At 62.6% G+C, this 57671-nt stretch carries 54 protein-coding genes, 1 other RNA gene and 1 riboswitch (1 of these 56 running past the window's edge); of the genes, 23 read left to right on the forward strand and 32 right to left on the reverse strand.

Annotated elements, in window-relative coordinates:
- The first annotated feature begins 223 nt into the window (after positions 1–223).
- From cobT to O3301_RS24210, 13 genes are all read left to right on the forward strand, one after another.
- Positions 224–1264 carry a nicotinate-nucleotide--dimethylbenzimidazole phosphoribosyltransferase gene (gene cobT, locus O3301_RS24150; protein WP_305057715.1) on the forward strand — a complete coding sequence of 347 codons (1041 nt, stop codon included), beginning with the start codon at positions 224–226 and terminating at the stop codon, positions 1262–1264.
- Between the two features lie 4 nt (positions 1265–1268).
- Positions 1269–2075, forward strand: a complete 807-nt coding sequence (locus tag O3301_RS24155; RefSeq protein ID WP_305057716.1) for an adenosylcobinamide-GDP ribazoletransferase — start codon at positions 1269–1271, stop codon at positions 2073–2075.
- Positions 2076–2081: 6 nt separating this feature from the next.
- Complete coding sequence (locus O3301_RS24160; RefSeq protein WP_305057717.1) at positions 2082–2636, forward strand: histidine phosphatase family protein; 555 nt, start codon at positions 2082–2084, stop codon at positions 2634–2636.
- Between the two features lie 44 nt (positions 2637–2680).
- Positions 2681–2923: riboswitch (cobalamin riboswitch) on the forward strand.
- A gap of 127 nt (positions 2924–3050) precedes the next feature.
- Positions 3051–4913, forward strand: coding sequence for a TonB-dependent receptor domain-containing protein (locus tag O3301_RS24165; RefSeq protein ID WP_305057718.1), 1863 nt, complete (start codon positions 3051–3053; stop codon positions 4911–4913).
- A gap of 89 nt (positions 4914–5002) precedes the next feature.
- On the forward strand, positions 5003–6028 hold the full coding sequence (locus O3301_RS24170; protein WP_305057719.1) for an iron ABC transporter permease: 1026 nt from the start codon (positions 5003–5005) through the stop codon (positions 6026–6028).
- Positions 6025–6792 carry an ABC transporter ATP-binding protein gene (locus tag O3301_RS24175; RefSeq protein ID WP_289906907.1) on the forward strand — a complete coding sequence of 256 codons (768 nt, stop codon included), beginning with the start codon at positions 6025–6027 and terminating at the stop codon, positions 6790–6792. Before O3301_RS24170 ends, O3301_RS24175 begins: the two co-directional genes overlap by 4 nt.
- Position 6793: 1 nt before the next feature.
- The gene (gene cobO, locus O3301_RS24180) at positions 6794–7426 is read left to right on the forward strand and encodes a cob(I)yrinic acid a,c-diamide adenosyltransferase (RefSeq protein ID WP_099665407.1); all 633 of its coding nucleotides are present in this window, start codon (positions 6794–6796) and stop codon (positions 7424–7426) included.
- 7 nt (positions 7427–7433) lie between these two features.
- Complete coding sequence (gene cobU, locus O3301_RS24185) at positions 7434–8000, forward strand: bifunctional adenosylcobinamide kinase/adenosylcobinamide-phosphate guanylyltransferase (protein WP_099665408.1); 567 nt, start codon at positions 7434–7436, stop codon at positions 7998–8000.
- A complete protein-coding gene (gene cbiB, locus O3301_RS24190; protein ID WP_305057720.1) occupies positions 7994–8947 on the forward strand; it encodes an adenosylcobinamide-phosphate synthase CbiB in 954 nt (317 codons plus the stop codon). The genes cobU and cbiB overlap by 7 nt, the downstream gene beginning before the upstream one ends.
- Positions 8940–9926: a threonine-phosphate decarboxylase CobD gene (gene cobD / locus O3301_RS24195; RefSeq protein ID WP_305057721.1), complete on the forward strand. Its 987-nt coding sequence runs from the start codon at positions 8940–8942 to the stop codon at positions 9924–9926. The genes cbiB and cobD overlap by 8 nt, the downstream gene beginning before the upstream one ends.
- A complete protein-coding gene (locus O3301_RS24200; protein ID WP_305057722.1) occupies positions 9923–10834 on the forward strand; it encodes a cobalamin-binding protein in 912 nt (303 codons plus the stop codon). The genes cobD and O3301_RS24200 overlap by 4 nt, the downstream gene beginning before the upstream one ends.
- Positions 10831–11652 carry an ABC transporter substrate-binding protein gene (locus O3301_RS24205; RefSeq protein ID WP_305057723.1) on the forward strand — a complete coding sequence of 274 codons (822 nt, stop codon included), beginning with the start codon at positions 10831–10833 and terminating at the stop codon, positions 11650–11652. Before O3301_RS24200 ends, O3301_RS24205 begins: the two co-directional genes overlap by 4 nt.
- Positions 11649–13103, forward strand: a complete 1455-nt coding sequence (locus O3301_RS24210; protein ID WP_305057724.1) for a cobyric acid synthase — start codon at positions 11649–11651, stop codon at positions 13101–13103. The genes O3301_RS24205 and O3301_RS24210 overlap by 4 nt, the downstream gene beginning before the upstream one ends.
- Before the next feature lie 3 nt (positions 13104–13106).
- Here the strand turns inward: O3301_RS24210 and O3301_RS24215 are convergent, their stop codons facing one another.
- Complete coding sequence (locus tag O3301_RS24215; RefSeq protein ID WP_305057725.1) at positions 13107–14264, reverse strand: hypothetical protein; 1158 nt, start codon at positions 14262–14264, stop codon at positions 13107–13109.
- A gap of 206 nt (positions 14265–14470) precedes the next feature.
- On the opposite strand from O3301_RS24215, the gene O3301_RS24220 reads away from it, so the two are divergent.
- The 6 genes from O3301_RS24220 (at position 14471) to yacG (ending at position 19896) form a co-directional block, all read left to right on the forward strand.
- Complete coding sequence (locus tag O3301_RS24220) at positions 14471–15943, forward strand: DHA2 family efflux MFS transporter permease subunit (protein ID WP_305057726.1); 1473 nt, start codon at positions 14471–14473, stop codon at positions 15941–15943.
- Positions 15944–16016: 73 nt separating this feature from the next.
- Entirely contained in the window at positions 16017–17213 is a 1197-nt protein-coding gene (locus tag O3301_RS24225) for a type II secretion system F family protein (protein WP_305057727.1), read from the forward strand.
- Positions 17214–17319: 106 nt separating this feature from the next.
- A complete protein-coding gene (locus O3301_RS24230; RefSeq protein WP_305057728.1) occupies positions 17320–18189 on the forward strand; it encodes an A24 family peptidase in 870 nt (289 codons plus the stop codon).
- 31 nt (positions 18190–18220) lie between these two features.
- Entirely contained in the window at positions 18221–18868 is a 648-nt protein-coding gene (gene coaE, locus O3301_RS24235) for a dephospho-CoA kinase (protein WP_305057729.1), read from the forward strand.
- A 62-nt stretch (positions 18869–18930) separates the two neighbouring features.
- The gene (gene zapD, locus O3301_RS24240; protein ID WP_305057730.1) at positions 18931–19686 is read left to right on the forward strand and encodes a cell division protein ZapD; all 756 of its coding nucleotides are present in this window, start codon (positions 18931–18933) and stop codon (positions 19684–19686) included.
- Between the two features lie 18 nt (positions 19687–19704).
- A complete protein-coding gene (gene yacG, locus O3301_RS24245; RefSeq protein ID WP_034748814.1) occupies positions 19705–19896 on the forward strand; it encodes a DNA gyrase inhibitor YacG in 192 nt (63 codons plus the stop codon).
- A 3-nt stretch (positions 19897–19899) separates the two neighbouring features.
- On the opposite strand, the gene O3301_RS24250 is transcribed toward yacG, so the two are convergent.
- From O3301_RS24250 to argJ, 5 genes are all read right to left on the reverse strand, one after another.
- The gene (locus tag O3301_RS24250; protein ID WP_305057731.1) at positions 19900–20316 is read right to left on the reverse strand and encodes a PIN domain-containing protein; all 417 of its coding nucleotides are present in this window, start codon (positions 20314–20316) and stop codon (positions 19900–19902) included.
- A gap of 6 nt (positions 20317–20322) precedes the next feature.
- Positions 20323–20532, reverse strand: coding sequence for a DNA-binding protein (locus tag O3301_RS24255; RefSeq protein WP_289906891.1), 210 nt, complete (start codon positions 20530–20532; stop codon positions 20323–20325).
- A 120-nt stretch (positions 20533–20652) separates the two neighbouring features.
- The gene (locus tag O3301_RS24260; RefSeq protein ID WP_305057732.1) at positions 20653–21075 is read right to left on the reverse strand and encodes an NUDIX domain-containing protein; all 423 of its coding nucleotides are present in this window, start codon (positions 21073–21075) and stop codon (positions 20653–20655) included.
- On the reverse strand, positions 21072–21953 hold the full coding sequence (locus O3301_RS24265) for an ATP-binding protein (protein ID WP_289906890.1): 882 nt from the start codon (positions 21951–21953) through the stop codon (positions 21072–21074). The genes O3301_RS24260 and O3301_RS24265 overlap by 4 nt, the downstream gene beginning before the upstream one ends.
- Entirely contained in the window at positions 21950–23188 is a 1239-nt protein-coding gene (gene argJ / locus O3301_RS24270) for a bifunctional glutamate N-acetyltransferase/amino-acid acetyltransferase ArgJ (protein WP_305054626.1), read from the reverse strand. Before argJ ends, O3301_RS24265 begins: the two co-directional genes overlap by 4 nt.
- A 325-nt stretch (positions 23189–23513) precedes the next feature.
- On the opposite strand from argJ, the gene O3301_RS24275 reads away from it, so the two are divergent.
- Complete coding sequence (locus tag O3301_RS24275) at positions 23514–24773, forward strand: alpha/beta hydrolase (RefSeq protein ID WP_305057733.1); 1260 nt, start codon at positions 23514–23516, stop codon at positions 24771–24773.
- 79 nt (positions 24774–24852) lie between these two features.
- Here O3301_RS24275 and secA read toward each other — a convergent pair whose 3' ends face one another.
- Positions 24853–27621 (reverse strand): preprotein translocase subunit SecA, encoded by a 2769-nt coding sequence (secA, locus tag O3301_RS24280; protein ID WP_305057734.1) that lies wholly within the window; start codon positions 27619–27621, stop codon positions 24853–24855.
- 279 nt (positions 27622–27900) lie between these two features.
- Between secA and O3301_RS24285 the strand changes: the two genes are divergently transcribed.
- Positions 27901–28410: a DciA family protein gene (locus O3301_RS24285; RefSeq protein ID WP_099665424.1), complete on the forward strand. Its 510-nt coding sequence runs from the start codon at positions 27901–27903 to the stop codon at positions 28408–28410.
- Position 28411: 1 nt separating this feature from the next.
- Here the strand turns inward: O3301_RS24285 and lpxC are convergent, their stop codons facing one another.
- From lpxC to O3301_RS24300, 3 genes are all read right to left on the reverse strand, one after another.
- Positions 28412–29347, reverse strand: a complete 936-nt coding sequence (lpxC, locus tag O3301_RS24290; protein ID WP_077399869.1) for a UDP-3-O-acyl-N-acetylglucosamine deacetylase — start codon at positions 29345–29347, stop codon at positions 28412–28414.
- Positions 29348–29422: 75 nt separating this feature from the next.
- Positions 29423–30265, reverse strand: a complete 843-nt coding sequence (locus O3301_RS24295) for a DMT family transporter (RefSeq protein WP_099668227.1) — start codon at positions 30263–30265, stop codon at positions 29423–29425.
- 160 nt (positions 30266–30425) lie between these two features.
- Positions 30426–31199 carry a helix-turn-helix transcriptional regulator gene (locus O3301_RS24300; RefSeq protein WP_305057735.1) on the reverse strand — a complete coding sequence of 258 codons (774 nt, stop codon included), beginning with the start codon at positions 31197–31199 and terminating at the stop codon, positions 30426–30428.
- A gap of 104 nt (positions 31200–31303) precedes the next feature.
- Between O3301_RS24300 and O3301_RS24305 the strand changes: the two genes are divergently transcribed.
- Positions 31304–32071, forward strand: coding sequence for a class I SAM-dependent methyltransferase (locus O3301_RS24305; RefSeq protein ID WP_305057736.1), 768 nt, complete (start codon positions 31304–31306; stop codon positions 32069–32071).
- A gap of 141 nt (positions 32072–32212) precedes the next feature.
- On the opposite strand, the gene O3301_RS24310 is transcribed toward O3301_RS24305, so the two are convergent.
- From O3301_RS24310 to rnpB, 17 genes are all read right to left on the reverse strand, one after another.
- Complete coding sequence (locus tag O3301_RS24310) at positions 32213–32719, reverse strand: peroxiredoxin (RefSeq protein WP_251351079.1); 507 nt, start codon at positions 32717–32719, stop codon at positions 32213–32215.
- Between the two features lie 223 nt (positions 32720–32942).
- Positions 32943–34151 (reverse strand): cell division protein FtsZ, encoded by a 1209-nt coding sequence (gene ftsZ / locus O3301_RS24315; protein ID WP_152257673.1) that lies wholly within the window; start codon positions 34149–34151, stop codon positions 32943–32945.
- Between the two features lie 154 nt (positions 34152–34305).
- The gene (gene ftsA / locus O3301_RS24320) at positions 34306–35538 is read right to left on the reverse strand and encodes a cell division protein FtsA (RefSeq protein ID WP_010394955.1); all 1233 of its coding nucleotides are present in this window, start codon (positions 35536–35538) and stop codon (positions 34306–34308) included.
- A 49-nt stretch (positions 35539–35587) separates the two neighbouring features.
- The gene (locus tag O3301_RS24325; RefSeq protein WP_099665427.1) at positions 35588–36406 is read right to left on the reverse strand and encodes a cell division protein FtsQ/DivIB; all 819 of its coding nucleotides are present in this window, start codon (positions 36404–36406) and stop codon (positions 35588–35590) included.
- 1 nt (position 36407) lies between these two features.
- Positions 36408–37376: a D-alanine--D-alanine ligase gene (locus tag O3301_RS24330; RefSeq protein ID WP_289906882.1), complete on the reverse strand. Its 969-nt coding sequence runs from the start codon at positions 37374–37376 to the stop codon at positions 36408–36410.
- A gap of 1 nt (position 37377) precedes the next feature.
- A complete protein-coding gene (murC, locus tag O3301_RS24335) occupies positions 37378–38781 on the reverse strand; it encodes a UDP-N-acetylmuramate--L-alanine ligase (RefSeq protein WP_305057737.1) in 1404 nt (467 codons plus the stop codon).
- A 10-nt stretch (positions 38782–38791) separates the two neighbouring features.
- Positions 38792–39886, reverse strand: a complete 1095-nt coding sequence (gene murG / locus O3301_RS24340) for an undecaprenyldiphospho-muramoylpentapeptide beta-N-acetylglucosaminyltransferase (RefSeq protein WP_305057738.1) — start codon at positions 39884–39886, stop codon at positions 38792–38794.
- Positions 39883–41094, reverse strand: coding sequence for a putative lipid II flippase FtsW (ftsW, locus tag O3301_RS24345; RefSeq protein ID WP_289900367.1), 1212 nt, complete (start codon positions 41092–41094; stop codon positions 39883–39885). Before ftsW ends, murG begins: the two co-directional genes overlap by 4 nt.
- Entirely contained in the window at positions 41094–42650 is a 1557-nt protein-coding gene (murD, locus tag O3301_RS24350) for a UDP-N-acetylmuramoyl-L-alanine--D-glutamate ligase (protein WP_305057739.1), read from the reverse strand. Before murD ends, ftsW begins: the two co-directional genes overlap by 1 nt.
- Positions 42650–43825 carry a phospho-N-acetylmuramoyl-pentapeptide-transferase gene (gene mraY, locus O3301_RS24355; protein WP_077399841.1) on the reverse strand — a complete coding sequence of 392 codons (1176 nt, stop codon included), beginning with the start codon at positions 43823–43825 and terminating at the stop codon, positions 42650–42652. The genes murD and mraY overlap by 1 nt, the downstream gene beginning before the upstream one ends.
- 2 nt (positions 43826–43827) lie before the next feature.
- Entirely contained in the window at positions 43828–45258 is a 1431-nt protein-coding gene (gene murF / locus O3301_RS24360; protein ID WP_289919769.1) for a UDP-N-acetylmuramoyl-tripeptide--D-alanyl-D-alanine ligase, read from the reverse strand.
- An 11-nt stretch (positions 45259–45269) separates the two neighbouring features.
- Positions 45270–46778 (reverse strand): UDP-N-acetylmuramoyl-L-alanyl-D-glutamate--2,6-diaminopimelate ligase, encoded by a 1509-nt coding sequence (locus O3301_RS24365; RefSeq protein WP_289919569.1) that lies wholly within the window; start codon positions 46776–46778, stop codon positions 45270–45272.
- A gap of 8 nt (positions 46779–46786) precedes the next feature.
- Positions 46787–48565, reverse strand: a complete 1779-nt coding sequence (locus O3301_RS24370) for a penicillin-binding protein 2 (protein WP_034748891.1) — start codon at positions 48563–48565, stop codon at positions 46787–46789.
- Complete coding sequence (gene ftsL / locus O3301_RS24375; protein ID WP_034748894.1) at positions 48565–48834, reverse strand: cell division protein FtsL; 270 nt, start codon at positions 48832–48834, stop codon at positions 48565–48567. The genes O3301_RS24370 and ftsL overlap by 1 nt, the downstream gene beginning before the upstream one ends.
- Positions 48831–49808 (reverse strand): 16S rRNA (cytosine(1402)-N(4))-methyltransferase RsmH, encoded by a 978-nt coding sequence (gene rsmH, locus O3301_RS24380; RefSeq protein ID WP_305057740.1) that lies wholly within the window; start codon positions 49806–49808, stop codon positions 48831–48833. Before rsmH ends, ftsL begins: the two co-directional genes overlap by 4 nt.
- A 9-nt stretch (positions 49809–49817) precedes the next feature.
- A complete protein-coding gene (gene mraZ, locus O3301_RS24385) occupies positions 49818–50246 on the reverse strand; it encodes a division/cell wall cluster transcriptional repressor MraZ (protein WP_034748899.1) in 429 nt (142 codons plus the stop codon).
- A gap of 662 nt (positions 50247–50908) precedes the next feature.
- Positions 50909–51248, reverse strand: an RNA gene (rnpB, locus tag O3301_RS24390) — RNase P RNA component class A.
- A gap of 198 nt (positions 51249–51446) precedes the next feature.
- On the opposite strand from rnpB, the gene O3301_RS24395 reads away from it, so the two are divergent.
- Positions 51447–53150 carry a thiamine pyrophosphate-binding protein gene (locus tag O3301_RS24395; protein WP_305057741.1) on the forward strand — a complete coding sequence of 568 codons (1704 nt, stop codon included), beginning with the start codon at positions 51447–51449 and terminating at the stop codon, positions 53148–53150.
- 73 nt (positions 53151–53223) lie between these two features.
- Here O3301_RS24395 and O3301_RS24400 read toward each other — a convergent pair whose 3' ends face one another.
- The 5 genes from O3301_RS24400 to O3301_RS24420 form a co-directional block, all read right to left on the reverse strand.
- The gene (locus O3301_RS24400; protein ID WP_305057742.1) at positions 53224–53766 is read right to left on the reverse strand and encodes a hypothetical protein; all 543 of its coding nucleotides are present in this window, start codon (positions 53764–53766) and stop codon (positions 53224–53226) included.
- A 151-nt stretch (positions 53767–53917) separates the two neighbouring features.
- Complete coding sequence (locus O3301_RS24405) at positions 53918–55015, reverse strand: porin (RefSeq protein ID WP_305057743.1); 1098 nt, start codon at positions 55013–55015, stop codon at positions 53918–53920.
- 975 nt (positions 55016–55990) lie between these two features.
- On the reverse strand, positions 55991–56428 hold the full coding sequence (locus tag O3301_RS24410; protein WP_305057744.1) for a nuclear transport factor 2 family protein: 438 nt from the start codon (positions 56426–56428) through the stop codon (positions 55991–55993).
- Positions 56425–57192 carry an SDR family NAD(P)-dependent oxidoreductase gene (locus tag O3301_RS24415; RefSeq protein ID WP_305057745.1) on the reverse strand — a complete coding sequence of 256 codons (768 nt, stop codon included), beginning with the start codon at positions 57190–57192 and terminating at the stop codon, positions 56425–56427. Before O3301_RS24415 ends, O3301_RS24410 begins: the two co-directional genes overlap by 4 nt.
- A protein-coding gene (locus tag O3301_RS24420; protein WP_369812237.1) for a DUF3833 domain-containing protein crosses the window boundary here: on the reverse strand, positions 57189–57671 show its 3' portion. The gene runs 78 nt beyond the window's last position; only the last 483 of its 561 coding nucleotides appear in the window; its start codon lies off the right edge, out of view; it ends in the stop codon at positions 57189–57191. Before O3301_RS24420 ends, O3301_RS24415 begins: the two co-directional genes overlap by 4 nt.

The raw sequence follows: 57671 nt of genomic DNA on the forward strand, positions 1-57671 counted from the left end.
GGAAGAGTATGAAGCAATTTGCTACGTCCGTCAACCCCGTTTTTCAGCGCATTGCGCTTAAAAACTTTTCTCACTTTACGCTGCATTTGCATGCGTCGTTCAGCGAGGGGGCGAATTATAGCCGTGCCCTGCGCACCCCGCAAGCGCTATTTTGCAGTTGGGTAAATATTGCTGTGTGATATCGTAGCGCCGACCATACCCTGCCTCATCCACATAGATTCCCATGCCTATCCCACACATCAGCCCTACCGCCAATTCCGCCTTGTCCAGCGCACTCGAACATGCCATCAACAGCAAGACCAAGCCATTGGGCAGCCTCGGCATGCTGGAAACCCTGGCCCGTCAAATCGGCCTGATCCAGCAAAGTACGCAACTGGCGCTGCACCAGCCCGCCATCATCGTTTTCGCGGCCGACCATGGCGTCGTTGCCGAAGGCATTTCTGCCTATCCACAAAGCGTGACCTGGCAGATGGTGGAAAACTTCCTCGGCAACGGCGCCGCCATCAATGTCTTTGCCCGCCAGAACGATTGCGCCTTATATATAGTAGACGCGGGCGTGAACCACGATTTCGGCCCGCGCGACGGCTTGCTCGACCACAAACAAGGTCCCGGCACCCGCAACTTTGCCAAAGAGCCCGCCATGAGCCGGGAGCAGTGTCTGGCCGCCATGCAGGCGGGGATGGACCTGGTCGCCAGCCTGAACGGCAATGTGCTGGGCTTTGGCGAAATGGGCATCGGCAACACCACGGCCGCGGCAGCACTGATGCACAAGCTGACCGGCACGCCCGTTGCCGATTGCGTCGGCGCCGGCACGGGCCTGTCGAAGGAAGGGATACTGCACAAGCAGCAGGTGATCGAAGCGGCCGTCGCCCATCATACGGCAGTCGATGAGCCGCTCGACGTGCTGGCCACCTTCGGCGGTTTCGAAATCGCCATGATGGCCGGCGCCATGCTCAAGGCGGCCGAACGGCGCATGATTCTGCTGATCGATGGCTTCATCGTCAGCAGCGCACTGCTGGTGGCGGCGCGCCTGCAGCCAGCCATCCTCGATTACTGCGTGTTTTCGCACTGCTCCGATGAAAACGGTCACCGCCAGCTGCTGGCCAGCCTTGGCGCGCGTCCGCTGCTGCACCTCGATTTGCGCCTCGGCGAAGGCACGGGTTCGGCGCTGGCCTTGCCGCTGCTGCACGCGGCCGTCAACTTCATGCGCGAGATGGCGACCTTCGCCTCGGCCCAGGTCAGCGAAAAATCCGCGCCAGACTAAGACCATGGCCAATCCCGTTTCCGCCGCAATTCACCAATGCCGTCTGTTCTTCATCGCGCTGCAATTTTTCACGCGCCTGCCGATCCCACGCTGGGTGGGATTCGAGCCGGCCTGGCTGCAGCACGCCTCGCGCTACTTTCCCCTGGTGGGTCTGGTGGTGGCCGCCATCAGTGGCGCCGTGTATCTGCTGGCCAGCTGGCTGCTGCCTTCTGCGGTGGCCGTGCTGCTGGCCATCGCCGCCGGCATTTACCTGACGGGTGCCTTCCATGAAGATGGTTTCGCCGACATGTGCGACGGCTTTGGCGGTGGCTTGACGCGCGAGCGTGTGCTGGAAATCATGAAGGACTCGCGCATTGGCGCGTATGGCGCCATCGGCATCATCTGCCTGCTGGCCATCAAGTGCACGGCGCTGGCCTCGTTGCCGCCACACATCGTCGTGGCGACACTGTGCATCGCCCATCCTTTGTCCCGCCTGGCCGCCGTCTCGCTGATCCGGTTCATGGACTATGCACGCGACGAAGGCAAGTCCAAGCCCATGGCACAGGAAATGCACACGACTGAATTCATCATCGCCGCTATCTGCGGCCTGCTGCCTGCCATCGCCTGCGGCGCTCTGGGGATATTCGACTGGGCCACGCTGGTCTTTGCCGTCGTGGTGGCGGCAGCTGCCGCTTTCTGGCTGGGCCGCAAATGCCTGCGCCGCCTGCAAGGCTACACGGGTGACTGCCTGGGCGCCGTGCAGCAGGTGGCGGAAGTGGCGGTCTATCTGGCCATCCTCTCCAGCTTCCAGCCTCCCGTGCGCTTCTATTAAGCCAGCATGCGCCTGATCCTAGTCCGCCACCCCGCACCGCAAGTGAGCAGCGGCACCTGCTATGGCCGTAGCGACGTGGCGGTGACGCCGCACGCGCTGGCCGCCGTGCGCGCCAGCTTGCAAACGACCCTGCCGCCGCATGTACCGCTGTATGCCAGCCCCCTGCACCGCTGCGCCGAACTGGCGACGGCCCTGGCGCAGGACTTGCCCGCGAGCGCCCTGCGTTTCGACGCGCGGCTGGCAGAGATGGATTTCGGCGCGTGGGAAATGCAGCCCTGGCATGCGATTGCGCGCGCGGAAATCGATGCCTGGGCAGCCGACTTGGCCTGGCACCGCCCCGGCGGGGGCGAGAACGTGCTGGCGATGGCCGCCCGCGTCGACGCGTTTCTAGGCGATCTGTTGCGCGAACAACACGAAACGGTCGTCATCATCTGCCATGCGGGCACCATCCGCCTGCTGTCGGCACTGCAAGCCCGGCTGCCATTGGAGGAAACAGCCCTGCTGGCCGCCCATTCCGCCCATAAAATCGCCTACGGTGCGACTGTCGTCGTCGATTTCTGATATTGAATTGTCCAGCCGACCATGTCAGTCCATGCCTGCTGCACGTATAATGGCGGGGTTTTGGTGCCCGCGCTCATGTCCATGAGCGCAGTTAAACGGGAAACACGATGCCGCGATCGCGGCGAGCGTGTGCTGCCCCCGCAACGGTAAGCAAGTGTCGCCCCTCCCTACCGGAAGCGAGCGACAAGCTATCTCTGACAACCACTGTGCTTGCAATCATCGAGCATGGGAAGGTGGGATAGCCGTACTTGCCAGCCCGGATACCGGCCAGGACAGGTGGAAGTGTGCGAACGGGGATGTTCGCGATCCGAATGGCCGACTGGCCGTCTTCGATCGTCATCTTCAGTTCCCACTTCTGTTCAATCTGGCCTACGGGGACGTCGGCTGGTTGCATATTACTTACTGAAAATTATCATGACCCATGCTGTTTCCCGCCACGCGGCCCTCACGTCGCTCGCGCTAGCCATTGCCGCGCCTGCCGCTTTCGCCCAAGCCACGCCAGACACCTTCGATCCCATCGTCGTTACCGCCAACCGTTACCCGCAGCATCTGAGCGAAGTATTGAGCGACACGCAGACCATCAGCTCGGAAGACATCGCGCGCTCTGGCGCCGGTACGCTGATCGATCTGCTGCAAAAGCAGCGCGGCATCGAAGTCAATCGCTATGGCGGCCCAGGCACCGATTCGAGCGTATTCATCCGCGGTGCGAACAGCAACCAGAATATCGTGCTGGTCGATGGTGTACGTATCGGCTCCGCCACATCTGGCACTGCCAGCTGGAGCGCCCTGCCGCTGTCAAGCATCGACCACGTTGAGATCGTCTACGGCCCACTGAGCACCATGTATGGCGCCGATGCCGTCGGCGGCGTGATCCAGATCTTTACCAAGAAAGGCGACGGCGCCACGCGCTTTTCCGCCTTCGCCGGCTACGGCCGCAACAACACCCGCCAGGCGGAAGCCAGCGTTGCCGGCTCTACCGGTGGCAACAACAGTTTCAGCTACGCCCTGACCGCGGGCAAGGAAAAATCGGATGGCTATTCCGCCACCAAACCTGGTAATTTTTCCTATAACGGCGATAAAGACGGCTACGACAAGGAAAGCGTCAGCGGCCAGTTTGGCTACCAGATGGCCAAGGGCCATGAAGTCGGCCTGGTTTTCCTGAACAGCAAACTGGATGCACAATACGATGCGGGCTTGAACTTCGACGCGCGCAACGACAAGAAGCAGGAAAGCATTTCGGTATTCACGAAGAACCAGTTCTTGCCGAACTGGACCAGCGAGCTGCGCTACGCAGAATCGAAGGACAAACTGACCGCGGTATCCGCCGCAGACGCCTCCGGCAGAAGCCAGTTCGACACCAAGCAAACTGACATCAGCTGGCAAAACGATATTCTCATTGGCCGCGATACCCTGCAATTGCTGGGTGAATACCGTGACGAAGATGTCGTGAGCTCGGCCGAAGGCCTGTCCGGCGGACGCAATACAAAGTCGTTCGCGGCATCGTACAATCTGGTGCGCGGCGCCCACCTGGCCAGCATCAGCGGCCGTCGCGACGACAGCTCGGTGTACGGCACGCACAACACGGGCAGCGTCGCCTATGGCTACCGTTTCAGCAACGCCTTGCGCGCCAACGCCAGCTATGGCACCAGTTTCCGCGCACCGACCTTCAATGATCTGTACTACCCTGATTCCGGCATTCCGACGAACAAACCGGAAAAAGGCCGCAATGCTGAAGTAGGCTTGCAATACAACGACGGCCAATCGCAACTGAGCGCAACCTACTACCACAACAAGATTACCGACATGCTTGTCTACGTATGGCCTTGCACGGTGATCGGCTGGAAACCAGGCGAAGGCTGCAGCATGAACGTCGACAAAGCATTGCTCAAAGGCCTGACGCTGGCTGGCGCGCACAAGTTCGGCGCCTTCAACGTCAGTGGCAATCTCGACCTGCAAGATCCACGCAATGAAACGACGGACAAGCAACTGGTGCTCCGCGCGAAAAAACACGCCAACTTCGCTGTCGATTACACGACCGGTCCTTTGACCGCCGGTACGGAATGGCAGTTGTCGGGCAAACGTTTTGCAGATCCTGCCAACAAGACCACCCTCGGTGGCTATGGCTTGCTGAACCTGTACACCACCTACCAGTTCGCACGCGACTGGTCGGTTTTGGCACGTTGGAACAACATCACCAACAAAGACTATGAACTGAGCCGTTTCTATGCGACTCCACGCTCGAACCTCTTCGTTGGCGTACGCTATGGCATGAAATAATCCCGTCGTAATGATGTAAGCTGCGGGCGATGGCATTGCTGTCATCGCCCGCAGATGCAGTTCTGCAGTCCCCGTTTTTAAGGCAGTACATGCACCCATTTTTCCGCAACATGCGCCACCGCGCCACCGTCATCCTCACGGTGCTGATCGTGTGCGCGATTGCCAGCCTGATTTTCTCCGGCATGATCGGCTCGATCGCGATTCCGCTCGCCGACCTGCCTTCCGCCCTGTTCCACGTCGTGCAAGGCAAGACAGATACCCTCGCCGCCACCCTGCTCGACCTGCGCCTGGGCCGCGCGCTTACCTCCTTTGTCACCGGCGCGGCGCTGTCGCTGGCCGGCCTGATGATGCAGGCGCTGCTGCGCAATCCCCTGGCCGATCCTTACGTGCTGGGCATTTCCGCCGGCGCTTCCGTTGGCGCGCTGGCCGCGCTGCTGTTCATGTGCGCGCTGTGGGTGGTCGACGCGGCCGCCTTTGCCGGCGCCGTCGGCGTGTCCATGCTGCTGTACTTTTTTGCGCGCCGCGACCTGCGCGGCGGCACGGCGGCCGAAGGCGGCGCCTCGCTCTTGCTGCTGACGGGCGTGATCCTGGCCTCGGCCTGCATGGCCATCGTCACCCTGATGCTGTCCATCGCCCCGGAAAGCCGCTTGCGCAGCATGGTGTTCTGGATGATCGGCGACCTGTCCGGCGCGCCCGCGCGGCTGATGCCCTGGCTGGTCCTGGCGGGCGCCCTGGTCTTCGCACTGCGCTGCGCGCGCTCGCTGAACGTCATGGCGCTGCACGCGGAAGCGGCCAGCACCCTGGGCGTGCGCGTGGGCGCCCTGCGCAAGGGACTGTTCTTCTGTTCCGGCCTGCTCACGGCCAGCGCCGTCACCAGCGCCGGCAGCGTGGGCTTTGTCGGCCTGATCGTGCCGCACGCGCTGCGCTTTGCCTGCGGCCCCGACCATCGCCTGTTGATACCGGCTGCCGCGCTGGCTGGCGGCACCTTCCTCGTACTGGCCGACACGCTTGCGCGCACCGTGCTGGCACCGTTACAGCTGCCCGTCGGCGTGGTCACGGCCATGATAGGCGCGCCCGTCTTCCTGTACCAGCTGCACCGGTTGCGACGCACATGATACGTACCTACCAACTCGGCCTGAAGGCAGGCACGCGCTCTCTCGTGGAAAACCTCATCTGGCATATCAAGGATGGCGAATGCTGGAGCGTGATCGGCCGCAATGGCGCGGGCAAGAGCACCTTGCTGCGCACCCTGGCCGGCTTGCGCGAACCGGATGCGGGCCACGTGACGATACAGGGCCGCGCCCTGGTCGACTGGCCGCTCGACGAACTGGCGCGTGAACGGGCCTTCCTGGCGCAGGCGCGGCACGATGCGTTCTCGTACCGCGTCATCGAAACCGTGCTGTCGGCGCGCCATCCGTATCACGACAACCATTACTGGGAAGGCAGCGACGACCAGCGCATCGCCCTGGCGGCGCTGGCATCGATGGAAGTGGAGCACCTGGCCGAGCGCGACGTGCGCAGCCTGTCCGGCGGCGAACGCCAGCGCGTGGCAATCGCCGCCATGCTGGCGCAGGATACGCCCTTGTTGCTGCTGGACGAACCGGCCAACGCGCTGGACCTGGCACACCAGGTCAGCGTCATGGGCCTGCTGTCAACACTGTGCCGAGAACAGAACAAAACCGTGGTGATGGTGGGGCATGACCTGAACCTGGCGCACAGCGTCTCGACCCATGCGCTACTGCTGATGGGCGACGGCGGCTGGCTGGCCGGTCCGGTGGCCGAGGTAATGCGGGCATCCATCCTGGGCGACTACCTGGGCCACCCGATCGAGATCATCGATCACGGCAAACGCAAGATATTCATACCGAAAGAGAACTGACATGAGCGACAAGAAGACAATCGATGCGGACACCGCGGCGATCAACGAACGCCACCGAGTGCGCATGGAGCGCAAGAAGGCCATCATCGATGCAGCCATCGCCAAGGCGGACAAGGAAATCGGCATCATCATCGTCAACACGGGCAATGGCAAGGGCAAGAGTTCGAGCGGCTTCGGCATGGCCATCCGCGCCATGGGCCACGGCATGAAAGTGGGCGTGGTGCAGTTCATCAAGGGCGCCATGTCGACGGGAGAAGAAAAATTCCTGCGCCGCTTCCCCGATGAAATCAGTTTTCATGCGATGGGCGAAGGCTATACCTGGGAAACGCAAAACCGCGAGCGTGACATCGAAAAGGCCGAACTGGCGTGGGAACAGGCGAAGACCTTCCTGGCCGACCCCAGCTACGGCCTGGTGCTGTTCGACGAGCTCAATATCGCCCTCAAATACAACTACCTCGATGTGCATAAAGTCATCGCCGACCTGCTGGAACGCCCGGCCATGCAGCACGTGGTCATCACGGGCCGCGGCGCGCCGGACGAACTGATCGCCATCGCCGACACCGTCACGGAAATGGCCGTCGTCAAGCATGCCTATGCGGCCGGCATCGGCGCGCAAATCGGCACCGAGTGGTAACAGCGCCATGACGCGCACCCTGGTCTTCGGCGGCGCCCGTTCCGGCAAGAGCGCCCATGCGGAAACGCTGGCCCGCGAGTCGGGCAAGGAAGTGATCTACATCGCCACCGCGCAGGCGGGCGATGCTGAAATGGCCACGCGCGTCAGGCACCACCGAGCGCAACGCCCGGCCGAGTGGGTAACCCTGGAAGAACCGCTGCGCCTGGGCGACGCCATCCTGCGGGAAGCACTGCCAGGCCGCCTGCTGCTGGTCGACTGCCTGACCCTGTGGCTGACCAACCTGATGTTTTCCAGCGGCGAGACCTATCCGGACGTAGGCGACATCGCCCTGCCCGAGCTGTTCCACAGCGAGCGCGCGCACCTGCTGTATGCGCTGGCCGAAAGCGAAGACACCGGCTGCGACCTCGTTCTCGTGTCGAACGAAGTGGGCATGGGCATCGTGCCCTACGGCGCCATCTCGCGCTGCTTCACCGATGAAGCGGGCCGTTTGAACCAGGCCGTGGCAGCCGTGTGCGACAAGGCTGTCTTTGTGGCCGCCGGCCTGCCCCTGTACCTGAAAGGCGGCCCATGCTAAGCGGCTTGTCGCTGCCCATGCTGGCCGCCTTGATGACGGCCGGCGTGCTGCTCGACATGCTGCTGGGAGAAACGCGCCGCTGGCATCCGCTGGTGGGCTTTGGCCGCCTCGCCAGCGCGCTGGAGCGCCGGCTGAACCGGGGCCGTGGGCGCTTCCTGCGCGGCGTGCTGGCGTGGTCGCTGGCCGTGCTCCCCATCAGCTATGCCACCTACCGGCTGTGCGGCCTGGCGGGTGCCGCCCTCCACGTTTTCCTGTTATATCTATGTCTGGGCATGCGCAGCCTGCGCGACCACAATCAGCCCATTGCCGACGCCCTGGCCATCGATGACCTGGACAACGCGCGCCTGCTGACGGCGCGCATCGTCAGCCGCGACACGGCCAATGCCGACGCGGCCAGCCTGGCCAAGGCCAGCACCGAATCCCTGCTGGAAAACGGCAACGACGCCGTCTTCGGCACCCTGTTCTGGTTTGCCGTGGCAGGCGGCCCCGGCGCCGTGCTCTTCAGGCTGGCCAATACCCTCGACGCCATGTGGGGCTACCGCAATGTACGCTACGACTGGTTCGGCTGCTGCGCCGCGCGCATCGACGACCTGTTGAATTATCTGCCGGCGCGCCTGACGGCCCTGTCCTACGTCTTGCTGGGCAAGACCATGGCCGACAAAAAACGCGCGTGGCAGTGCTGGCGCAGCCAGGCCCCAAACTGGGGTAGCCCGAATGCGGGCCCCGTGATGGCCAGCGGCGCCGGCGCCCTGGGCCTGGCCCTCGGCGGCGACGCCATCTACGCCGGCGAACTGGAACGCCGCCCGCCTTTGGGCAGTGGCCGTCCCGCCGAAGCGCGCGATATAGACCGCGCCTGGCGCCTGGTGGCTGAAACGGCCGTGCTGTGGCTGATCTGGGTGGCGCTGCTGGCAAGCCTGTTCTACCTGAAGGGAAAATACCTTGCTTGAACATGGCGGCAACCTGCGCGACGCCGCGCGCGAATACGGCAGGCCGTTGGAAGACTGGATCGACCTGTCGACCGGCATCAACCCGCACTGGTATCCAGCGCCAGCACCGAACGCCAACGCCTGGCACCGGCTGCCGGAAGCCGATCCCGCGCTGGCCGCTGCCGCCTGCGCGTATTACGACGCGCCGGCCATGCTGCCCGTGGCCGGCACCCAGGCTGCCATCCAGGCCCTGCCCCGGCTGCGCGCGCCGTCGCGCGTGGTGGTGGCCGCGCCGTCGTATGCGGAACATGCGCACCACTGGGGCCAGCACGGCCACCAGTTGCGGCAAGTGCCGTATGCGCAGCTGGCCGATGCGGTCGACCGCTGCGACGTGCTGGTCGTCTGCAATCCCAACAATCCCACGGGCGAGCACATCGCGCCCGAGCTGCTGCTGGAGTGGGCGGACAAGCTGGCCGCGCGCGGCGGCTGGCTGGTGGTCGATGAAGCGTTTGGCGACACGGAAGCGCACGCCAGCCTGGGCTCCCACTCTGCCCGGCCGGGACTCATCGTGCTGCGCTCCGTCGGCAAATTCTTTGGTCTGGCGGGACTGCGCCTGGGCTTTGTCGCAGCCCATCCCCCGCTGCTGGCGCAACTGGCCGACCTGCTGGGCCCGTGGACAGTCAGCGGCCCGGCGCAGCACGTGGCGCTGGCCGCCCTCGCCAACACGCATTGGCAGGACGAGATGCGCGAGCGCCTGCGCGGCGAAGGCACGCGCCTGCGCCAGCTATTGGCAGCGCACGGCATCGCCAGCAGCGGCACGGCGCTGTTCCAGTGGTGGCCGGAGGAGCGCGCCGAAGCGTTCTGGCGCCACATGGCGGAATCGGGCATCTGGGTGCGCCTGTTCCGCCACGCCGCCCACGGCATCCGCCTGGGCCTGCCCCCCGACGAACATTCCTGGCTGCGCCTGCAGCAGGCCCTCACCACATGGAAACACATATGAATCACTTAAAAACAGCACTGCTGCTGGCCGGACTGGTCTCGCTGCACGCGCATGCCGCCATCACCGTGCGCGACGACGACGGCAACACCGTCACCGTGGAAAAACCGGCGCGGCGCATCCTGGCGCTGGCACCGCATGTGACGGAACTGCTGTTCGCGGCCGGTGGCGGCGACAGGATCGCCGGTGTCGTCAGCTACAGCGACCACCCGGAAGCGGCAAAGAAGATCACGCAAGTGGGCGACAACCGCCAGTACGACATGGAACGCATCATCGCCCTGAAGCCGGACCTGATCGTAGTGTGGATGCATGGCAGCGCCGAGCGCCAGATCGCCATGCTGCGCCAGCTGAAGGTGCCCATCTATCACAGCGAACCGCGCAAGCTGGCCGACATCCCCGACAGCATGGAGCGCCTGGGGCAGCTGATGGGAACGGAAAAAACCGCCAAACCGGCGGCGGCCCAGCTGCGCGCCAAACTGGCCAGCCTGACGGCGCAATATGCGCAGCGCCCGCCCGTGCGCGTGTTTTACCAAGTGTGGGACAAACCTTTATACACCTTGAGCGGCGCGAGCATCATCAGCGATTCCATGCGCGTGTGCGGCGCGCAAAATGTCTTTGCCGCGATGAAGGTGGTGGCGCCCGTCGTCACGCCGGAAGGCGTGCTGCAGGAAGACCCGGAAGTCATCTTCGGCACCAGCGAAAAAAGCGATCCGCGCAGCGAAGGCGGCCTGGCCATGTGGCGCGCCTTCCCGTCGATGACGGCCGTGCGCAAGAATAACCTGTTCCGCCTGAACGGCGACCTGCTGAACCGCGCCGGCCCGCGCATGATCGAGGGCACGGCCGCCATGTGCGAACAACTGGAAGTGGCCCGCCAGCGCCGCAACACGCCCGCCGCCAAGGCCGCTCCATGAGTCACGCAGCGAGTCACTACGAGCGCATCGCCTGCCTGTCGACGGAAGCCGTGGAGACGCTGTATGCGCTGGGCGCCGAAGACGTCATCGCGGGCATTTCCGGCTTTACCGTGCGTCCGCCCCGCGCGCGCGCGGAAAAGACCAAGATCAGCGGTTTTTCCTCTTCCAGCCTGGAGCGCATCCTGGCCGTCCAGCCCGATCTCGTGATCGGTTTTTGCGACATGCAGGCCGATATCTGCCGCGACCTGGTGAAAGCCGGTATCGAAGTGCACCAGTTCAACCAGCGCACGGTGGAAGGCATCCTGCGCATGATCGGCGTGCTGGCCGCACTGGTGCAGCGCGAGGAAGCGGGACGTGAACTGATCGCCAGCCTGCGCGTCGACATCGCCGCCGCCCGGGCCCGCGCCGCAGCCTGGACGCGCAAGCCCGTGATTTACTTTGAAGAGTGGAACGATCCGCTGATGAGCGGCATCGGCTGGGCGGCGGAATTGATCGACATCGCCGGCGGCACGGACGCCTTCCCGGAATTGTCCGCGCAGCCGGGCGCGAAAGAGCGCATCATCGCCGATCCGCAAGATGTGGTGCGGCGCGCGCCCGACATCATCATCGCCACCTGGTGCGGCAAGAAGTTCCAGCCGGCGCAGCTGACGGCACGTCCGGGCTGGGATGCGATTCCCGCCGTACGCAATGACATGCTGTTCGAGATCAAGTCGCCCGACATTCTTTCGCCCGGTCCAGCCGCCATCACGCAAGGCTTGTGCCAGATCAGCGACATCATCGCGCAGTGGCAGGAGAATCAGAAAGAGCGGCAGGCATGAAGACACCCTTCCCCGCCCTGATGGTGCAAGGCACGACGTCGGACGCGGGCAAGAGCACCGTCGTCGCAGCCCTGTGCCGCCTCTTGAAACGCCGTGGCGTGACGGTAGCGCCGTTCAAGCCGCAAAACATGGCCTTGAATAGCGCGGTGACGAGCGACGGCGGCGAGATCGGCCGCGCGCAAGCCCTGCAGGCGCTGGCCTGCGGCATCGCGCCCCACACGGACATGAATCCGGTGCTGCTGAAACCATCGTCGAACACGGGTGCGCAAGTGATCATCCACGGCAAAGTGCGCGCCGAGATGGATGCGCGCGACTACCAGCAATATAAAACCATCGCCATGGGCGCCGTGCTGGAATCGTACGCGCGCTTGCGCCAGCAGTACGACGCCGTCGTCGTCGAAGGCGCGGGCAGCCCCGCCGAAGTCAATTTGCGCGCGCGCGACATCGCCAACATGGGCTTTGCCGAAGCCGTCGACTGTCCCGTGATCCTGGTGGCCGACATTGACCGTGGCGGTGTCTTCGCCCACATCATCGGCACCCTGGCCTGTTTGTCCGACAGCGAACGGACGCGCATCCTTGGCTTCGTCATCAACCGCTTCCGCGGCGATATCTCGCTGCTACAACCCGGCATCGAGTGGCTGGAACAGCAGACGGGCAAACCCGTGCTGGCCGTGCTGCCCTACCTGCAAGGCCTGTTCCTCGACGCGGAGGACGCCGTCGAAGCGATGCAGGCCGAACGCGGCGCCTTCAAGGTGGTGGTGCCGCAACTGCCGCGCATCAGCAACCACACGGATGTCGACGCGCTGCGCGCCCATCCCGATATCGACCTGCAATTCATCAAACAGGGGCAGCCGATTCCAGCGGCCGACCTGGTGATCCTCCCCGGCAGCAAGAACACGCGCGGCGATCTGGCGTGGCTGCAGCAGCAAGGCTGGCCCGCCTACCTGGCGAAACACCTGCGCTACGGCGGCAAGGTGCTCGGCATTTGCGGCGGCTTCCAGATGCTGGGGCAGTCCGTACGCGATCCGCTGGGCGTGGAAGGCGCGGCGGGAGAGTCAAAGGCGCTGGGATTGCTCGACATGGCGACGGAGCTGACGCGCGACAAGCGGCTGGAACAGGTGCGCGGCCACTGCGCGTTTGCCGGCGCGGCCGATGCGCCCGTGGCAGGCTATGAAATCCACATGGGTATCTCGCATGGCGCCGCGCTGGCGCAGCCGGCCTTCCTCATCGACGGCCGTCCGGAAGGGGCGGTATCGGGCGACGGACAAATCCTCGGCAGCTATTTGCACGGCATGTTCGACACGCCCGCCGCGTGTGCGGCGCTGCTGCGCTGGGCGGGGCTGGACTCCGGCCACACGGTGGATACCGCCGCCCTGCGCGAGGCCAGCCTGGAGCGCATCGCCGATGCGGCCATCCCGCTGCTGGCGGCCCTGGACCACCTCAAACGCTAGCCGTCATTTTTTCAGGCACATGCCCATGTACGAGCGGTCGGTCGAAAATTCGACGGCCATGCTCGATGACACGGGCATGAACATCGAATAGTCGGCCGGCACGTCGGCGGGGTCCTTGAACACGGCGATGCCATCGACATCGACGGCTTGCGCACCCAGGCCCAGCTTGTTCAGGGTCACGTTTTCCGCGTGCACCTTGCCCGTGCCGTTATTGGTGATGGTCGCCACATTGCTGGCGATGTCGATCTTGCCCGTCGTGCCACCCTGCGCCGCACAGGCGTAGCTGCCATTGATTTCCGTGCCGATTTTCTGCTGTCTGGCCGCCACGATGGTGCCCACGCGCAGGACGTTTTCCTGGTTGCGGCTGTAGCGGTCGATGAACAGCGCCAGCCCCCGATCCCCCGCATGCACGTGCACGATGCCGAAGTCCTGGCTACCCTGGCGTGCGACGAGCAAGCCGTTCTTCGCATCCTTGACCAGGGTCAGGCTGGCGTTTTCCGCGTCCAGCAGCAGCGATACTGGCGAGCACACGCCTTGCGCATTGAATACGCCGCCATTGCACAGTTGGGCCGCGCCGTCGGCAGCGATCCTGAGACTGCCTTTCGGATTGAAACGGTCACCGCCGTTCGAGGCATTGCGCATGCCGCCCAGGAAGATATAGTTGCCGGCCAGCCTGGCCACGTCACCCACCGCATAGCCGGTGCCGCTGACGGTCGAGATCATGTTGCCCAATTTGATATTGCCAGACAGAAGACGCGTGCGCGCATCGACGGTGACGCTGAAATCCGTTGCCGTGTAGGTGGTGAGATTGCCGGTGGTGGACGCGGTAAACGTGCCGCTGCGGTCGCTCAAGCCGAACTGCGTCGACAGCACGCGGATAGTGTAGGTTTTCTTGACGCTGTCGAACGTGATGCGCCAGGTGTCGCCGATATCGGCAACCACGTCGTACACGCTTTCATCGGCGCTGGCGCCGGCAATGACGCTCAAGCCGGCCTCCCTGGCCACGGCAACTGACGCCACCGTCACGCTGTCGGCGGGAACGACGGGAGGCGTCACGACGGCCGGCGGTGTCACCGGCGTCGCTGGCGTGCCGCCATTGCTGCCGCCACCGCATGCGGACAGGGCCGCGCCCAGGACAAGGAAGGTAAGTGCATTTTTCATGTGGAGTGACTTTCGGGAAAAAGGGGCCGGAGCTGCCAGAAAACACATGCTAGCCTTGCCAGCAATCTATTGCTATAGAACAAATGTTCCATGGACTACGCCCCCGGCACGTTGCCAAAAGGGAAGGCGCGGGCGGCACGCCTGCGTCATTTATGTGACAATTCATCGTACTGTCGGCTCCGTTTCTCCTCTTCAGGCTCGCATCCATGACCAGTTCCCCGATTAAAAGCTACCTTCCCTGGGTGGTCGCCACCGCCCTGTTCATGGAGCAACTCGACTCCACCATCGTCAACACCGCCATCCCCGCCATGGCCGCCAGCCTGAATGTGACGCCGCTGAGCCTGAAGGCCGTCGTCACCAGCTACATCCTGAGCCTGGCCGTGTGCATTCCCATCAGCGGCTGGATGGCCGACCGCTTCGGCACGCGGCGCGTATTTTCCGCCGCCGTCGCCATCTTTACCCTCGCCTCCATCCTGTGCGGCCTGTCCGTGAATGCGCCCATGCTGGTGGCCGCGCGCCTGCTGCAAGGAGTGGGCGCGGCCATGATGATGCCGGTGGGCAGGCTCACCATCATCCGCACCTTTCCCAAGTCGCAACTGCTGGCGGCCATGAATTTCGTCATCATCCCCGCGTTGATCGGTCCCCTGCTGGGGCCCACGGTGGGCGGGCTGATCGTGCACTGGCTGTCGTGGCGCGAGATTTTCTTCGTCAACGTGCCTGTCGGCCTGGTCGCGCTGTATCTGGCGCACCGCTACATGCCCGATTACTACGGCGACAAGCCCCGTCCGCTGGACTTGATCGGCCTCGTGTTGTTCGGCACGGGTATCGCGCTGCTGTCATGGCTGCTGGAAATTTTCGGCGAACACCGCATCGACGGCACCTCGTTTGCCGTGCTGCTGTTCATCTCCATCAGCCTGCTGACAGCGTATGTCTGGCATTCGAACGAAGTGTTGCATCCGCTGCTGCGCCTGACCCTGTTCAAGATCCGCACCTTCCGCGTTTCCGTGGTGGGCGGTTTCGTCACGCGCCTGGGCGTGGGCGGCCTGCCCTTCCTGTTGCCGTTGCTGTACCAGCTGGGCCTGGGCTTGCCCGCCTGGCAATCGGGCTTGCTGATGATGCCGTCGGCCGCTGCCGCCATGGGCATGAAATTCATTTCCGCGCGCGTGCTGGCCCGCTTCGGCTACCGCCAGGTACTGATCGTCAACACCGTGCTGATCGGCGTGACCATCGCCATGTTTTCGCAGGTGAGCGCGGGCACGTCCCTGTACGTCATCGTGGCCATCAGCCTGTGCATGGGCTTTTTCAATTCGCTGCAGTTTTCCAGCATGAATACCATCGCGTATGCCGACGTCGACAAGAACGATTCGAGCATGGCCAGTACGATCGCCAGCTCGATGCAGCAACTGTCGATGAGCTTTGGCCTCGCCTTCGGTTCGCTGATCACGGGCTGGTACCTGGGCGACATGCCGCAGTCGGATCGCGCCATGCTCAGCACGGCCCTGCATCACGCCTTCCTCACCTTGGCCGCCCTGACGGTGCTGTCCTCGCTGACCTTCTGGACCTTGCGCCGCGACGATGGCGAAAGCATCAGCAAGGGCACGGACAGCGACGAGGAGGATGCGGCCGACGTCAAGGCCCAGGCCGTTGTGCAGACGGAAGTGCAAACTACAAAAGGCTGAGCCACATCAAGCTTGCCGCCAGCGCCGCTGGTGCTTTTGCCTGACGCTGCTATCGTGATGGCAGGAGGTGCACATGGCGGCCGAGCGGCGCTTTGCGTGGAAGGGCACGGACCGCCATGGCAAGCCGGTCGATGGCGTCTTGCGCGCCGCCGACGTCTGCGCTGCCAAAGCAATATTGAGAAGCCAGGGCATCCTGGCCAACCGGGTGCAGGCTGCGCGCAGCGCACCCGGCAAGGCCATCACGCGCAAGGATATCGCGCTGTTTACGCGCCAGCTGTCGACCATGATGGCGGCTGGCGTGCCGCTGCTGCACGCCTTCGACATCGCCGGCAAGGGCCATGCCAAGCCCGCGATCACGGCGCTGATGCGCGACTTGCGCCACGACATCGAAGCGGGCAGCAGCCTGCAGCAGGCTTTCCGCCAGTTCCCGCTGCTGTTTGACGAACTGTATTGCAACCTGCTGGCGGCAGGCGAACAGGCCGGCATCGTGCAAGACTTGCTGGCGCGCCTGGCCACGCACCAGGAAAAGGCCATCGCCCTGCGGCGGAAGGTGCGCGGCGCGCTGATGTATCCGCTGGCCATCGTGCTCGTCGCCTTCGTCGTCACGGCCATCATCATGAGCGTGGTCGTGCCCGCTTTCCGCCAGGTCTTCGACAGCTTCGGCGCGCCCTTGCCGCTGCCCACCCTGCTGGTCATGGGCGTGTCCGCCTTTGTTGTCCGCTACTGGCTGGCCTTGCTGGCGGTGCTCGTGCTCGCTTGCGTGCTGCTGCACCTGGCCTGGCGCCGCTCTCCCGCGTGGCGGCGCAACACGCAACTGCGGGCGCTGCGCCTGCCCGTGTTCGGTCCCCTCTTGCGCAAGGCGGCGATCGCCCGCTGGACGCGCACCCTGGCTGCCATGTTCGCCGCCGGCGTACCGCTGCTCGACTCGCTCGGCCTGGTGGGCGCCGCCGCCGGCCACGCGCTGTACCAGGAAGCGACGACGCGCATCGAACGCGAAATCCGCGCCGGCGGCAGCCTGGCCCTGGCCATGGAACACAGCGGCGTGTTCCCTCCCTTGCTGACGCAACTGACCCTGATCGGCGAGGAGTCCGGCGCGCTCGACGCCATGCTGTCGCGCGCGGCCGACATCATCGAGGCCGATATCGACGCCACCGTGGCCACCCTTTCCACGCTGCTGGAACCGGCGCTGATGGTGGTGCTTGGCGTGCTCGTCGGTTCCCTCGTGATCGCCCTGTATTTGCCGATTTTCAAGCTGGGGGCCGTGATTTGACCATTCACCCGCCTAAAACGTCCCCATGTGCCGGCGGATGTTTTACACTGCGGCAGTGCCAGGCAATGTTTGCACGGCAACATTCATCACCTCAGACAAGTTCACCATGCTGCAAGATACCCTGCTGTTCGCCGCGCCCGGCAATCTGCCCGTCGCCCTCGTTGCCGCCCTGTTCGGCCTGATCGTCGGCAGCTTCCTGAATGTGGTGATCCACCGCGTGCCGAAAATGATGCAGCGCGAATCCGATAATTATGTGGCGGAAGAAAGCGGCTTGCCCTTGCCGCACACGGACCGCTACAACCTGATGCTGCCGCACTCGAACTGCACCGCTTGCGGCCACCGCATCACGGCCATGGAAAACATTCCCGTCGTCAGCTACCTGCTGCTGCGCGGCAAATGCAGCGCCTGCCAAGCCCCTATCTCCGTGCGCTATCCGCTGGTCGAGCTGCTGACGGGCGCGCTGTCGGCCCTCCTGGTCTGGCACTTCGGCAGCGGCTGGACGGGCCTGGCCACGCTCGTGTTTGCCTGGCTGCTGATCGCCATGACCTTCATCGACGCCGATACGCAAATGCTGCCCGACGACCTCACCTTCCCCCTGCTGTGGGCCGGCTTGCTGATCAATATCAATGGCACTTTCGTGCCCCTGCAAGACGCCGTCATCGGCGCGGCCGCCGGCTATCTGGCCCTGTGGGCCGTGTACTGGGCCTTCAAGCTGGCGACAGGCAAGGAGGGAATGGGCTATGGTGACTTCAAATTGCTGGCGGCGCTCGGTGCGTGGCTGGGCTGGACCATGCTGCCGACGATCATCTTGTTGTCGTCGCTGGTGGGCGCCGTGGTCGGCATCGGCCTGATCGTGTTTGCCAAGCGGGGGCGCGACAAACCGATTCCGTTCGGCCCCTACCTGGCGGCGGCAGGCCTGATCGCCCTGCTGTACGGCACGCCCCTGTCGCGCCTCACGCTGGGCCTGACCAGCTGACCCGCGCAACACTGCCCCTATGGAAAAACACATGCAACTACATAACGCACCGTATTTCAGCGTGGGTCTCACCGGCGGTATCGGTTGCGGCAAGAGCACCGTGGCCGACCAGTTCGCCGCGCTGGGCGCCTCCATCGTCGACACGGACCAGATCGCGCACAGCCTGACGGCGCCCAATGGCGCGGCCATGCCGGCCCTGGTGGCGGAATTCGGCCCCGACTACGCCGATGCGCGCGGCGCCCTCGACCGCACAAAAATGCGCAACCTCGTATTCGCCGACGCCGCCGCCAAGGCAAAACTGGAAGCCATCCTGCACCCGCGCATCCGCCAGGCGACCCTGGCGGCGGCCGCCGAAGCGACGGGCAGCTACGTGATCTTTGCCGTCCCCCTGCTCGTCGAGTCCGGCGGATGGGTGGAACGCGTCAACCGGGTTCTCGTCATCGATTGCCTGGAAAGCCTGCAAGTGTCGCGCGTGATGGCGCGCAATGGCTTATCGGAAGAACAAGTCAAAGCCATCATGGCGACGCAGGCCACGCGCGCCATGCGCCTGGCGGCGGCGGACGATGTGATCGACAATAATGGCGATTTGGCCGCCCTGGCGCCGCAGATTGCCCAGTTGCACGATTTATATCTGGCATTTTCAAAAAGAATGGCCGGAATCGGGCCGCAACGTTTGTAATTTGTCGACGCTTGGTTCAAAATCACGGGATTGTTTGCAGGTCCTTACTTAAGGGAATTATTTTGATTGTCTACGAATACCCTTTCAACGAACGCATACGTACCTTGTTGCGGCTGGAAGACCTGTACGACAAATTCAAGTTCTTCATCCAGCAAGAGCATGCAATGCAGCACCATGTTGCCTTGGCAACTATTTTCGATATGCTCGAAGTGGCTGGCCGCGCCGACCTGAAGTCCGACCTGCTGCAGGAACTCGAGCGCCAGCGCCAAAGCCTGCTCGGTTACCGCAGCAATCCAAATGTGGAACCGGAAACGCTCGATGCCATCCTTGGCGAACTCGACAGTGTCAGCGGCGCCCTGGTGGCGGCGCAAGGCAAGACGGGGCAGAATATCCGCGACAATGAATGGCTGATGAGCATCCGCGGCCGCACCATCATCCCCGGCGGCGCCTGCGAATTCGACTTACCGTCCTACTTTGCCTGGCAAAAACGCAGCTCGAAACAGCGCCTGACCGATATCCACGCCTGGTTCGCCCCGCTCGCCCCGCTGTTCGACGCGCTGGCCCTCGTATTGCGCCTGCTGCGCGATTCCGGCGGACCCGTTAAACTGATCGCCAATGGCGGCAGCTACCAGCAAATGCTGCAAGGCAAGGTATACCAGATGCTGCGCCTGAGCCTGGACGAAAGCAGCGGTGCCATCCCGGAAATTTCCGCCAATAAATATATGCTGTGGGTACGCTTCACCACCCAGGGCGGCGACTTGAAGCCCAAGCCGCTGGAAGAAGATGTACCATTCGAGCTCACGCTCTGTAATTTTTAACTGTTACTTATTTGCCCCATCATGACCGTCGTTAATTGCCCTACCTGTGCCGCCAAAGTCGAATGGACTGAAGCCAACAAATTCCGCCCCTTCTGCTCGGAACGCTGCAAACAGATCGACCTGGGCGCCTGGGCCGAAGAGAAATACACGATCCCCGCCGCCGACCCGTTCGAAGATCCGCTGGCAGACGAAGACAACAAGCCGCAATAATTCTCAGCGAAACGGATTTTCCAGGCGCAGCCCCTGCGCCGCGAAACTGTCGAGCCTGCCACTAACCACCGTCAAACCATAGGCGATACCCATCGCCGCGATCTGCCCATCGACGCCATGCGCGTGGCCGCGAGCATGCAGGCGCGCGCACACGAGGGCGCAATCGAGGTCGAATTCCAGCAGCCGCGGCGCATAGTCCGCCAGCACGGCTTCCAGCCAGCCTTCCAGCGCCAGTGCTTCCAGCGCCGCTTCGCGCCGCCAGCTGCGCTGTATGCCTGCGCGCAATTGCGCGATCACCTGTACCGGCACATAACGCATTTCCGGCGCCACCCGTTCGAAAAAAGTGCGCACGCCCGCCGGCGCAGCGCTGCCCTTGCGCGCCGCAACGATCACATCCGTGTCGACCAGGTAGGCGGACATCGCACGTCAGGAACGGCGCTCGAAATCCGCATCAAGCCCCACGTCGGGCATGCCGCGCAAAATATCGTCGAGCGGACGCTTCGGCAGCGGCCGCAAGGCGCTGCGCAGAATGTCGCGGTGCTCGTCTTCGATGCTGCGGCCATGCGCGCGGGCACGCTTGTGCAGGGCGGCAATCAGCAATTCATCGGTATCGGTAAAGGTCAGTGTCAGCGGCATGCGCAACTCCCCAATGCTAGATGAAAGCACTGTAGCGCAAAGCGCGCGCGATACAAGGAAAGTCACCGGAAAGCTTGCGCCAGCACGCAGCATGGTGCTGCCCGCTGACACAAGTATCAATCAGGTAAGCGCCAGCGATTCCCGGCGTACCTCGTCGAGCCATTCCAGCAAGGGAATGGTGGCCGGCAGCAAGGGCTCCACGCCGACCGTGCCCTGCCAGGCGAACGCCTGCCCTTCCAGGCTTTGCGGCTCGCCCCGCCACTCGCGGCTGATATAGAAATGCAGGCGCACATGGGCGTGCGGATACACATATTCGACGCCGCACCAGGCCTCGGCACTGTCGATATATAAACCCAGTTCCTCGACAAACTCGCGCTTCAAGGCATCAAAAATGGCTTCGCCCGGCTCGACTTTGCCGCCAGGAAACTCCCAATAGCCGTCATACGGCTTGCCGGCCGGGCGCTGGCCCAGCAACACGTCGCCATTCGGCTTCATCAGAATGCCGACGGCGACATCCACCGGTGTGACTTTCATATCACTCATTGCGGCAACTTTCCCGCAGGTAGTTTCCCAGCATAATCGCGTGCGAATTGCCACGCCACCCGGCCCGAACGGGAACCGCGCTGCAAGGCCCAGCGCAGGGCATCGCCGCGCGCCTGCGCGATCTGTTCCGGCGTGCAGCCGAACGAAGCGAGCCAGTGCGCCGCGATATCGAGATAGTCATCCTGCTTGAACGGGTAGAACGACAGCCACAGGCCGAAGCGCTCGGACAGCGAGATTTTCTCTTCCACCGTCTCGCCCGGATGCAAATCGCCGTCGTCGTCTGTCTTGTAGCTGCTGTTGTCCGACATGCGTTCCGGCATCAGGTGACGGCGGTTCGAGGTGGCATAGATCAGCACATTGTCCGATTGCGCGGCGATGCTGCCGTCGAGCGCCACTTTCAGCGCCTTGTAGCCGCTCTCGCCCTCTTCGAACGACAGGTCGTCGCAAAAGATAATGAAGCGCTCGGGGCGCGCCGCCACCAGGTCGACGATGTCGGGCAAGTCGGCAAGATCCGCCTTGTCCACTTCGATCAGGCGCAGGCCTTGATCGGCGAACTGGTTCAGACATGCCTTGATCAGCGACGACTTGCCCGTGCCGCGCGCGCCCGTCAGCAACACGTTGTTGGCGGGGCGTCCGCTGACGAACTGGCGCGTATTTTGCTCGATCTGCGCCTTTTGCGTGCCGATATTGTGCAAGTCATCCAAGGCGATGGACGACACGTGGGCCACGGCCTGCAGATGGCTGGCCGCGCCCTGGCGCCGGCGCCAGCGGAAGGCGAAGCTGTTCCAGTCGGTCGCCGGCAAGGCCGGCGGCAAGATCGACTCGAGCCGCGCCAATACCCGTTCGGCGCGGATCAGGAATTGATCGAGGCCGGTCATGAGCGGTAATCGGCGTTGATCGACACGTAGTCATGCGACAAATCGCACGTCCACAGGGTAGCCGTGGCATCGCCGCGCGCCAGTTTCACGCGGATGGTGATTTCGCTTTGCTGCATCACGCGCTGGCCATCCTGTTCCTGGTAGTCCGGGTTGCGGCCGCCGTTCTTGGCCACCCACACGTCGTCCAGATACAGGTTCAATTGACCCACATCAAGGTCGTCCACGCCCGCGTAGCCGATGGCGGCCAGGATGCGGCCCAGGTTCGGGTCGGAGGCGAAGAACGCCGTTTTCACCAGCGGCGAATGGGCGATGGAATAGGCGATCTTGCGGCACTCTTCCACGTTGCGGCCGTCTTCCACGGTCACGGTCATGAACTTGGTAGCGCCTTCGCCGTCGCGCACAATGGCTTGCGCGAGAAAAGTAGACAGTTCGGTCACGGCGGCGGCCAGTTCCGCATAGTGCGGCGAATCGATGGAATCGATGACCAGGCTGCCCGCGCCCGTGGCCACCAGCATGAACGAGTCATTGGTGGAGGTGTCGCCGTCGATGGTGATGCAGTTGAACGATTTATCGGCCGCCTGCTTCACCAATTGGTCGAGCACCGGTTGCGCCACGGTGGCGTCAAACGCGAGGAAACCCAGCATCGTGGCCATGTTCGGCTTGATCATGCCGGCGCCCTTGCTGATGCCCGTCAGGGTCACCGTGTGGCCACCGATGGTGACGGTGCGCGAGCCGGCTTTCGGCTGCGTGTCGGTGGTCATGATGGCTTCGGCGGCCGAGAACCAGTTGTCCGGCGTCAGTGCGGCCACAGCTTGCGGCAAGCCGGCGACCAGGCGCTGCACGGGCAAGGGTTCGAGGATCACGCCGGTGGAAAACGGCAGGATTTGCTGCGGCGTGCAGCCCAGCAGCTCGGCCAGCGCGGCGCAGCTGGCCTGCGCGTCGGCCAGGCCCGATTCGCCCGTGCCCGCATTCGCGTTGCCCGTATTGACAAGCAGCGCACGGATCGGCGCGGCGCCGGCCGTCACGGCGGCCAGGTTGGCCTTCGAAATTTGCACGGGCGCGGCGCAGAAGCGGTTCAAGGTGAACACGCCGGCCACGGTGGCCGTCGGCGCCAGTTTCAATACCAGCAAATCCTTGCGGTTGGGTTTCTTGATGCCGGCTTCGGCAACACCGATTTCAATGCCGGCGACGGCTTTCAAGTCGGCGGCGACGGGCTTGGGGGAATTGACGGCCATGGTGATTTCTTCTGCGAGGGAAAAGGGAAGCGCTATTGTAGCGCCTTCGCGGCGCCGGTGAACATGCGGCAAGGGAATAGTCGCGCCGGCCAGGGTAGTCGCGAAGCGGGTCGGCAACATGACCAGGCTTGCGATTTATCAGAACGCCGCCGCCTGGCGGCGCTAAGGTATAGGAACCGACGATCACGCGTCTCGCACAAGCGCCCGGGGAGGGAATGTCATGGCGCATGGAAAATCCTACCGCATGCATCGCAGCGATTCAGGCTCGTCACGCCCGTTGCGTCTATGGTATTTATGCTGCCTGCTTTGCCTGCTGGCCTCGTTGATGGCCTGTACGCTGCCAGCCGAACCGGCCGATCATGCCATCGGCCACGCCACCGATCTGGCATCCACAGCGACGCCGGCCGCTGAAACGCCGCCAGCCGCAGAATTTCCACCCGAGACCGGGGTGGGACGACCACCGCCAACCTTCCCATGGAACAGCTCATGGTCAGGCATCGGCGGCTTGGTCGGCAATCTGGGCAACCTGGCCGGCAGCAGCGGCATGCTCACGGGCAGCAGCGGCATGGCCAAGCCTGGCAACGATCCACCGCCGGCCGGCGCCGTGCACGTCACCGTGTACTACGCCACCGACAGGCAATACCAGGCCCGCAGCCGCAGCTATGGCTGGCAGCCCAACCGCGCCGCGCCCCACCTGAGCTATGGGAGCGTCCTCGTCAGCATCCCGGAAAAAAGAGCGCCGGGCGAACTGCCGCTGCCGCCCTGGTACGACATCCTGTCCGGCGACGATGCGCAAAAATATGTGCTGATCAAGGGAACCACGCGCCTGTCGCGCGCGGATTTCCTCGCCACCGTCAAGGCAAGCATTCAAGCCGCACCGGAACGCCGCGCCGCCTTCATCTATATCCACGGCTACAGCAATTCCTTTGACGACGCCGCCCGGCGCACGGCGCAGATGGCGGTCGACCTCGATATCGGCGCCCTGCCCGTGTTCTACAGCTGGCCATCGAAAGGCTCGATGGCCGGCTACGAATACGATCAGAATTCCGCCGAATGGACGCAGGCGCACCTGCAGGCGTTCCTGGCCGATTTCGCGGAGCACTCCTCGGCCACCGATATCTACCTCATCGCCCACAGCATGGGCAACCGTCCGATGACCGTGGCCCTGGCCAACCTGCTGGAAAAGCGCCCCGACCTGCTGCCCCTGTTCAAGCAGGTGGTGCTGGCGGCGCCGGATATCAATGCCGATGTCTTCCGCGATCAGATCGCCCCCCGCTTTGCCAGCCTCAAGCTCTCCGCCACCCTGTACGCGTCCGCGAACGACAAGGCGATCCGCGCTTCCTACAATTTTGCCGACTGGGACAGGATAGGTGACATCCGCGGTCCCGTCGTCGGCATTCCCGGCATGGAGCTCGTCGATGCCTCGGCCGTCATCATGAACTTCATGGGGCACGATTACTTCGCCAGCAACCGCGTCTTGCTGACCGATATCGCCACCATGATCAAGACGGGGCAACGGGCAAAAAACCGCGGCGGCTTGAAGGGCATTCCCTCGCAGGCGCCGCAATACTGGGCCTTTCCCTGAGCCGGGGCCGGGCAAGGCATGCCGGACATAAAAAACGGAGACCGCAGTCTCCGTTCTTGTTCAGGTCATGCAGCGGGCTTTACGCCAGCTTGCCATGGCAAGCCTTGTACTTCTTGCCGCTGCCGCAAGGGCATGGGTCGTTACGGCCCACTTTGACGCCCATACTCACGCTCATGTCGTCGACGTTGTCCATATTGCCGCCGGCCGAAGGAGCCAGCAGTTCTTCCGGCGCCGCGTTCGGGTCGAATTCGGCGTGCTGGTAGTGCACGTTTTCCACGTGCGACTGCTGCATCGCCTGTTCGGCCGCATCGACTTCTTCGCGCGACTGGATACGCACCGTCATCACGTGTTTCGTGACGTCGTTCTTGATCATGTCGAGCATCTGGCCAAACAGTTCAAACGCTTCGCGCTTGTATTCCTGTTTCGGATTCTTCTGCGCATAACCGCGCAGGTGAATACCCTGGCGCAGGTGATCGAGCGCCGCCAGGTGTTCACGCCAGTGGCTGTCCACGCTTTGCAACATGACATTGCGTTCGAAGCCGCCAAACGATTCCTTGCCGACGATATCGATCTTCGACTGGTACACGGCATCGGCCGCGGCCAGCACTTTTTCCAGGATCTCTTCGTCCGTCAGGGTCGAATCGGCTTCCAGCATTTCATGCAGCGGCAAGTCCAGCTGCCATTCGCTCGCCAGGGTATTTTCCAGGCCCTTGATATCCCACTGTTCTTCCACGGATTCATGCGGCACGTACTCGTGCACCAGGTCGGTGAACACGCCATGACGCAAGGAAGCGATCATGTCGGAAATATCGGTCGTTTCCAGCAATTCGTTACGCTGCTGGTAGATGACCTTGCGCTGGTCGTTGGCGACGTCATCGTATTCCAGCAATTGCTTGCGGATATCGAAGTTGCGCGCTTCAACCTTGCGTTGGGCCGATTCGATCGAACGCGAGACGATGCCTGCCTCGATCGGTTCGCCTTCCGGCATTTTCAAACGGTCCATCACGGCGCGCACGCGGTCACCGGCGAAGATGCGCAGCAGCGCGTCGTCGAGCGACAGGTAGAAGCGCGACGAACCTGGATCACCCTGGCGGCCGGCACGGCCACGCAGCTGATTGTCGACGCGGCGCGATTCGTGGCGTTCGGTGCCGATGATGTGCAAGCCGCCCGCATTGACCACGTGGTCGTGCAGGGATTGCCATTCATCGCGCAAGGTCTGCGACTGGGCTGCCTTGTCGGCGTCGCTCAGTTCAGGATTGGCTTCGATGAACTTGATCTGGTTCTCGACGTTACCGCCCAACACGATGTCCGTACCGCGACCGGCCATGTTGGTGGCGATGGTGATGGCTTTCGGACGGCCTGCCTGGGCGATGATTTCCGCTTCGCGCGCATGCTGCTTCGCGTTCAGCACGTTATGCGGCAAACCGGCCTTGGTCAGGATGCCAGACAACAGTTCCGAGTTCTCGATCGAGGTGGTACCCACCAGCACGGGCTGGCCGCGCTCGTAGCAGTCGCGGATGTCGTTCAACATCGCGTTGTATTTTTCCGCCGACGATTTATAGACCTGATCCTGGCGGTCCTTGCGCTGCAGCGGACGGTTTTGCGGGATCACGACCGTTTCCAGGCCGTAGATTTCCTGGAATTCGTACGCTTCCGTATCGGCCGTACCCGTCATGCCGGCCAGCTTGGCGTACATGCGGAAGTAGTTCTGGAAGGTGATCGAGGCCAGGGTCTGGTTCTCGTTCTGGATCTTGACGCCCTCTTTCGCTTCGACGGCCTGGTGCAAGCCATCGGACCAGCGACGGCCCGTCATCAGACGGCCCGTGAATTCATCGACGATCACCACTTCATTGTTCTGCACCACATAGTGCTGATCCTTGAAGTACAGCGCATGCGCGCGCAGGGCCGCATACAGGTGGTGCACGAGGGTGATGTTGGCCGAATCGTACAGCGAGGCGCCTTCCGGCAGCAGGCCCATCTCCATCAGGATGCCTTCTGCCTTTTCGTGGCCGGCTTCCGTCAGCAGCACCTGGTGCGCTTTTTCATCCTTGGTGTAGTCGCCCGGCACTTCAACCTTGCCCTTGCCGTCCGGCGTTTCTTCGCCGATCTGCAAAGTCAGGCGCGCAGGCACTGCATTGATCTTGTGATACAGGTCCGTATGGTTCTCGGCCTGGCCCGAAATGATCAGCGGCGTACGCGCTTCATCGATCAGGATCGAGTCGACTTCATCGACGATGCCGAAATTCAGGCTGCGCTGCACGCGCTCGCGCGCTTCGTAGACCATGTTGTCGCGCAGGAAGTCGAAACCAAATTCGTTGTTCGTGCCATACGTGATGTCGGAGTTGTACGCCTGCTGCTTGGCGCTGTGCTCCATCTGCGACATGTTCACGCCCGTCGACAGGCCCAGCCACGCATACAGGCGGCCCATGGTCTCGGCATCGCGCTGCGCCAGGTAATCATTGACGGTGACGATATGCACGCCCTTGCCCGACAAGGCATTCAGGTAGGCTGGCAAGGTTGCCATCAGGGTCTTGCCCTCGCCCGTACCCATCTCCGCGATCTTGCCGAAATGCAAGACCATGCCGCCGATCATCTGCACATCGAAATGGCGCATGCGCAGGACGCGCTTGCTGGCCTCGCGGCAGACGGCAAAGGCTTCCGGCAACAAGGCATCGAGCGATTCGCCGGCGGCGATGCGTTCCTTGAAGGCAGGCGTCTTCGCTTGCAGCTCGGCATCCGACAGCTTTTCGATGGCCGGCTCGAGCGCATTGATCTCGCGTACCGTTTTTTGGTATTGCTTGAGCAGCCGCTGGTTGCGGCTACCGAAAATCTGGGTCAGTAATGACATGCTTGAATTCTTGAAAAAACGCCGTTAAAAAAAGCTCGGTAGGGAACAACGCGGTAGTAATCGCGTCACCGCACGGAGTTCGACTATGGCAAAAGACGATGATTTTATCATGCGTTCCCGACATGGTTGGGGTAATGCGCCATATAACAATAGCTTAATGACAAACAAATAGCAGAAATTGCGGACATTTTCCATACTGTAAGGCAATACGGTCCGCCCTCCTGCACCGCACCCGCCGCCGCACTCGTCACGCGCGGGCGAGTGTGCTATGTTTCGGCCATGCGAACTCCCACTTATTCTCCGGCACCGCGCCGCGGCTACGGCTTTGCCCGCTCCGGCCCGGCCGTCACGGGCGCAACCGATTTTCTGCGCGGCAACGCGACGATGGCTTCCCTGATGCCCACCGTCACGCGCCTGGCCGCCCTGCAAAAAGATTGCGCCAAGGCCTTGCCGGCCATGTTCGAGCATTGCGACATCCTGCAATTCGAGAGCGGCCAACTGGTGCTGGCCACGCCGAACGCGGCGCTGGCGGCCAAGCTCAAGCAGCAATTGCCAAAGTTGCAAGGGGAACTGGAAAGAAAAGGCTGGCAGATTTCAGGCATCAAGCTGAAAGTGCAAGTCATCAAGAGCATCGCGCCCATCGTGCACACGCGGGCGCTGGTCTTGCCGGAAAAAGCCATGTCGGCCCTGGAAGAGCTGAGCACGGCCCTGCCCGCGTCGAAGCAGAACGAGCAGTTGATCGCGGCGCTGCGCAATATGGTGCGCCATCACCGCGAACCGAAGGATTAACTCAGGTCAAAGACCACTCGCGCTCCATTTGACGGAGATATGACTGCGGCGCCGCCTCATTGGTATCGAAGGAAACGATTTCATACGATTCCGGCTGTTCCAGCAGCGCCAGCAGCAACTGGTTATTCAGCGCATGGCCCGACTTATGCGCCGTGTAATACGCGAGCAAGGGGTGGCCCACCAAGTACAGGTCGCCGATGGCGTCGAGGATCTTGTGGCGCACGAACTCGTCTTCATAGCGCAAACCGTCGGCGTTGAGGATGCGGTACTCATCCATCACGATGGCGTTTTCCAGCGAACCGCCACGGGCCAGACCCATGCCGCGCAAGCTTTCCACGTCCTGCATGAAGCCAAACGTGCGCGCGCGCGCCACGTCGTGCACATACGACACGTCGCCAAAGTCGACGGAGGCGCGCTGCATCGTGCCATCGACGGCCGGGTGATTGAATTCGATAAAGAAATCGAGCTTGAAGCCGTCATACGGCGACAAGCGCGCCCATTTCTCCGCGTCGCCCTTGCCGTGACGCACTTCCACGGGCTTGATGACCTTGATAAATTTCTTTGGCGCTTGCTGCTCTTCCACGCCAGCCTGCTGCAGCAGGTAGACGAAGGACGAGGCGGAACCGTCCATGATGGGAATTTCTTCCGCATTCACGTCGATATACATATTGTCGACGCCCAGGCCGGCCGCAGCCGACATCAGATGTTCCACTGTAGAAACCCTGGCGCCATCCTTGATCAGCACGGAAGCCATGCGCGTATCGCCCACGGCCATGGCGCTGGCGGGGAACTCGACGATGGGATCGAGGTCGATGCGGCGAAACACGATGCCCGTGTCGATCGCGGCAGGACGCAGAGTCAGCTCCACCTTGGTGCCAGAGTGCAAACCGACACCGATGGTGCGGACCTGTTGTTTGATGGTGCGTTGTTTTAACATCTGTCGATTATATCTATTTGCCGGATTTTCGTTGCGGCGCGGCATGGCCCACGCCAGAAATACCACAACCGCTACTCACGGATGCTCGCTCTCGGCGTGGACAGCCTCCCTGCGCACGAGGTAAATGCCGCTGCCGATGATGATGGCCGCACCGATCAGGGTGTATTCGTCGGGCAGGGCGCGCCACAGCATCCAGTCCAGGGCCATGCCCCAGGCCAGGGCCGAGTACTCGAACGGCGCCACGCTGGACGCCTTGCCATGGCGAAACGCTTCCGTAATCGCCAACTGGCCCAGGAAGCCACTCAGCGACAAGCCCGCCAGCAGCCACCAGTCTTCGCGGCGGATGCTCACCCACTCGTGCGCCGACAGGGCCACGCCGCCGAGGGCCATCATCACCATCAGCCAGAAAACCATGCTTTCGCTGGCATCCGTGCGGCTGAGGATGCGGCCCGTGACGGCGGAAATGGCGTAACAGGCGGCCGAGCCCAGCACGGCCAGCCCGGCCACGGAAAAGAATCCCGAACCGTCGGGGCGCAGCGCCACCAGCACGCCCAGCAAACCCACGGCGATGGCGCACCAGCGCGCGAAGTCCACTTTTTCCTTCAGGATAAAAACCGACAGGACGGTGATCAGCAAGGGGGCGACGAAAAACAGCGCATACGTCTCGGCCAGCGACATGCGCTTCAGGCCGTAGGCGAACAGGGTGATCATCAGCACGCCCAGGACGCCGCGCAACAGGTGCAGCGGCCAGCGCACCTTCAGCACGTTCTTGAAGGCGCCGCGGTACAGCAGGTACAGGCAAACGAGCGGCAACGACGACAGGGCGCGCAAGGCCGTCACCTGCATCGGCGGATAATGGGCGGACAGCAACTTCATGGCTGTGTCCATCAGGGAAAACATGGCGACGGCGACCAGCATCACATAGATGCTGCGCAGGTTGGGATTGTGGGGTAACAGGACAGACTCCTGGCGAAAGAGCGGGACCGTCATCATGGCGACGGCCGGAGCCAGGACAGCATGGTCTGGACAGGCAGGGCCAGGCGGTCAGCCCGATTATAACAAGCGCGGCCGTTTTACCTTATGACACAGGCAACAGCATCACCAGTTTCAAGTCGTGCTGGCGCGCCAGGTGCAGGGTCACTTGATTGAACGCAAGCAGGCCCTGTTGCGCATGCCGGAACTGGCGCAAGCCGCCATCGCGGCCCTGCACCTGCTGCGCGCCCCACCACTGGCGAAATTCAAGGCTGGCATCGGCCAGTTCGGCGATCAGGCCGGCCAGCGGCGCCTGGTCCGCCTGCCGGCCGATATCGGCGCGAAACTCTGCTACCAGCCGCTGCGCCCGCTCGGGCCAGCCGACGACCAGATCGCGCGCACCAGGTTCCAGGAACATGAAGCGCAACTGGTTCGGCGCGTCCCCGTCGCCGTGCAGCCAGCCCGTAAACAGCGTGGACGCCGCCCCGTTCCACGCCACGGCATTCCATGCGCGGTCGAGGATATACGCGGGCGCGTCGATGGCGGCGACGATGGCGGCCAGCTCGGCGGCAGCAGGTCCCCCGCCCTCGTCTGCGCCATGGCTGGGGTCATGCTTGTCGGCCACCTCGAACAGGTAGGCGCGCTCGGCCGCGCTCAGCTGCAGCACCTGCGCCAGGCGGGCCAGCATCTTGGCCGATGCCGACACGGGCCGCCCCTGTTCCAGCCACGTCAGCCAGGTGGGACTGACATCGCACAGCTGCGCCAGCTCTTCGCGCCGCAGGCCTGGAGTACGCCGCCGCCCGCCGCCGGGCAAGCCAGCCATGGCGGGGGTGACGGCTTCGCGCCGGGCGCGGATGAATTCAGCAAGTTTGTTCGACATGACGGGGAAGCATGGTAGTAGATATACCAGTATAAGTTATGGTCTTGTTACAGGATAATTTTATCCTTATTCTGCAGGAACTCAGCCATCCACAGGAGAAAACCATGCAGCAGCACGATGTCGTTACCGAACAGTTTGGCAAGACGGCCAATGCCTACCTGAGCAGCGCCGTCCACGCGCAAGGCGCCGACCTGGTGCTGATGCAGGAATGCGCGCGCCGCCGTGGCAAGCCCATCGTCCTGGACCTGGGCTGCGGCGCCGGCCACGCCAGCTTTGCCATCGCCCCCGTGGCGCAATCCGTGGTCGCCTACGACCTGGCGCAGCCCATGCTCGACGTGGTCGACTGCGCCAGGGTGCAGCGCGGCTTGCACAATATCAGCACGCAACAGGGCGACGTGGCCCGCCTGCCGTTTGCCGACGCCAGCTTCGACATGGTCGTCACGCGCTTTTCCGCGCACCACTGGAACGATGTGGCGGGAGCCCTGGCCGAAGCGTGGCGCGTGTTGCGCCCGAACGGCACCTTATTAGTCGTCGACATCGTCGCGCCCAAGACGGCCCTCTACGACAGCACCTTGCAGGCGGTGGAAATGCTGCGCGATGCCTCGCACGTGCGCGACTACCGTACATGCGAATGGGGCGCCAAGTTCGACAACGCGGGTTTTACGCACAGCTTGCGCAGCGTGTGGAAACTGACGATGCAGTTCGACGAGTGGGTGGCCCGCATGCGCACGCCAGGCGAAAGAGTGGCGGCCATCCGCAACCTGTTCGATGGCGCGCCCGAGGAAGCGCGCAAGTATTTTGCGCTGCAGGACGACTATTCATTCAGCATCGATGCGGCCATGTTCGAGGCGAGCAAGCCGTCGGTACAATAAAAAAACGGCGCCGATGGCGCCGTTTTTACGTCAAAAAAGGACAAGTCCCTGAAAAATGTTCAGGGCAAGGCGCATTGCCGCAGGCAGTACGAGTAGTACGCCAAGGCATTGCAACGCCGCCATGGACTTTTTCTCAGGGACTTAAGCCAGTTGGCCCAGCAGCGTTTCCGCATTCGACACTTCAAACTTGCCGCCTTGCTCGATGTTCAATTGCGTCACGACGCCATTGTCGACCAGCAACGAGTAACGCTGCGAGCGCGTGCCCATGCCGTGCTTGGAAAAATCGGCGTCCAGGCCCAGGGCCTTGCTGTAGGCGGCGTTGCCGTCAGCCATCATGCGCACGATGCCGGTAGCTTTCTGGTCGCGGCCCCAGGCGCCCATCACGAACGCGTCGTTGACGGAGATGCACCAGATTTCGTCGACGCCCTTGGCTTTCAGGTCGGCGGCGTGCTTGACGTAGCCTGGCACATGCTGTGCGGAGCAGGTCGGGGTGTAGGCGCCTGGCAGGCCGAAGATGGCGATCTTCTTGCCCTTGACCAAGTCTTGCACGTTGAACGTGTTCGGGCCCAGTGCGCAGCCTTCGGTTTCGCTTTCGATGAATTCAGCCAGGGTGCCTTCTGGCAGGGTGTCGCCGATCTTGATGGTCATGTTGACTCCTTGTGTACTGTCGGTTGAAGGCGCCGCCCGTTCCATGGAGCGGACAGCGCCCGTGATCTGGTTCTGCCGGCATGCTGCCGACACTGCGCGATAGTATGCCTGACTTGCCGTATTTGTGCAGAAAGTGGCAGGAAAGGCAAAGGCCGACATCAAGAAAAAGATAAAAAAACGGCGGCCCTCAGGCCGCCGTCATGTTTGCTGACATCAGATCACCTTAATCTGCTTGCTTGCGCAGGAACGCTGGAATGTCATACGTCTCCATGCCATTTTTCTCCATCGCGCGCACCTGCTCCGATGCCGACTCGCGGCGCCATACTGCTGGCGCCTTCATGCCGTCGAAACCGGCTGCCGGCGTGGCCACGCCGACAGTGGTCGTCGCCGCCTGCGCGCCGCCCATCGCTGCCGATGGGGTCAGCGGGCTGTTGTGCGTACCGGTGCGCAGCACTTGCTGCGGTACCAGCTGGATGTTTTTCTTCGCGCGGCCCAGGCCCGTGGCCACCACGGTGACGCGGATGTCGTCGCCCATGGCGTCGTCGTAGGCGATACCTTGCGCGATCGACGCGTCCGGCGCGGCAAACGCGCGCACGGCGGCCATGACTTCCTTGATCTCTTTACCTTTCAAGCCACGGCTGGCCGTGACGTTGACCAGCACGCCTCGCGCGCCGGACAGGTCGATGCCGTCCAGCAGCGGCGAAGCGACAGCCTGTTCCGCGGCGATGCGCGCGCGGTCTACGCCGGACGCCGTCGCCGTGCCCATCATGGCCTTGCCCTGCTCGCCCATGATGGTTTTCACGTCGTTGAAGTCGACGTTGATATGGCCCGGCACGTTGATGATCTCGGCAATACCGGCCACCGCGTTGTTGAGCACATCATCGGCATGCTGCATCCATTCCAGCATGCTTTCGTCTTCGTAGATCTCTTCCAGTTTTTCGTTGAGGATGATGATCAGCGAATCGACGTGCAGGGACAGCTGCTCCAGGCCTTCGTCGGCGATGTCCATGCACTTCTGGCCTTCATACGAGAATGGCTTGGAAACCACGGCCACCGTCAGCGCGCCCAGTTCCTTGGCCACTTCAGCCACGATAGGAGCGGCGCCCGTGCCCGTACCGCCGCCCATGCCGGCAGCGATGAAGACCATGTGCGCGCCGCGCAGCGAATCGGCGATGCGCGTGCGCGATTCTTCCGCCAGCTGGCGGCCGACGGCAGGCTTCATGCCGGCACCCAGACCGGTATCGCCGATCTGGATGATGTTGTGGGCCTTCGATGTCGACAGGGCCTGTGCGTCGGTGTTGGCGGCAATGAACTCCACACCCGACATGCCTTTGTTGATCATGTGTTGGACTGCATTGCCACCCGCACCGCCGACGCCGACGACCTTGATGACGGTACCTAAAGCTGTGTTATCGACCATATCGAACTCCATGATGTGCTCCTATCAGATGCGGTTTCCAAGCGCCAGGCCTCATATTGGTAGGAGAACTGGAGATTGAAAACTGCGGTTAAATATAAAATAAAGTTATGTGTGTGTACCTGCGATGCTGCCAAAAAACCTGACCTGCCGGGCGTAAATCAAGCCCTTAAAAATTCCCTAAAAACCATTCCTTCATGCGCTGCCAGACTGCCTTCACCGAGCCGTCCTGACGCGTCACGATGTGGCCGCGCAGGTATTGCTTCTTCGCTTCCAGCAGCAGGCCCAATACCGTGGCATAGCGCGGACTGCGCACCACGTCGGCCAGCTGGCCCCGATACTCGGGCGTGCCAAGGCGCGCCGGTTTCAGGAAAATGTCTTCCGCCATTTCCACCATGCCGGGCATGATGGAGGTGCCGCCCGTGAGCACGATGCCCGACGACAGCACGCCTTCGTAGCCGGATTCGCGCACCACCTGGTGCACCATCGCGAACAGCTCTTCGACGCGTGGCTCGATCACTGCCGCCAGCGCCTGGCGCGACAGGTTGCGCGGGCCGCGGTCGCCCAGGCCAGGCACTTCCAGCGATTCGCCGGGATCGGCCAGGACCTGCTTGGCTACGCCATAGCGGATCTTGATTTCTTCCGCTTCCGCGGTCGGGGTGCGCAAGGCCATGGCGATGTCGTTGGTGATCTGGTCGCCGGCGATGGGAATAACTGCCGTATGGCGGATCGCGCCATCGGAGAATACCGCCACATCGGTCGTGCCGCCGCCGATGTCGATCAGCACCACGCCCAGTTCCTTCTCGTCGGGCGTAAGCACCGCGTCGGCGGACGCCATCGGCTGCAGGATCAGGTCCGACACTTCCAGGCCGCAGCGGCGCACGCACTTGACGATGTTCTGCACCGCCGACACGGCGCCGGTGACGATATGTACCTTCACCTCCAGGCGGATGCCGCTCATGCCGATAGGCTCACGCACATCTTCCTGGCTGTCGACGATGAACTCTTGCGGCACCGTGTGCAGCAATTGCTGATCGGTCGGAATGTTAACCGCTTTTGCCGTCTCGATGACGCGCGCCACGTCGGTCGCCGTCACTTCCTTGTCCTTGATGGCCACCATGCCGCTGGAATTGAAGCTGCGGATATGGCTGCCCGCAATGCCCGCATACACATTGCGGATCTTGCAGTCGGCCATCAGCTCGGCCTCTTCCAGCGCGCGCTGGATGGACTCCACCGTGGCCTCGATATTGACCACCACGCCCTTTTTCAGGCCCTTCGATTCGTGCTGGCCCAGCCCGATCACTTCGTGGCGCCCGTCGGACATCACTTCGGCTACCACCGCCACCACTTTCGAGGTGCCGATGTCGAGGCCGACGATCAGGTTTTTCGCGTCTTTTGTCATTTCTTTCGCCTAGTTTTTTGGGCTATTAATTGATTAATTGATTATTCGGTTAAGTCGGTTTTTTAATCGGACTGCCATTTTTCTTCTTGATTGCCGCTGCCGGCCTGCCATCCTTGCCTTCGGCCGGTATCACCAGGCCGGCGGAACTGAGCGCCAGGCCATTCTGGTAACGCATATCGATCGTGTCGATATTTTCCAGCCGGCTCGCCAGCTGCGGGTAGATGCCCACCAGCCGGTCGACCCGCGCCTTCAGGGTCGTATGATTCTGTTCGCGCCCCAGCGCCACGCTCATGCCGTTATCCAGTTTTACGGTCCACGCATAGCGGCTCGACAGCGACAGGGTTTCCGGCACCATCTTCAACGGCGCAAACCACTTTGCCAGCTGCACGTAGGTCGCCAGAACTTCCTTTTCGCTGCCATCGGGGCCGGCGAAGGCCGGTAATTCATGGTCGTCTTCGGCCTCGGCCACATTCGCCGTAAACACGTCGCCCTTGACCGACAGCAGGCGCCCGTCCTCGCCCCAGGTACCCAGCGCCTCATGTTCTTCCAGCGCCACGATCAGCTGGTTCGGCCACTCGCGCCGTACGCTGGCACGGCGCACCCAGGGCACCGATTCGAACACGCCGCGCACGCTTTCCAGGTTGGTCGTGAAGAAATTGCCCTTGATGCGGCCCAGAGTGCCGCTGCGCAGGGTCAGGTAATTCACGTGGCGCAGGCCCTTGTCGTCCGCGCTTTCCACCTTGATCGTGCGCAGGTCGAACATGGGACGCTGCGACACCCACCAGACGCCGGCGGCCACGCACACGACCAGAACCGCGGCCAGCAAGCCGTTGGCAGTCGTATTGAGGCTTTTAGCGTCATGCCACATATCAGCGCTGTCCCTTGTGCATTTTCAGGCTTGCGCCGGCGACGATTTCCAGGCACAGGTCTTCATAGCTGGTGCCTTCCGCGCGCGCCGCCATCGGCACGAGCGAATGGCCCGTCATGCCGGGCGAGGTATTCACTTCCAGCAGGAACAACGCGCTGTCGGCCGCGCGCATCAGTACATCGACCCGTCCCCAGCCTTCGCAGCCCAGGGCGCGGTAGGCAGCAAGGGCGATGCGTTCCATCTCCGCGATGATCGCGCCATCGAGCTGCGGCGGGCAGAAATACTGCGTATCGTCCGTGAAGTACTTGTTCTGGTAATCGTAATTGCCTTGCGGCGCGACGATTTCAATCGGCGGCAGCGCGCGCGCCGTGGCGCCCTTGCCCAGGATCGCGACGGTGAATTCGCGGCCCTTGATGAATTCCTCGGCCAGCACCGAATCATCGAGGCCGGCGGCGATGTCGTAGGCGGCCTGGAAGGCCGACGCTTCATTGACCGTCGTGATACCGATGCTCGAGCCTTCATGCGGCGGCTTGACGATCAGCGGCAAGCCCAGTTCCGCGGCGACCTTGGCCAGGTCGGAGCTGTCGTCCAGCACCGCATACTTTGGCGTCGGCAGTTGGTGCATCAGCCAGATCATCTTGGTGTAGACCTTGTCCATGCCCACCGAGCAAGCCATCACACCGCTGCCCGTGTACGGAATGCCCAGTTGTTCCAGCGCGCCCTGCAGGCTGCCGTCTTCGCCGAAGCGGCCGTGCAGCGCGATGAAGACGCGGTCAAATTGCTCAGCGGCCAATTCGGCCAGGCTGCGTTCGCCCGTATCGAAGCCATGCGCATCCACGCCATGGCTTTTCAGGGCTGCCAGCACGCCCGCGCCGGACATCAGCGACACTTCGCGCTCGGCCGAACGGCCGCCGAACAGGACGCCGACCTTGCCCAATTGTTTAACGTCGATAGCTGAAGCTTGGTTCACGTCAGACCTTTACAGTGTGAGATTGATACGTTGTCAATTGATTCGGGATGCCGCTGATCGAGCCGGCTCCCATGGTCAGCACGACGTCGCCGTCGCGCGCCACGCTCATGATGGTGTCGGCCATGTCCGTCATGGATTCGACGAAAATCGGTTCTATCTTGCCGCGCGCGCGCAGCGCATGCGCCAGGGCGCGGCCGTCGGCGGCGACGATAGGCGCTTCGCCCGCCGCATACACTTCGGACAGCAGCAGCACGTCGGGCGCACCCAGCACCTTGACGAAATCCTCGAACAGGTCGCGCGTGCGGCTGTAGCGGTGAGGCTGGAAAGCCAGCACCAGGCGGCGGCCAGGATAGGCGGCGCGCGCGGCGGCCAGCGTCACTTCCGTTTCCACCGGATGGTGGCCGAAATCGTCGACCAGCGCAAAGGTGCCGCCGTTCGGCAGCGCCACGTCACCGTAGCGCGTGAAGCGCCGGCCCACGCCGGAAAATTCCGCCAGGCCCTGCTGCGTGGCGCTGTCGGCGATGCCGATTTCGCGCGCGATGGCAATCGCCGAGCAGGCATTCTGCACATTGTGCATGCCGGGCTGGTTCAGCACCACGTCCAGGTCCGGGTAACCTTCCTGCAGCACGGTGAAATGCATTTCCAGGCCCACGGCGCGCGCGTTGATGGCGCGCACCTGCGCGTCTTCCGCGAAACCATAGGTGGTGACCGGCTTGGTGACGGACGGGATGATGGCACGCACGTGTGGATCGTCGATGCACAGCATGGCGCGGCCATAGAACGGCAAGCGGTGCGTGAACTGCACGAAGGCCTGCTTGAGCTTTTCGAAATCGTGCTCGTAGGTGTCCATGTGATCGGCGTCGATATTCGTGATCACTTCGATCATCGGCGTCAGGTTCAGGAACGAGGCGTCCGATTCATCGGCTTCGGCCACCAGGTAGTCGCCCGAACCCAGCTTGGCGTTCGCGCCGGCGCTGGTCAGGCGGCCGCCGATGACAAAAGTAGGATCGAGACCGCCCTGCGCCAGCACGGATGCGACCAGGCTGGTGGTCGTCGTCTTGCCATGCGTGCCCGCAATCGCGATACCGCGTTTCAGGCGCATCAATTCACCGAGCATCACGGCGCGCGGCACCAGCGGAATCTTGCGCGCACGGGCGGCCGCCACTTCCGGATTGTCTTGCGGGACGGCGCCCGACGTCACCACCGCATCGGCGTCGCCGATATTTTCCGCCGCGTGACCGAGCATGACGGTCGCGCCCAGGCTCGCCAGGCGCTGCGTCGCCGCATTGCTGCCCAGGTCGGAGCCCGACACCTTGTAGCCCAGGTTGACCAGCACTTCGGCGATGCCGCTCATGCCGCTGCCGCCAATGCCGACAAAGTGGATATTGTTTACTTTATGCTTCACAGAGCTAACCTCATGCCAGTTTTTCCAATACGTGTGCGATCGCCTCATTGGCGTCGCGCTTGCCTGCTGCCAGTGCCGCCTGCGCCATCTGCTGGCAAGCGTCGCGGCTCAGCGACGCCAGCAGCGCGCTCAGCGACGCGGCACTCATTTCCGTCTGCGGCAGATGAATCGCCGCGCCTTGTTTCGCCATCCATTGCGCGTTGTCGCGCTGGTGGCTGGTGGTCGATGCCACCAGCGGCACGAGCACGCTGGCCACACCGGCCGCCGTCAATTCCGACAGGGTGATGGCGCCAGCGCGGCAAATCACCAGGTCGGCCTCGGTATACGCCTTGGCCATGTCATCGATGAAGTCGACCACATTGGCTTGCACGCCCGCCTGTGCATACGCGACATGCAGGGCGTCGATATTCTTCTTGCCCGACTGGTGCGTCACCAGCGGACGTTCCCCTTCGGGCATCAGGGCCAGCGCGGCAGGCAAGCTGTCGTTCAGCGCCTTCGCGCCCAGGCTGCCGCCCACTACCAGGATGCGCAATGAGCCGCTGCGGCCCGCGAAACGCGTGGCCGGCGGCGCCATGGCGAGAATTTCCGCGCGCACGGGATTGCCCGTCACGACAGCCTTGCCGGCGGCGCTGCCGAAATCGGCGGGAAAGCCGAAGCATACTTGCTGCGCCAGCGGCACCAGCGTCTTGTTCGACAACAGCAGCGCCGCGTCGGCATTGACCAGCACCAGCGGCACGCCTTTCAGGCGCGCCATCAGGCCGCCCGGCACAGTGACGTAGCCGCCCATGCCCATCACCACGTCCGGCTTGCGGCTGGCGATGAAACGGCGGATGGCAAAGAAGCTGGCCAGCATCTTGAAGCCGCCTTGAATGGTGTGCGCCAGGCCCTTGCCGCGCATGCCGGAAAATGCGATGGCATCCATGGGAATGCCGCTCTTCGGCACCAGGTCCTGTTCCATGCCGTGGGTCGTGCCCAGCCAGCTCACTTCCCAGCCGCGCGCGCGCATCGTCTGCGCAATCGCCAGGCCCGGGAAAATATGGCCGCCGGTGCCGGCCGCCATGATCATCAGTCTTTTCGTCGTTTTCAAGTTCGTCGCGTTGTTCATAGCCGGCCTCCCCGCATGAGGATCCGGTTTTCGTAATCGATGCGCAGCAAAATCGCCAGGCCGATACAGTTAATCAGTACTCCCGTGCCGCCATAACTCATCAAGGGCAAGGTCAGGCCCTTGGTTGGCAGCAGGCCCAGGTTAACGCCCATGTTGATGAAGGTCTGCACGCCGATCCAGATGGCGATGCCTTTCGCCGTCAGTCCCGCGAAGGTCTGGTCGATGGCGATCGCCTGGCGGCCGATGTCGAACGCCCGCTTGATAATCCAGTAAAACATGCCGATCACGACCAGCACGCCCACCAGGCCCAGCTCCTCGCCGATCACGGCCAGCAAAAAGTCCGTGTGGGCTTCGGGCAGGTAATGCAGTTTTTCCACGCTGCCGCCCAATCCCACGCCAAACAGTTCGCCGCGCCCGAAGGCGATCAGCGAGTGTGTCAACTGGTAAGCCTTGTTCAGGGCATTGTCTTCCTGCCACGGGTCAAGATACGCAAAAAACCGCTCGCGGCGGAATTTCGACAAGGCGATGATGGTGACGAAGATCGCCGTCAGCATGGCGCCGATGCCGCCGAACCAGATGGCGTTGACACCACCCAGGAACAGGATACCCATGGCGATGCAGACGATCACGCCGAAGGCGCCCAGATCGGGCTCCATCAGCAGCAGCAGGCCGACGAAGCTGACGGCCAGCGCCATCGGCATGAAGCCCTTGGTCAGCTTGTGCATGTATTCCTGCTTGCGCACCGTGTAATCGGCCGCATACAGCACCATCACCACCTTCATCAGCTCGGACGGCTGCGGCCGCAGGCCCGGCAGGTTCAGCCAGCGGCGGCCGCCGTTGACCGACACGCCCAGGCCAGGTATCAGCACCATCACCAGCAGCACCAGGGTGCCGATGAACAGCCACGGCGCCATCTTTTGCCAGGTGGCGACCGGGATGCGGAACACCATCGCGCCGACGATGATCGACACGCCGATGAACAGCGCCTGGCGCACGACAAAATAATTGTTCGTGTAGGCGGCAAACTTGCGTGCATCCGACAGCGAGATCGACGCCGAATACACCATCACCATGCCCAGCAACATGAGCAGCAGGACGACCCATACCAGCGGCTTGTCATAGTCCATCATCTTCGATTGCCGCGCGCGGCTATCCAGCGGCTTGGCAGCCGAGCCGGAACCAAAGCTGAAGGGCAGTTGGAAAGCCATCAGATATCCTGTCCGTTTTCCAGGGCGATGTCGCGCACGGCGTCGACAAACACCTGCGCGCGGTGCGCATAGTTCTTGAACATGTCCAGGCTGGCGCACGCGGGCGACAGCAGTACGGCATCGCCAGCCAGCGCCAGGCTGCTGGCGCGCTTGACGGCTTCCGGCAAGGTGGCGCAGTCGACGATGTCCACGCCGGCCGGTTCGAGGGCCGCGCGCAAGGCCGGGGCATCGCGTCCGATCAGCACCACGGCGCGCACGTAGCGCGATACGGGTTCGGCCAGCGGCGAGAAATCCTGCCCCTTGCCATCGCCGCCGGCGATCAGCACCAGGCGCTGTTCCGCGCCGCCAAACGCCTTGCCCAGACCGAACAGGGCCGCCACGGTCGCGCCCACATTCGTGCCCTTGCTGTCGTCGTAGTATTCAACCTCGCCCACTGCCGTGATCAGCTCCACGCGATGCGGCTCGCCCTGGTATTCGCGCAAACCATGCAGCAGCGGCGCGAATGGCAGGCCGATGGCGCGGCACAGGGCCAGCGCCGCCAGCGCATTCGAGGCGTTGTGCTGGCCGCGGATTTTCAGCGCGTCGGCCGGCATCAGCTTTTTCGCCATCGTCGGCACCGGTTCCGGCGCCGGATCGTTCTTCCTGCGTTTTTTCTCGATCACTTCTTCGCTGGGCACGGCTTGCGCCAGCCAGAAGATGCCACGTTCATTGACCAGGCCAAAGCTGTCGACTTCCGCCGGTTCGCCCGTGCCGAAGGTGATGGTCTCGACCAACGGGTCGGCCATGTGCATCACGGCCGCATCGTCGCGGTTCAATATGCGCACGGTCTGGTCGCCGAAGATGCGCGCCTTGTCTGCGGCGTAGGCGGCCATGTCGCCATGCCAGTCCAGATGGTCCTGCGACAGATTCAAGACCGTGGCCGCATCGGCCTGCAGGCTGAACGTCGTGTGCAACTGGAAGCTGGATAATTCCAGGATCCACGCTTGCGGCAAAGTGCTGGCGGCGGGTTCCGCCACTTCAGCTTCCACATCCACCGGCTGCGGCGCAGGCTCGGCATCGAGCACTTCGCGCAGCACGTCCAGCGCGGCCGGGCTGATATTGCCGGCCACGCGCGTGGCAAGGCCGGCGCGTTCGCACAGCAAGCCTACCAGGCTAGTGACGGTCGTCTTGCCATTCGTTCCCGTGATGGCGATAACTTTCGGCGCATAGCCGCGTTCTGCCTTCAAGGCGGCCAGCGCCTGGGCGAACAGTTCGATTTCGCCCCACACGGGGATGTTTTTCTCAGTAGCGGCCGGCGCAATCTGCGCCAGTTCGCGGCCCGGCGCGAGGCCTGGGCTGACGGCAACGAAATCGACACCGTCAAGCAAGTCGGCCGTGAAGGCGCCGGCGATGAACTGCGCCTGCGGCACGGCGGCCCGCAACGCGGCAAGGCGCTCCGGGGCCTCCCTTGTGTCAGCCACGCGCACGGTCGCACCACTGCGGGCCAGCCACAGGGCCATGGCCAGGCCTGACTCCCCGAGGCCCAGTACCAGTGCGGTTTTAGCGTCGTACATCATCAGCGCAGCTTCAAGGTGGTCAAGCCGAGCAGCACCAGCATCATGGTGATGATCCAGAAACGCACGACAACCTGCGTCTCCTTCCAGCCTTTTTGTTCAAAATGGTGATGCAATGGCGCCATCAGGAAGACGCGACGGCCAACGCCAAAGCGCTTCTTGGTGTACTTGAACCAGACGACCTGGATGATCACGGACAGCGTTTCAACCACGAAGATGCCGCCCATGATGAACAGGACGATTTCCTGGCGCACGATGACGGCGATAGTGCCCAGTGCGCCGCCCAGTGCCAGCGCGCCCACGTCGCCCATGAACACTTTCGCGGGGTGGGTGTTATACCAAAGGAAGGCCAGACCGGAACCGGCCAGCGCGCCGCAGAAGATCACCAGTTCGCCGGCGCCCGGAATGTGCGGGATGAACAGGTAGCGCGCATACGTGGCATTACCGGTCAAGTAGGCGAACAGGCCCAGGGCCGTGCCCACCATCACGGTCGGCATGATGGCCAGGCCGTCAAGTCCATCGGTGAAATTGACGGCGTTGCTGGTGCCGACGATGACGCAATACGTCAACGCGATGAAGCCCCACACACCCAGCGGATAGCTGATGGTCTTGAAGAAGGGGACGATCAGATCGGCCTTCGGCGGCAAGTCCATGGCGAAGCCCGACTGCACCCAGGCGTAGATCAGATTCCACACCTGGCCGGCATTGGGCTCGGAGATGGAGACGGAAAACGCCAGGTAAAACGCGGCGGCGATGCCGATCAGCGACTGCCAGAAGTATTTTTCGCGCGAGCGCATGCCTTCCGGATCCTGGTGCACCACCTTGCGGTAGTCGTCGGCCCAGCCGACGGCGCCAAAGCCCAAGGTGACGATCAGCACGGGCCAGATGAAACGGTTCGACAGGTCGGCCCACAGCAAGGTGGAAATGCCGATGGCGATAAGGATCAGCACACCGCCCATGGTGGGGGTGCCGTGTTTTTTCAGATGCGTTTGCGGGCCATCCGTACGCACGGCCTGGCCAACCTTCATGCGCGTGAGCATGCGGATCACGGCAGGACCGGCGCACAGGCCGATCAAGATCGCCGTCAGGGTGGCGAAGACGGCGCGGAACGTGATGAAGTTAAAGACCCGCAATGGGCCAATGTCGTCCTGGAAATAATGAGCGAGCCAGAGCAGCATGATTAGTGAGCTTCCTTGTTATTGTTGTTTGAACCAATCAAATGCTGCACGGCCCGTTCCATCTTCATGAAACGGGAGCCCTTGATTAATACTGTTGCATCCGAACGGCCGGACAAATGCGCATCGAGCGCCGCCAGCAAACCGTCGAACTGTTCGAAATACTCCACGACCGTGCCTGATTCCTGGCTCGCGGCTGCCTGTGCCGGATTGACCAGATGGCGCGCCAGACCGCCCGTCGCCAGCACGTGTTCGATGCCTTTGGCGGCGGCGTAGGCGCCGATCTCTTCGTGGAACTGCTGCCCCTGCGTGCCGACTTCACCCATCTCGCCCAGCACCAGGATGCGCGGTGCCGCGGCCTGCGCCAGCACATCGATGGCCGCGCGCGCCGAATCCGGATTGGCGTTATACGTGTCGTCGATGATGGTGGCGCCATTGGCGGCGCGTTTTTTCTGCAGCCGGCCGTTCACGGGAGAAAACGCCTCCAGGCCCTGCTTGATATGTTCTGGCGCGATGCCGACGCCGATAGCGCATGCCACTGCCGCCAGCGCATTGCGCACATTGTGTTCGCCTGCCGCCTGCAAGCCCACGAAGAACTGGCGCAAGCCGCCGTCCTGTGCGCGCACGCTGACGAACAGGTCGCTGCCAAAATCCTCGGCCGCGCGGTGCGTGCAGCTGACATCCGCCTCTTTCGACAGGCCGAAGGTGATGACGGCGCGCGCGCCGGCCAGTTCGCGCCACACGGGCGTAAACTCATCGCCATGCGGGAAGACGGCCACGCCGTCATGCGCCAGGGCCGCCAGCGCGGCGCCGTTCTCGCGTGCCACCGCTTCCACCGTGTGCATGAATTCCTGATGCTCGCGCTGCGCATTGTTGACCATCGCCAGGGTTGGCGTGGCAATCGCCGCCAGGCGCGCAATCTCGCCAGGGTGGTTCATGCCCATCTCGATGACGGCTGCCTTATGCTGTTCGCTCAGGCGGAACAGGGTCAGGGGCACGCCGATCTCGTTATTCAGGTTGCCGCGCGTGGCCAGCCGGCCCTCTTCGCCAAAGGCTGCCGCCAGGATGGATGAAATCATCTCCTTGACTGTGGTCTTGCCATTGCTGCCGGTGACGCCGATGACGGGTAAATTGAAACGGCAGCGCCAGTGGTTGGCGATGCGACCCAGCGCGGCCAGGGTATCGGCGACCACGATGGCTGGCACCTTGTCGCTGTCCCAGCCCGCCGGCAGGCGCTCGACCACCACGGCGGCGACGCCGCGCGCGGCCACCTGGTCGAGGAAATCGTGGGCGTCGAAACTCTCGCCACGCAGGGCCACGAACAGCGAACCGGCTGGGGCGCTGCGGCTGTCGGTGGACACACCGTCAAAAACGGCGTCGCCCGTCAGCTGTGCGCCGTCCAGCGACGGCATCAATTCAGTCAGGCTTGCGTGCATCAGGCTATCCATCAATTCGTCCTCATCATCGTCAGGCGCGCGGACAGGGCCAGCTGCGCATGGTCGGCATCGGAGAACGGCAGTTTCTTGCCCTTGATTTCCTGGTACGGCTCATGGCCCTTGCCCGCCAACAGGATCACGTCCGGCTTGGCCGCGTGCTTAATGGCCGACAAAATGGCCCCGGCGCGGTCTTCGATGGCTTGCGGCTGCGGACCGTCGGCACGCATGCCGGCGACGATCTGCGCGATGATGGCATGCGGGTCTTCGCTGCGCGGATTGTCGCTGGTGACCAGCACGTGATCGGCCAGCTGCGCGATGGCGCCCATCTGCGGACGCTTGCCCGGATCGCGGTCGCCGCCGCAGCCGAACACGCACCACAGCTGGCCGCCCCGCTCCTGCGCCACCTGGCGCAAGGCAGCCAGGGTTTTTTCCAGCGCGTCAGGCGTATGCGCGTAATCGATGACGACCATCGGCGCTTCCTGGCCGCCCACCTGCTGCATGCGGCCCGGGGCCGGCTGCAGGGATTCGATGCCGTCGATGGCGGCGCGCAGACCGGTTCCGTGCGCCAGCAAGGCGCCCAGCACGGCCAGCGCGTTGCTGATATTGAAGTGGCCCACCAGCTGCGTCTTGATCAGCGCAACGCCCAGCGCGCATTCCAGATGGAAGTCGGTGCCGGCATTACGGCTGCGGAACTGGCTGGCGCGCAGCATCAGCACACCCGGCAAATCGGGCAAGGCGGCCGCATCCTGCAGGGTATAGCCGATGACCGGATACTCGCCTGCCAGCTTGCCGTCCACATGGCGGACCAGGCGCAAGCCCATGGGGTCGTCCAGGTTGATAACGGCCGTTTTCAGGCCGGGCCAGTCGAACAGCTTGACCTTGGCCGCCTCGTAGGCAGCCATGTCGCCATGGTAGTCGAGGTGGTCGCGCGTCAAATTGGTAAACATGGCGACATCGAAATGCATGCCGGCCGCGCGGTCCTGGTCCAGGCCGATCGACGACACTTCGATGGCGACGGCCTTGGCGCCGGCGTCGCGCATGGCGGCGAGTTTGCGCGCCAGCAGCACGGCGTCCGGCGTGGTGTAGCCGGTCACGTCGAATTCGATGGCGCCGCGCGGCTTGCACAGGCCTACGCCCAAGGTGCCGATGACGGACGACGTTTCGCCCAGGCGCGCCAGGGCTTGCGCCAGCCACAGCGCGCACGAGGTCTTGCCATTCGTGCCCGTCACGCCGGCGCTGAACATGGCGCTGTCGGGCATGTCGTAAACAGCATGCGCCACGGGGCCGGCCACGCGTTTCAGGTCGCTGACCAGCAGGTGCGGCACGCTCCATGCGGCGTTCCATTCAACGGCGTCGTGCACGATGGCGGCGGCGCCCTGCTCGATGGCCGCTTCGATGAAATGCGTGGCGCCCGCGTAGGCGAAGAACACGTCGCCGCGCTGCACGCGGCGCGAATCGGACGTCAGCTGCCCGGACGGGGCAGCCGTTTTGATCCACAAACTGATGTCTTGTATGGTCATGAGTGACTTCACATGGCCTCCGGGCCGGCATTGGCCGGGACCACGATTTCGGTAACGGAGGAATCGGGCGGTACGTTCATCGCGCGCAGCGCGTTGGTCGCAATCGCCGCGAAAGCGGGAGCGGCAACCTGGCCACCATAGTGGGCAGGGCCGGTCGGTTCATCGATCATCACGGCAATGATGAAGCGCGGCGCCGACATCGGCACCATGCCCACGAACGAGCCGATATATTTGCGCGGCATCGCATAGCGGCCGTTTTCCACTTTATAGGCGGTACCCGTCTTGCCGCCCACGCGGTAGCCGGCAACCTGCGCGCGCTTGGCCGAGCCGTGCGCGCCGGAGACCACGAGTTCGAGCATGGCGCGCATTTCGGCGGCCGTCTTCGGCTTGATCACTTGCTGGCCTACGGGCAGCTCATTGACCTTCTGGAACGACAGGGGAATCGTGTCGCCGTCGCGCGCGAACATCATATAAGAGCGCGCCAGCTGGATCAGCGAGACGGAAATGCCGTTACCGTAGCTCATGGTCGCCTGTTCCACCGGGCGCCACGATTTATAGGGGCGCACGCGGCCGGCCACGGCGCCGGGGAAACCCCATTTCGGCTGCTGGCCGAAGCCCACCTTGGTAAACATTTCCCACATTTCCTGCGACGGCATGCCCAGCGCGATTTTCGAGGTGCCAATGTTCGACGACATCTCGATGATTTCGGAGACATTGATCACGCCGTGCGGCTTGGTGTCGGTGATCGTGCGGTCGGCAATGGTGTAGCGGCCCGGGCCCGTGTCGATCAGGGTGCCCGGCTTGACGCGGCCCGTGTCGAGCGCCAGCGAGACCGTAATCGGTTTCAGGGTCGAACCAGGTTCAAAAGTATCGGTCATGACGCGGTTGCGCAGCTGCTGGCCCGTGAGCTTGCGGCGGTCGTTCGGGTCGTAGCTGGGGTAATTGGCCAGGGCCAGCACTTCGCCCGTGTGCACGTCGAGCACCACGGCGCCGCCGGCCTTGGCATTGAATTTTTCCACCGCTTCCTTCAACTGCGTAAAGGCGATGTACTGGATCTTGCTGTCGACGGACAGGGTCAGGTCCTTGCCGTCGTGCGGTTCGTGGATGAAGCCGATGTCTTCGACGATGTGGCCCAGGCGGTCCTTGATCACGCGGCGGCTGCCGGTGGTGCCGACGAGGGTCTTCTGCTGCGCCAGCTCCATGCTTTCCTGGCCCACGTCTTCCACGTTGGTAAAGCCCACCACGTGGGTCATCACTTCGCCCTGTGGATAAAAGCGCTTGTATTCCTTGCGCTCGTCGATGCCGTCGATGCCCAGCTTGGAAATCTTGTCGGCCACGTCCATCTCGACCTGGCGTTTCAGGTAAACGAAGCTGCGGTCCGAGTCGAGCTTCTTGCGCAATTCGTTGACGTTCATTTCCAGCAGGCCGGCCAGCGCATTGATTTTCTCGGGCGACGCCTGCAGCACGTCGTCGGGAATGGCCCAGATGGCTTTCACAGGGACGGACGAAGCGAGCACCTGGCCATTGCGGTCGGTGATCTTGCCGCGCGTGGCCGGCAATTCCAGGGTGCGCTCATAACGCGCCTTGCCCTGCTTTTGCAGGAACTGGGTCGAGACGCCCTGCAGCCACAGGGCGCGCGCGCCCAGGCCGGCGAAAGCGAAGAACAGCAGGAACAGCACGACGCGCGAACGCCAGACGGGCAGGCGCACCGCCAGTACGGGGTTCTTCGAGAATGGCACGCCTTTCGATGCCGCCACCCGGCCGTTGCTGTTACCGCCCAACTTCATTATTCGCCCTCCGTCAGGTATTGCGTACGCGCCGCCGTCAGCGGCGTCATGCTCAGGTCGCGCCGCGCGATCGATTCGATGCGTTCATGCTTGCCCAAAGTGGACTGGTCCAGCTGCAGCTGCGCCCAGTCAATGTCGAGCTGGCGCGACAGCGCTTGCGCGCGCTCCAGGTCGATCAGCAGGTGGCGCGACTGGTATTGCGCGTTCACCAGCGACAGGCCGCAGCACACCAGCAGGGCCGACAGCACGACACACAGCTTGCCAGTCATCGGGTGCCGCCGTTTGCAGGGGCGGCCAGCGGCAGGCGCTGCGCCACGCGCATCACGGCCGAACGCGAACGGGGGTTGCCCTCGATCTCCGCGTCGGATGGCTTCATCTTCGCAATCAGCTTCATTTCCGGCTGCGGCAAGTCCACCGCGCGGATCGGCAGGCGGCGGTCAGGCTGCTCCACGTTCGCCTTCGAGGCGAAGAAGCGCTTGACCATGCGGTCTTCCAGCGAATGGAAACTGATCACGGCCATGCGCGCGCCGGGCGCCAGGCAGGCGTACGCCTGGTTCAGACCGATCTCGAGATCCTCGAGCTCTTTGTTAATGAAAATGCGTATGGCCTGAAAGGTGCGGGTAGCGGGGTCCTTACCCTTCTCGCGGGTCTTGACGGCGCCTGCCACGATGCCGGCAAGCTGTCGTGTGCTTGAAATTGGCTGGACTGCCCGGCCAGCAACAATCGCCTTTGCAATCTGAAAAGCAAACCGTTCTTCCCCATAATCGCGTATCACTTTCTCTAAATTCTGCTCGGTTTCCACCGCCAGCCATTCGGCCGCGGAGATGCCGCGCGTAGTATCCATGCGCATGTCCAGCGGTCCGTCGTTGCGGAAGCTGAAACCGCGCGCCGCGTCGTCAACCTGCGGCGACGAGATGCCCAGGTCGAGCAGGATGCCGTCCACCTGCTGCACGCCGCGTTCGGCCAGGCTGGCCGTCATGGTGGCAAAGCTGTCGTGGACGATTTCAAAGCGGGGGTCGCCGATCTGTTCGGCCGTGGCGATCGCCTGCAAGTCCTTGTCGAAGCCGATCAGGCGCGCGTCGGAGGCCAGGCGCGACAAAATCAGGCGGCTATGGCCGCCGCGGCCAAACGTGCCGTCGACGTAAATGCCGTGCGCGCGGTCGCCCGACAGGTCGAGCGCATCGACCGCTTCATCGAGCAGCACCGTGCGATGCTGAAATTCCGGCACCGTGAGTTGTGTCATTACGGAGCCTTAGAAAGAAAAATTGGAAAGTACATCGGGGGTGCCGGCATCGATCGCCTGCTGTTCTTTGTCGGCCAACTTGGCGGCATCCCATATTTCAAAGTGGCTGCCCATGCCGATCATCATGACTTCGCGCGCCAGCCCGACGGCGTTGCGCAATTCAGGAGAGATCAGCACGCGGCCGGCCGAGTCCAGCTCGACGTCGACGGCGTTGCCGAGGAAGATGCGCTGCCAGGCGCGCGCCGACATGGGCCAGGCGGCGATTTGCTGGCGGTGGCTTTCCCACACGGGACGGGGGAAAAACAGCAGGCAGCCATCGGGGTGTTTAGTCAGGGTCAAGCGGCCTTCGCATTGAATCGCCAGCGCGTCACGGTGCTTGGCAGGGATAGACATCCTGCCTTTGGCATCGAGATTGATTGCGGACGCGCCTTGAAACACGGAAGACCTTTTTTGAGCTTGGGTTGCGACGCTTGCGCATCATGATGAAAAGGGAAAATTTCCCACAAAAACACACTTTTTCACACAGTTGCCCACTTTAGAGGAAGCAAAGATAGTGGTCAAGCGGTTTCCGATTGGCAAAACAGGAATTTTATTAATGAAATTAAGGACTTAGCGCATATCGTTGAAGGAGTCTCAAATAAAAATATATCGATAAATTAGATACTTATGAAAGATAGTGAATGTGCTACCTCATCTGCACACATGTGTTTTCCTACCGTAAACATCGAAAAAAACGAAATCGAAAAATTGAATTTTTTACAGTTAGTTGACACATGACAATAATTTCGTCATCCAGACACAACAGCAATCAGCCGCAACGTAAGACTTGGTTTAAAGCAAAAAATAATCGTCCATGGCGCGTATCGGCCCTGTTTTCAGGGGTTGGCCTGACGCAGGAAAACTATTTTTGCAATGCAGCAATTAATTGTAGATAAGAAACTTTAACCAATTATTCACTTTTAGTTGTATATACAACTTTATCTTAAGTGCTATACTTTTAGAAACAAAAAAAGCCCCGTTGCGGGGGCTTTTGCGTGGCGCGCAGCAGGAAAAGCCGCCGCTGCCGAGGTGCTCCCTGGCAGGCCAGGGAGCAGGAATTCAAGTGAAGCAGGCCGGTAGGCCGGATTTTGTTACGGCGCCTTCCCTTGCAGGTCGACGCTATGACAGTCATTCCTCTAGGCGCCAGATTACTCGGGCGCTCAAGCTTTCTACCCGCACGCTCCGCGAGCAGCATCATCGCGTGCCTATTTGAAATTGCACCAGGTGGAGGTTACCGCGTTTCACCGTAACTTAATACGCTCGTCTCTGTGGCCCTATTCCTCGCCTTATACCTTGCGGCTTTCGACGGACGGCCGTTAACCGTCACCCCGCTCTATGGAGTCCGGACCTTCCTCCCGCCAGCGCATTGCTGCGCCGGCCAGCGACTGTCTGGCCTGCTTCACCCGCCATTGTACCGCGCCGCAGCATGTTTCTGCAAAAGCGCGCCGCACCAGCCGGGGGATTGTGTAATTCGGTGTCGCCATTTCAAAAGCCGGGCCAAATCGGCTCACATAGAATGAGGCAAGCTGCTTGCATGCAAGCGCATGCGCACCGCTTGCCCCACTTCTTTGCCACCCACTAGAATATAAAGAGCCGAACATGACGCAACAATCCCGTACCGGCGGCCAGATCCTGGTCGATGCCCTGCAGATCCACGGTGTCGACACCGCCTTTGGCGTGCCTGGCGAAAGCTACCTCGACGTGCTCGACGCCCTGCACGATTCGGGCATCCGCTTCATCATCAACCGCCAGGAAGGCGGCGCCGCCTTCATGGCCGAAGCCTACGGCAAGCTGACGGGCAAGCCGGGCATCTGTTTCGTCACGCGGGGACCGGGCGCCACCAACGCCTCGATCGGCGTGCACACGGCCTACCAGGATTCCACCCCGATGATCCTGTTCATCGGCCAGGTGGGCAACGATTTCGTCGACCGCGAAGCGTTCCAGGAAATCGACTACCGCCGCATGTACGGCCAGATGGCCAAGTGGGTGGCGCAGATCGACCGCGCCGAGCGCATCCCCGAATACCTGGCGCGCGCCTTCCAGGTGGCCACCAGCGGGCGTCCCGGCCCCGTCGTGCTGGCCTTGCCGGAAGACATGCTCATTTCGCTGGCCACGGTGGCCGACACGCGCGCCTACCAGCCGGTGCAGGCGGCGCCATCGGACGCCCAGCTGCAGCAGCTGCGCAGCATGCTGGCCACCGCGAAACAGCCGCTGGTCTTGCTGGGCGGCACCACCTGGACGCCGCAAGCGTGCGCCGACCTGCAACAGTTCGCGGAAAGCAATCACCTGCCCGTCGCCTGCGCCTTCCGCTTCCAGGACTTGCTCGACAATGCCCACCCGAACTACATCGGCGACGTCGGCATCGGCATCAACCCGAAACTGGCCGCGCGCGTGAAAAATGCCGACCTGGTCATCGCCATCGGCCCGCGCCTGGGCGAAATGACGACGGGCGGCTACACCCTGTTCGACTCGCCCGTGCCGCGCCAGCGCCTAGTGCACATCCATACGGATGCCGAGGAACTGGGCAGCGTTTACCAGGCCGAACTGATGATCAACAGCGGCATGCCGCAAGTGTGCGCCATGCTGGCCGCCATGGCGCCCGTCGATGCTGCCGCATGGAAACATACGCCGGCCGAAGCGAAAGCCGAGCTGGCCGCCTACCAAGAGCGCCCGCCCATCTTCCAGGATGGCCAGGCGCCGCTGGACCTGTGGCAAGTGACACAAGAGATCATGGCGCAGGCGCCTCTCGATACCATCCTGACGAACGGCGCCGGCAATTACGCCTCGTGGGCGCACCGTTTTTACCGCTACGGCGGCATGCGCACGCAGCTGGCGCCGACCAACGGCGCCATGGGCTACGGCGTGCCGTCGGGCGTGGCGGCGAAGATCGTGCACCCCGAACGCACCGTGATCACCTTCGCCGGCGACGGCGAATACATGATGAATGGCCAAGAATTGGCCACCGCCGTGCAATACCAGGCGGGCGTGGTCATCATCGTCTTCAATAACCAGATGTTCGGCACCATCCGCATGCACCAGGAACGCGATTACCCGGGCCGGGTGTCGGGCACGACCCTGCACAACCCGGATTTTGCGGCGCTGGCGCAAGCGTATGGCGCGCATGGCGAAGTGGTGGCTACGACAGAAGAGTTCGCCCCTGCCCTGCAGCGGGCGCTGGCACACGCCAAGGCCAACAACTTGCCGGCCTTGATCGAGCTGCGCTACGACGGCAACCTGATCACGCCAAACGCGACGCTCGCCACCATCCGCGCCACGGCGGAAAAGGCGCAAGCGGCCAAATAAGCTCCTTGCAGCGCTGAAAATAACAAAGGCCCGGTCGATACCGGGCCTTTTTCTTTTTCACAGCAGCAATCGCTCAGGCGGCGGGCGCTGGCGCGCTTTCCTCGGCAGGCACTGCCTCGGCGGGCGCCTGCGGCATCGGCGGGCATGGCGTGCAGTTTTTCAAAGGGCGGCCGAAATCGCGCACGCGGCTCAGCTTCATGGGCATGCGCACGTTACCGCCGCAATAATCGCCTTCCAAGGTCAGGGTCTGGCCGTCTTTGGAAAACTTGCCGACGATGGTGCGCTCTTCGCTGTCGGCGCCGGCGATGGTGAAGTCGAAGGCGCCCGTGGCGGCGTCCAGGTTGACGTCGTTGGCCACGATGGGCCAGCTCAGGGCGCCTGCCGTGAATTCATAGATGACGGAATCGGCCTCGGCGAAGCGGTGCAGGGTCACGCGCTGGCCGCCGATCTCGCCGCTATCCTTTTGCAGGCACAGGTCGGAATAGACGGCCACGCCATAGCGCTCCAGTCCGGCCGGCTTCTTGCCCTTGACGGCAGCGACAGCGGCGCCTGTGGCGCCAGCGAACAGCAGCGCGGCCAGCAAGGCGGCCAGGCGCGGCGATGTGTGTGGATACATGGCATTCCTTTACTTGAGTAACGGCGCCATTATAACTGGCGCCGCACATGCAAAAACGCGCCGCCAGGACTAGCCTGGAGACGCGTTTCCTTGCTTATCAGCATCCCCGAAGGGATGCTGGCAGCGGTACTAAGCTTCGCTTGCGCGAATATTAGAACGAGTGACGAACACCAACGTTGAAGGCTTTGTCGCCCGTACCAACATTGCTGTTGTTACCAACGGTGTAGCCTGCGCCGTTTTTGTTCTTGATCTTGGCGTACGAAGCGTAGGTGCTCGTGCGCTTCGACAGAGCGTAGGAGTAACCCACTGCCCATTGATCAGCATCAGCGTTCGTAGCAGCTTTGTCGTTCGTGCGGATGAACGAAGCCATTACGGTGCCAGCTGGGCCAACAGGTACGGTTGCGCCAACCAGGATGTTGTTGCTGTCGTTGCTGTAAGCAGCGGTGTTGTAGTTGAACGAGTTGGCGGTCGAGAACGTGCCGTCTGCGTTTTCCTTGGCGTTGTTCGCTACAGCGCTGTTGTCGCCTTTGTTCACGCCATATGCGACGTAAGCTTTAGCAACTGCGAAGTCGTAGTTAGCTGCAGCCAACCAGTTACGTGCGCTACCTTTGTTGCTGGCAGCGGATTCGTTGCTGGTGGTGTTGTAGGCCAGACGCGCGTTCAGAGGACCGTTCGAGTAGCCAGCCGACGCACCGATTTGACGGCCGTATTTGTTCGACTCAGCTTTTTCGCCGAAGGTGTAAGCCACGTCAGCGTCAAAGCCGTTGAAGTTTGGCGAGGTGTACAGCACGGTGTTGCTGGTGCGGGTCAGTGCTTTCGATGGGAACAGGTTCTTGGCGGAACCAGCGTAGCCCACTGCGAATGGATCAGCAACTTTCGACAGGGTGTTGTACCAAGGCGTGTATTGACGACCCAGGGTCAGGGTACCGGTCGTTTTGCTGCTCAGACCAACGTACGATTGACGGCCGAACAGGGCTTCGTTTTTACCTTGCGCGCCGGTGTCAACGCCGAAACCAGCTTCCAGAACGAACAGAGCCGACAGGCCGCTGCCCAGATCTTCGGTGCCTTTGAAGCCCAGACGGGAAGCCGAAGCAACGCCGCTGTCCAGTTTGTTAACGTTGCCGTTAACACCGCCGCGCTCGCTGACGAAACCAGCGTCAACGGTACCGTAGATGACAACGCTCGATTGAGCTTGGGCTACGCCAGTGGCTGCTGCCAGAACTGCCAGGGTGATCAGAGTTTTTTTCATTGCGATTTCCTTTAATTTTGAAGCAAAAAGTAATACAGCCTATGCATCTCGAGCTGCGCTCTAACAGAGCGCTTTTTATGAGTGAGGGCAAGGTCTCCACCTGCCACATTGCTGTTCCGGTCAGGGGAACAATTCACATCGGTATCGGCACGCTATTGCACCGATAAGCTTGAAGGCTGCAGAGCGACCGTATTTTCATGCGCCGGTTCGGTGCTCAAAGGGCACCGGAAGCGGCACTATAACGACCGTTTCACATTCCATCAAGTTCCAACATGTTACTTCCGGTACCAGGCCGAGGGCTTTTTCAGGCATCCCGACCATCGCCAACCGTACTACGCGACAGAGCCAGTGCCCCTTGCCAACCAATGCATTGGCCTGATTGACCATTCCATCATAGCGCATGCCTTGTCGACACCCGTTGTATTAGTGCAACAGTATCAGGCGTGTGATTAAAACGTCAACATGCTTTACCCATCATTTGCCCTGCATGATTTACGCGACAAAGCGCACAATTTGTCAGGTGATAATGGATAAACGGGACGAAGCATACACGGCATCGCCAATGTTTGCTGCCGGATGCCCGAAAACGGGAAATAAGACGCCCTGTTTTGGTGCGTTGCCGCATTATTCAGGGGCGTAGACGCGATTTTCGACGTCGGCGCGCGCGTCAGGAAAATAGGCAGAGTATCAACATAATTACTGACTTTCCGGTAATTTAAATTGCTCACATAGAAATGTTTTCCATGTTTTTCGGCACGCGCGCCGGGTGCCCGCTTGGAACGGATGAGGACGACTCTTGCTTGCAAATTCCACATCAGTTGAAACAATTTCTTACAATGTTGCCTTCTCAATATTTTGACATATTTGTGTCCAAAAAACGACACATTGACCGAAATCAAGTTTTTACCAGCCCAATTCCACACAATTTACTTTTTCTTTTTCGCATTTTTTGCTTAAAAGCATCAGAAAATACGCTTAGCGTCGGCTTGCGCGCCGGAGCATGCGCATGAAAGGGCCCAGCACCGGCAGTTTTTCATACAATTCTTCCGCCGCATCCCAATAATCGCGGTGTAACACCACCCGCCCCAGCCCGTCGAAACGCACATGTGTCGCTCCACGGATACATTGTTCGCCAGATACCAGGCGTTTCATGCGAAAGCGAAACTCCCACGTCAGGAACGCTTGCTCCCCCTGCCCCAGGCTTTCCAGCACGATAAACCGCGGGGCATCGACTTGCACGAACATGTGCTCGAAGATGGCCAGGATGGCGGCATGCCCCTCCACCTCGTTGAACGGGTCCTTGAAATGGGCATCTGGCGCGTACACGGCACCCAGCTGGGCCAGGCCCTCCAGGCTCAGGTGCTCGTAAAACGCCACCAGGCGCGCCAGCGCGCCTTCCATGGTTGCGCTCATAGGCCCGTCACCTTGCGGATCAGCCAAAAATAGGCGCGGTACGGCAACAGCCGCGCCAGGCGCATGGCATTGGTAAAGCGTTTCGGAAAGTGGATGTGGAATTGCCCCCGCTCGATGCCGTCGAGCATGGCGGCGGCCGCGTCCTGCGCCGTCATCAGGGCCGGCATGGTGAAATCATTGTTCGCCGTCAAAGGCGTAGCGACAAAACCAGGGTTGATTTGATACACATCAATCCCACGCGGATGCAAGTCCAGGTACAGCGATTCCGTCAGGTTGATCAGCGCCGCCTTGCTGGCGCCATACGCGAGCGCCTTGGGCAAGCCGCCATAGCCGGCCACCGAGCCGACGATGCCGATGCCGCCGCTGCCCTGGCGCAACAGCCACGGCAAGGCCGGCTCCAGGCAATTGAAGACGCCGCCCACGTTCAGGGCCAGCAAGCCCTGCGCCGCCTCGAGGTCGAAGCTATCGGCGCGCATGGCCTGATAGCCGCCAGCGACCACCAATATCAGGTCGATATGCGCCCACTGCTGCTGCAATTGCACGCAGACGGCCCGCACTTGCGCGTGCTGCGTGATATCGAGCGGCAAGGCCTGCGCCAGCGGCTGTCCCTCGCACAGCTGTTCCAGGCTGGCGCGGTGGCGGGCCGACAGGGCCACGCACGCGCCCTGCTCCAGCAGCAAGGTGGCGCACGCGGCGCCGATGCCGCTGGACGCGCCGATGATCCACACGCGCTTGCCAACCCAATTGCTGATCTTGCGATTCATGGGGCCGCCTCTGGACGCTTGCTGAACGATAAGGTGACGGCGCCCAGGCTGAAGCCGAACTTGCTCATGGCGGCGCGGTTGAGCATGACCTTGTCATCCATCAGGAACATCCAGTCCTCGAAGTCGACGTGGTAGAGCGTGCCATTGACGGGCAGCGCCAGCACGTATTGCCAGCGCAGCGCATTGCCCGCCACTTCGCCGATGGCTTCCCCGATCACGTCGGGCGCCGTGCCGATGAAGCGCCCGGGCGCCGTCTTGCGCAAGGTCCACACGCGCCGTTGCCGGCTGCCGTCCGCGTACTTGAAATCCTCGTCCAGGGTCCCCGTCTCGCCCGCCCAGCTGGCCCGCATCACCACGGTGAAACGTTTCACCACCTTGCCGGAGCGGTCCTGGAAGATGCCGTGGGCATCGAGCGTGCCGTTGAAATACTGTTGCAGATCCAGTATGGGCAATTCCTGCGCGTACGTGGCCGGCGTGGG

This window comes from Janthinobacterium sp. SUN211, from assembly GCF_030587315.1.
GTDB lineage: Bacteria > Pseudomonadota > Gammaproteobacteria > Burkholderiales > Burkholderiaceae_D > Janthinobacterium > Janthinobacterium kumbetense.

Bases quoted from the DNA above. Each gene is read 5' to 3' on its own strand.
- cobT (WP_305057715.1), top strand. From the start codon at position 224: ATGCCTATCCCACACATCAGCCCTACCGCCAATTCCGCCTTGTCCAGC.
- O3301_RS24155 (WP_305057716.1), top strand. From the start codon at position 1,269: ATGGCCAATCCCGTTTCCGCCGCAATTCACCAATGCCGTCTGTTCTTC.
- O3301_RS24160 (WP_305057717.1), top strand. From the start codon at position 2,082: ATGCGCCTGATCCTAGTCCGCCACCCCGCACCGCAAGTGAGCAGCGGC.
- O3301_RS24165 (WP_305057718.1), top strand. From the start codon at position 3,051: ATGACCCATGCTGTTTCCCGCCACGCGGCCCTCACGTCGCTCGCGCTA.
- O3301_RS24170 (WP_305057719.1), top strand. From the start codon at position 5,003: ATGCACCCATTTTTCCGCAACATGCGCCACCGCGCCACCGTCATCCTC.
- O3301_RS24175 (WP_289906907.1), top strand. From the start codon at position 6,025: ATGATACGTACCTACCAACTCGGCCTGAAGGCAGGCACGCGCTCTCTC.
- cobO (WP_099665407.1), top strand. From the start codon at position 6,794: ATGAGCGACAAGAAGACAATCGATGCGGACACCGCGGCGATCAACGAA.
- cobU (WP_099665408.1), top strand. From the start codon at position 7,434: ATGACGCGCACCCTGGTCTTCGGCGGCGCCCGTTCCGGCAAGAGCGCC.
- cbiB (WP_305057720.1), top strand. From the start codon at position 7,994: ATGCTAAGCGGCTTGTCGCTGCCCATGCTGGCCGCCTTGATGACGGCC.
- O3301_RS24200 (WP_305057722.1), top strand. From the start codon at position 9,923: ATGAATCACTTAAAAACAGCACTGCTGCTGGCCGGACTGGTCTCGCTG.
- O3301_RS24205 (WP_305057723.1), top strand. From the start codon at position 10,831: ATGAGTCACGCAGCGAGTCACTACGAGCGCATCGCCTGCCTGTCGACG.
- O3301_RS24210 (WP_305057724.1), top strand. From the start codon at position 11,649: ATGAAGACACCCTTCCCCGCCCTGATGGTGCAAGGCACGACGTCGGAC.
- O3301_RS24215 (WP_305057725.1), bottom strand. From the start codon at position 14,264: ATGAAAAATGCACTTACCTTCCTTGTCCTGGGCGCGGCCCTGTCCGCA.
- O3301_RS24220 (WP_305057726.1), top strand. From the start codon at position 14,471: ATGACCAGTTCCCCGATTAAAAGCTACCTTCCCTGGGTGGTCGCCACC.
- O3301_RS24225 (WP_305057727.1), top strand. From the start codon at position 16,017: ATGGCGGCCGAGCGGCGCTTTGCGTGGAAGGGCACGGACCGCCATGGC.
- O3301_RS24230 (WP_305057728.1), top strand. From the start codon at position 17,320: ATGCTGCAAGATACCCTGCTGTTCGCCGCGCCCGGCAATCTGCCCGTC.
- coaE (WP_305057729.1), top strand. From the start codon at position 18,221: ATGCAACTACATAACGCACCGTATTTCAGCGTGGGTCTCACCGGCGGT.
- O3301_RS24250 (WP_305057731.1), bottom strand. From the start codon at position 20,316: ATGTCCGCCTACCTGGTCGACACGGATGTGATCGTTGCGGCGCGCAAG.
- O3301_RS24255 (WP_289906891.1), bottom strand. From the start codon at position 20,532: ATGCCGCTGACACTGACCTTTACCGATACCGATGAATTGCTGATTGCC.
- O3301_RS24260 (WP_305057732.1), bottom strand. From the start codon at position 21,075: ATGAGTGATATGAAAGTCACACCGGTGGATGTCGCCGTCGGCATTCTG.
- O3301_RS24265 (WP_289906890.1), bottom strand. From the start codon at position 21,953: ATGACCGGCCTCGATCAATTCCTGATCCGCGCCGAACGGGTATTGGCG.
- argJ (WP_305054626.1), bottom strand. From the start codon at position 23,188: ATGGCCGTCAATTCCCCCAAGCCCGTCGCCGCCGACTTGAAAGCCGTC.
- O3301_RS24275 (WP_305057733.1), top strand. From the start codon at position 23,514: ATGGCCTGTACGCTGCCAGCCGAACCGGCCGATCATGCCATCGGCCAC.
- secA (WP_305057734.1), bottom strand. From the start codon at position 27,621: ATGTCATTACTGACCCAGATTTTCGGTAGCCGCAACCAGCGGCTGCTC.
- O3301_RS24285 (WP_099665424.1), top strand. From the start codon at position 27,901: ATGCGAACTCCCACTTATTCTCCGGCACCGCGCCGCGGCTACGGCTTT.
- lpxC (WP_077399869.1), bottom strand. From the start codon at position 29,347: ATGTTAAAACAACGCACCATCAAACAACAGGTCCGCACCATCGGTGTC.
- O3301_RS24295 (WP_099668227.1), bottom strand. From the start codon at position 30,265: ATGCTGGTCGCCGTCGCCATGTTTTCCCTGATGGACACAGCCATGAAG.
- O3301_RS24300 (WP_305057735.1), bottom strand. From the start codon at position 31,199: ATGTCGAACAAACTTGCTGAATTCATCCGCGCCCGGCGCGAAGCCGTC.
- O3301_RS24305 (WP_305057736.1), top strand. From the start codon at position 31,304: ATGCAGCAGCACGATGTCGTTACCGAACAGTTTGGCAAGACGGCCAAT.
- O3301_RS24310 (WP_251351079.1), bottom strand. From the start codon at position 32,719: ATGACCATCAAGATCGGCGACACCCTGCCAGAAGGCACCCTGGCTGAA.
- ftsZ (WP_152257673.1), bottom strand. From the start codon at position 34,151: ATGGAGTTCGATATGGTCGATAACACAGCTTTAGGTACCGTCATCAAG.
- ftsA (WP_010394955.1), bottom strand. From the start codon at position 35,538: ATGACAAAAGACGCGAAAAACCTGATCGTCGGCCTCGACATCGGCACC.
- O3301_RS24325 (WP_099665427.1), bottom strand. From the start codon at position 36,406: ATGTGGCATGACGCTAAAAGCCTCAATACGACTGCCAACGGCTTGCTG.
- murG (WP_305057738.1), bottom strand. From the start codon at position 39,886: ATGAACAACGCGACGAACTTGAAAACGACGAAAAGACTGATGATCATG.
- ftsW (WP_289900367.1), bottom strand. From the start codon at position 41,094: ATGGCTTTCCAACTGCCCTTCAGCTTTGGTTCCGGCTCGGCTGCCAAG.
- murD (WP_305057739.1), bottom strand. From the start codon at position 42,650: ATGATGTACGACGCTAAAACCGCACTGGTACTGGGCCTCGGGGAGTCA.
- mraY (WP_077399841.1), bottom strand. From the start codon at position 43,825: ATGCTGCTCTGGCTCGCTCATTATTTCCAGGACGACATTGGCCCATTG.
- murF (WP_289919769.1), bottom strand. From the start codon at position 45,258: ATGCACGCAAGCCTGACTGAATTGATGCCGTCGCTGGACGGCGCACAG.
- O3301_RS24365 (WP_289919569.1), bottom strand. From the start codon at position 46,778: ATGACCATACAAGACATCAGTTTGTGGATCAAAACGGCTGCCCCGTCC.
- O3301_RS24370 (WP_034748891.1), bottom strand. From the start codon at position 48,565: ATGAAGTTGGGCGGTAACAGCAACGGCCGGGTGGCGGCATCGAAAGGC.
- ftsL (WP_034748894.1), bottom strand. From the start codon at position 48,834: ATGACTGGCAAGCTGTGTGTCGTGCTGTCGGCCCTGCTGGTGTGCTGC.
- rsmH (WP_305057740.1), bottom strand. From the start codon at position 49,808: ATGACACAACTCACGGTGCCGGAATTTCAGCATCGCACGGTGCTGCTC.
- O3301_RS24395 (WP_305057741.1), top strand. From the start codon at position 51,447: ATGACGCAACAATCCCGTACCGGCGGCCAGATCCTGGTCGATGCCCTG.
- O3301_RS24400 (WP_305057742.1), bottom strand. From the start codon at position 53,766: ATGTATCCACACACATCGCCGCGCCTGGCCGCCTTGCTGGCCGCGCTG.
- O3301_RS24405 (WP_305057743.1), bottom strand. From the start codon at position 55,015: ATGAAAAAAACTCTGATCACCCTGGCAGTTCTGGCAGCAGCCACTGGC.
- O3301_RS24410 (WP_305057744.1), bottom strand. From the start codon at position 56,428: ATGAGCGCAACCATGGAAGGCGCGCTGGCGCGCCTGGTGGCGTTTTAC.
- O3301_RS24415 (WP_305057745.1), bottom strand. From the start codon at position 57,192: ATGAATCGCAAGATCAGCAATTGGGTTGGCAAGCGCGTGTGGATCATC.